Below are 49,532 nucleotides of genomic sequence, written 5' to 3'. Positions count from 1 at the left end.
ACATGTGTCTGTCCAGGTTCAGATGCCCCGGCTTAAGTCTTTCCGACGGCGGTGGGCCTGGCCCCGCAAGGGCTCCCACCCAGCCTATGGGGACTTTCTTCTTGATGAGCCCTCCTTCTGGGCCCAATCGGCCATCCTTTGGGCCCTGGCCGGGCTGGAAGCCGGGCGCTTCGAGGAGGCCCTCCACCGCTTCCTCCCCTCCCCCCTGAGGGGGATCTGCGATATCGAGGACCTCCGTTCGGCTCTCCTCGAGGCCGAGCGCCTTGGTTTGGGGCTGGAGGACTACATCCGCGGGCACCGCTCGCCGAACACGCCCATCGCCCAGGCCAACTTCCGCCCCCTCCTGGACCTGCTGGAGGCCTGGAGGCTTCCCCCTGCCTTCCTCCTTCCCCTGGTCCAAGCGGCCAAGGAGGCCAAGACCCCGGAGGAGGTCAAGGAGGGCCTGAGGTTCCAGGCCTTTGCCTGGCCCAGGAGCTCCATCCCCGTCCACGAGGTGGAGGAGGGCCCCAAGGCCCAGGGGGTGGACGGGCTGGACCTCGAGGCCCCCCTGCCTGGGAAGCCCAGGATGCAGAAGGGGGAGCTCCGGGGTTGGCGCCCCGTGCCAGGCCAGGGGGGGACCGTCTTTGTTTACCGCTTCCGCCCTGACCGCCTGGCCCGGATGGCCGCCCTGCACCTTCTGGGGAAGACCTACCTGGACATCGCCAAGGAGGAGCTGGGGAAGGAGGACCTCCTGCACGGGGACAGCGCGGTCAGGAAGGCGGCCCGTGAGGTCAAGGAGTTTCTGGCCCTGGCCCTTAGGGCCCCAAGCCCCTCCCTTCCCCAAAGGGCCAGCCCCCCCGCTGGCCTTCCTCCTGAGGACCTGGCCCTTCTGCGTTGGGCCGCGGGTAGGGGGGAGTTCACCTTCCGGGATGGGCTGAGGAGCGGCCCCAAGGCCCTGAGGACCAAGGACGCCCTGCAGGCCAGCCTCTCCCGCCTGGTCCAGGCCGGGCTCCTGGAGGAGCTGGGAAGGGGGCGGTACAGGCCAAAAGCTTAGGCACCCCATACGCAAGGAGCCCCGTCCCGGACGGGGGAATCCTCGCTTTGTCGCCCGAAAAGTACGTTCAAATGGGCCGTGGCGTTCGTGAACGGGGCGAGCGAAGGTGGGGGCGGAGGTGAAAGAAGTATGCAGAACGTAAATGCATTCGCCCACCTGCTGACCGTAGAAGAGGTGCGTGAGCTAGTTGGTAAGCAAAGGCTGGGCCGCCCCACGGCTTACAGGCTTGCGCGGCGGTTCGGCATCCGCCTGGGGCGGCGCCTTCTCATCCCCGCCTGGGTGGTGGAGGCCCTCCTGGAGGGGCGCCTTGACTTGGAGAAGGAGGGGGTCCCCTCCCCCAGGGCTTGAGGAAGAGGAGGTGCGACCCTATGCCGTTCGCTTCTAGCTTACCCAAAGTAGGCTTGCTTGCCGTGCGCTACGCCCGCCTGGGCTACCGGGTCCTCCCCCTCCACCCGGGGGAGAAGCGCCCCCACGGGGGCCTGGTACCTCGCGGGCTGAAGGAGGCCTCCCGGGAGGAGGCGGTGATCCGGGCCTGGTGGGGGCGGGAGCCCCAGGCAGGGGTGGGCCTCCTGGCCCCGGAGGGGGTGCTGGTCCTGGACTTTGACTTGCCCGAGGCTTGGGAGGGGCTGAAGGAGGAACACCCGGAGCTCCTCGAGGCCCCCAGGCAGAGGACGCCCAAGGGTGGGGTCCATCTCTTCCTCCGCCTCCCCCCGGGCCTGGAAGGGGCCTTGAGCGCCTCCGTGAGGCGGCTGGAGGGGGTGGACCTCCGGGGCATGGGGCGGGCCTATGTGGTGGCCGCCCCTACCCGCTTGGCGGATGGCAGGGGCTACGCCTGGGAGGCGCCCCTGAGGAGGCCGGAGGAGCTTCCCCCCGTGCCCTCCGGGCTCCTCCAGAAGCTCCTGCCCCCGCCGCCTCCCCCGCCCCAGGAGGTGGGGCTGGGGGCCTCGCCAAGGAGGCTGAGGCGGCTCCTCGAGGCCTTCGCGGACCGGGTGGCCGCCGCCCCCATAGGGCAAAGGCACCTCACCCTCATCGCCTATGCCCGGGCCGCCGGGGGCCTCCTCCCCCACGGGCTGGACCCCAGGGAGGCCGAGGAGCTCCTGGTGGCCGCCGCCATGCAGGCGGGGCTTCCCGAGCGGGAGGCTCGGGAGGCGGTGCGGTGGGGGCTTCAGGTGGGAGCCCAGGCCCCCCTCCCCCTGGAGGAGCCCGGGGGGTTTTGGAACACCCCAGGGTTTGGGAACAGGGGGGTGTACCAAAACTTTAGGCCTTCGTTATCGCAAAAACCCGGTTTTGGAACACGGGAGGTAAAGAGTGAGGGGGAAAAGGGGAAGCCTATCCTCTCCTTCCGCCCCAGGCTGGGGGGGTGGTCCTGATGGGGCTCAGGCGCATTGACCTCACCGCCCAAGTGGAGCCCATACGGTGGGCTTGGGAAGGGCTTCTGCCCAAGGGCTTCGTGAGCATGGTGGGGGCCCTGCCCGGGGAGGGGAAGACCGTCCTCCTCACCGCCCTGGCCTGGCAGGCCGCCCGCCCCCAGGGGGAGCTCCTGGGGCGGGGGGTGGAGCCGGGTCCCGTGGTCTACCTGGACTTCGACGCGGCCACCGGGGACGGGCGGGCCACCCGGAGGTGGCTTGAGGCCCACCAGGCCGCCTTCCCGGATGGGGATATGGGCAAAATCGTCCTCCTGGAGCCGGACGGCGATACCTACGGCCTGGGGGAGAAGGAGATGGAGGAGCTGGAGGGGGTGGTGCGGGAGGTGGGGGCCGGGCTGGTCATCCTGGACAGCTTCATGGCCGCCTTCCCCTTGGACCCGGTGAAGCTCCACCAGGTGCAAAGCGCCATGTGGTGGCTTCGCCGCCTCGCCTTGAGGACCGGGGCGGCGGTGGCGGTGGTGGATCACCTGCCCAAGCCCGTGGGGGGCGAGCGGGCAGGGGCTCGAGGCCTCCTGGGCTCCATCGCCAAGACCGCCCAATCCCGGGCGGTGCACATCCTGACCCGCGTCCCACCCGCAGAGGTGCAGGGACGGCACGTCCTGAAGTGGGAAGTGCTTAAAAGCTCCTTTGCGTCCATCCCCGAGCCCTTCGGCGTGGAGCTCATCTTCAGCCTGGGGCGGGTGGAGGTGGCCGAAACCCCCTTGCCGGAGGGCACGGCCAACCCCAAGCGGGACAAGGCCCGTAGGGCCATGCTGGAGCTCCTGAACGCCCAAGCCGGGAACCTGGTGCCCAAGGCCGAACTGGTCCAGGCCGCGGTGGAGGCGGCCAACATCGCACGCAAGACGGCGGAGCGCTACCTGAAGGAGCTGGCCGAGGAGCTTGCCTTGGAGAAAGTTCACCTCCCCGGCCAGGGAGCCCCGGTGGCCTACCGCCTCCAGGATGCCTCACTCTATGGGGAGGATGTTCCAAAACCCCAAGAAAGCCCTTCCTCATCGCAAAAGGTTTTGGAACACCCCCCCGTTCCAAAACCCTCCCCTGTACCAAAACCTGACCCCCTGGAAGGGAACTGGGAGGACTGGGGCGAAATCCCGGACCCCGAGGAGGTGGGTGAATGACCCTAAGCACCCTCGCCCTCTTGCGGGGCCGCACCCTGGCCCGGGAGGGGGGTAAGCTCCTGGTAAGGCCCGCCCCCTCCCCTGAGGAAGCCAGGGGCCTGGCCCCCCTCAAGCGCCCCCTCCTCGCCCTCCTCGAGGAGGGGGGCACCATTCAGGGGGATGACCTCCTCGGAAGCCTCCACCTTCTGGCCGCCCTCCTGGCCGCCAAGGAGGGCATCCCGCCCATGACCTGGGCAACTTTCTACTACCAGGGCCGCCCTGAGCCTGAGCGGGTTCTGGTGCCGGGGCCGAACCTCCTCCCCTCCCTTCTCTGGAGGGCCAGGAACCTGCCTGAGCCCAGGAGGGTCCACTTGGCCGCTACGGATGGGGGCCTCATCCTGGACCTCGAGGCCCCCTTGGAGGCCTTCCTCCGGGTGGAGGGAAGCGGCCTGGAGGTCTACGCCTGGCCGGAGGAGCGGATGCGGGAGTACCTCCAGGCCGCCGCCTTGGGCCGGGAGCCCAGGCCCGTGGTGCTGGAGCTGGGGGGAAGGGCCTTCCGGACCCTCTCCTGGCCGGAGCCTATATTCACCCCCTTATATGGGCCCCAGGTAGAGCTTGCGGAAGCATGACCCGCCGGGAGGAGGGAAAAAGCCCGCATGCGTGGGGGGGAGGAAGGCCCATCCCCAGGAGGTTCCTTCGCGAAAGTTTTGTTTCGCGAAGAAACACCCCCGGGGAGCCCCCTCCCCCCGGGGCCGGAGGGGGGCCTACCCCCTTCGGGGAGATTTCACTTTTCCAAAACCGGCAAGGAGGGTATCCTGCAGGCAAACTAAGGAGGTGTTATGAGGAAACCGGCAAAGGCACTCCTAACCATAACCCTAGCGGTGCTATCTGCCCTCATCCTCAGCGCATGCTCTGATCCTAGCGGCGGGAGCATCAGAACGGAAGAGGTCATGGTGCGCTTACAGGACCCCAAGGGCGCTCATCTGACCACCTACTACAGGGTGGAAAACGGCGCTTGGCAACCCGTGCTCTTCCAAGGAACCCAAGCCTCCCTTTCCCTACCCCAAAGGGCCGCAGTGTATGAGTTGGCCACACGGTGCGAAGGAGGGTACTACTACCCCGCCGAACTCCAGTTTTTCAAGGCCAGAGCTGACCAGATACGCCAAGTGAACATAGTCTGCTCCTTTGAGGATACCCGGTGGGTTAGCACCACTTTCGATATCCAGCTCCCGGACCAAATCGGGGGCGTCAGGGTGAGGGATGGGGACACGGTAGCGGTTTCCCTGAGAACGGGCTATGTCTCCGGGCTCTCCGCCCGGTTGGTTGGCGATATGCCTGAGGGCAGGCAGGACGTCCTTGTGTCCGTTTTCCGGACGAGCATCAACGGGTTGGAACCCATTGGGGCCAAGCTCATCAACGTCCATATCACCAACGGCGCCAGGATAGCGGTAGATAACCAGGGATGGCGCCCTATGGAACCAAGGCTCGTCTCCGCCGCTCTTCCCTCTGGCTTTACCGGCTCCGCGGCCGTGACCTTTTTCAAGGATGGAATGAAAGTCCCAACTTTGGTAGGAATGTCCCAGCTAGGAGGACCTAGCACCCACGGACGCTACGGGATCCTGAGCGGAATGGGCGGTATTTACTTGGGCTTGGTTAGCGCTGGGAACGCTGATCCCAGTAGCGCTCTCTCGAACCTCATGGTCTACAAGGACACGAGCGGCACCGATTGGTCAGCCGCCCTCCCCCAGCCTTGGGGGGCGAACCAGTTTATCCCAACGGGAACCAGCTTCACCCTGGCCTACCCGGGAGCTCAGGCGTTCTCCTTGGACCTGTCGGGCTTAGCACAAGACAGGCGCTCCGGGCTGCCCCTAAGGGTAAGGAGCATCGTCTACGCCATGGGGAGCCCTACCCAGTACGTTCTCCCCAACCTGGAAAGCCAACTGGGCTACGCCTGGCTCACAGGTACCACGGTCCAGTATGAGGTTGTTGCGGGGGTAAGGGGCGTGGACAATCCCATTTTCACCAGAGTGGGCGAATCTTGGACGAGCATCAGCGAGGCTACCTTCCGGAACACGGATGTGGCCTTAGCCAGGCTGAGCGGTGGCTACAGCGTGCCTTAGACCACTCCCCTAGGAGCTTGGGACAAGTGGTGAAAAAAGGGGTGGCGCTTCCTGAAAGCACATCCCCCAGGGGAAACAAGGCAAGGACTTACCCCAAGAGAGGAGGTGAGCATGCCCAAACGCAGAGGCAAGGGCACGGGCACGGTGTACCGGCACAAGGCTTCGGGGCGGTGGTGTGCCGAGCTCCACGTGGGCTTCGACCCGGACACGGGCAGGCCCAAGCGCATCACCGCCTACTTTCCAACCCGTAAGGAGGCGGAGGTTTGGCTCTCGGAGCAGGTGGCCCGCTACCACAAAGGCCTCCTGGCCGATCCCAGGGCCATCACCCTCCGGGAATGGGCGGAAGGGTGGCTTCACCGCAAGGCCCAGGAGGTGCGGGACCGCACCCTGCACCTCTACCGCCAAGAACTGGGCTACGCCCTCCCCTCCCTGAAGGAACCCCACCTTCCCGACCCCTTGGGCCAAATGCGGCTCCAAGAGGTCCAGCCCACCCACATCCGCACCGCCCTGGACGCCTTGGCCCCAAAGCTCTCCCCCCGCACCGTGCGCAAGGTCCGGCAAAGGCTGTTCCAGCTCTTTGAGGAGGCCCTGAGCCTGGAGGTGGTGCACCGCAACCCTGTGGCCCCCGTGAAGGTGAGGGCCGCCCCCCAGGGGGGTAGGACAGGCAGGGCCCTGGAAGATGGGGAGGTGCAGGCCCTCCTCAGTGCGCTGGACCAGCACCCTGACCCCAGGACCGCCCTGGCCCTGAGGCTGTGCCTGGCCTTGGGCCTGCGTAAGGGGGAGGTCTTGGGCCTCCAATGGGGGGACCTGGACCTGGAAGAGGGCACCCTCACCGTGCGCCGGACCTGGGTTCACAACGGCCAGCAAGGCGTCACTTCCCTCCCCAAAACCCAGACCTCCCAGAGAACCCTTCCCATTCCCCATTCCACCCTGGAGCGCCTCAGGAGGTACCGGGAATGGTGGAAGGAGCGCCTGGGCGGGCCTCCCCCCTCAGATGCCTGGGTCTTCCCCGGCAACCGGGGGGGCCGCCCCCTGGACCTCAACGCCCTCAACCACACCCTCAGGCGCCTGGCCCAGCGCCTGGGCTTGGGCAGGATTAGGGTGCACGACCTGAGGCATACCTACGGCTCCCTCCTCCTCTCCCGAGGGGCCTCCGTGGAGGTAGTATCGGAGCGGATGGGGCATGCTAACCCCACCATTACCCTGGCCGTCTACCGGCACATCCTGGAGCGGGAGCGGCGGGAGTGGATCCTGGACCCTGAGGACCTCGTGGCACCCAAGGCTCAGGCGTAAAGGGCTTGGGCCTTAGAACAAACCCTAGCCCGGAGGGTCCTCCTCCGGGCTTCCTCCTTCCGGTGAAAAGCAGGCACGCAAGGGAGGGCCTGCCGCGATAAACCGTAGATAAACCGTATAGAGCACCCCCCGGCTATGCTACCGGGGGGTAAAGCTTTGCCTCCTGGACTTGGTGGAGCGGAGGGGATTCGAACCCCTGACCTCCCGCTTGCAAGGCGGGTGCTCTCCCTCTGAGCTACCGCCCCAGGCCTAGGGGAGTATAGCCCAAACGGGGGGGTTACGCAAAGGGTAAGGGCCGCCTATAATCGGGAGGGTGTGCCGGACCAGCCCGCGGGCAGGGGAAGGTCCCGCGGGAAGCAGGCCGGCGCGCTAGCGGAACGCCAAGCCCAACCTTCCCCGAACGGGAGGCATATGCCGGTGAACATCAGCGTCAAGGAGCTTCTGGAGGCAGGGGTCCACTTCGGCCACGAGCGCAAGCGCTGGAACCCCAAGTTCGGCCGCTACATCTATGCGGAGCGCAACGGCATCCACATCATCGACCTGCAGAAGACCATGGTGGAGCTGGAGCGCACCTTCCGCTTCCTCGAGGACCTGGCCATGCGGGGGGGGACGGTGCTCTTTGTGGGCACCAAAAAGCAGGCCCAGGACATCGTGCGCATGGAGGCAGAGCGGTCGGGGATGCCCTACGTGAACCAGCGCTGGCTGGGGGGGATGCTCACCAACTTCAAGACCATCGCCCAGCGGGTGAACCGCCTAGAGGAGCTGGAAGCCCTCTTCGCCTCCGAGGCCATCGGGGAACGCCCCAAGAAGGAGCAGGTGCGCCTCAAGCACGAGCTTGAGCGCCTGCAGAAGTACCTCTTTGGCTTCCGCCGCCTCAAGCGCCTTCCCGACGCCGTCTTTGTCGTGGACCCCACCAAGGAGGCCATCGCCGTGCGGGAGGCCAGGAAGCTCTTCATCCCGGTGATCGCCCTGGCGGACACCGACTCCGACCCCGAGCTGGTGGACTACATCATCCCCGGCAACGACGACGCCATCCGCTCCATCCAGCTCATCCTCTCCCGGGCCGCTGACCTCATCATCCAGGCCCGGGGCGGGGTGGTGGAGCCCTCCCCCTCCTACGCCCTGGTGGAGGAGGCGGAAAGGCAGGGCCAGCAGGCCTCCACGAGCCTTAACGAGGGCGAGGTGGAAGCATGAGCCAGACCGAACTCATCAAGAAGCTACGCGAGGCCACCGGGGCCGGCATGATGGACGTGAAGAAGGCTCTGGAAGACGCGGGCTGGAACGAGGAGAAGGCCGTCCAGCTCCTAAGGGAGCGGGGAGCCATGAAGGCGGCCAAGAAGGCGGAGCGGGAAGCCCGGGAGGGGATCATCGGCCACTACATCCACCACAACCAGCGGGTGGGGGTCCTGGTGGAGCTCAACTGCGAGACGGACTTCGTGGCCCGCAACGAGATCTTCCAAAACCTGGCCAAGGACCTGGCCATGCACATCGCCATGATGAACCCCCGCTACGTCGCCGCCGAGGAAATCCCCGCGGAGGAGCTGGAGAAGGAGCGGCAGACCTACATCCAGGCCGCCCTAAACGAGGGGAAAGCCCAGCAGATCGCCGAGAAAATCGCCGAGGGCCGCCTGAAGAAGTACCTGGAGGAGGTGGCCCTCCTGGAGCAGCCTTTTGTCAAGGACGACAAGGTGAAGGTGAAGGAGCTCCTCCAGCAGGCCATCGCCAAGATCGGGGAGAACATCGTGGTGCGGCGCTTCTGCCGCTTTGAGCTGGGGGCGTAAGCCATGTGGGACACCGGGGCCCTTCCGCCAAGGGCCCTGGTTTTACTAGAGCCATGAAGTACCAACGGGTTCTCCTCAAGCTTTCCGGCGAGTTTCTGACGCAAAACGGCTTCGGAATTGAGCCCGAGGCCACCAAGGCCTTGGCTCGGGAGATCCGGGCCGCTTACGAGACGGGGGTGCAGCTGGCCATCGTCATCGGGGCAGGGAACCTCTGGCGGGGGGCCCGGCAGGGGGTAGGCATGGACCGGGCCACCGCCGACTACATCGGCATGCTGGCCACCGTCATGAACGCCCTGGCCCTGCAGGACGCCCTGGAATCCCTAGGCATCCCCACCCGGGTCCAGACCGCCCTCACCATCACCCAGGTGGCCGAGCCCTACATCCGCAGGCGGGCTCTGCGCCACCTGGAAAAGGGACGCATCGTCATCTTCGGCGGAGGCACGGGGAATCCCTTCTTCTCCACGGACACCGCCGCCGCCCTCCGCGCCCTGGAGGTGGGGGCCGAGGCCGTCCTCATGGCCAAGAACAAGGTGGACGGGGTTTACTCCGACGACCCCCGTAAGAACCCAAACGCGGTGCGCTTCGACGAGCTCACCTACCTGGAGGTGCTGAACCGCGGCCTCCAGGTCATGGACACCACCGCCATCACCCTGTGCATGGAGGCCGGGCTTCCCATCGTGGTCTTTGACATCTTCAAGCCGGGGGCCCTGGTGGGTATTATCCAGGGGGAAAAGGTGGGCACCCTGATCCACGCCTGAAGGAGGGAAGCATGACCCTGAAAGACCTCTACGCGGAAACCCGGGCCCACATGCAAAAGAGCCTGGAAGCCTTGGAGCACAACCTAGCGGGCCTGCGCACCGGGCGGGCCAACCCCGCCCTGCTCCTCCACCTGAAGGTGGAGTACTACGGCGCCCAGGTCCCCCTCTCCCAGATCGCCACCGTCACCGCCCCCGACGCCCGCACCCTGGTGGTGCAGTCCTGGGACCAAAGCGCCCTCAAGGCCATCGAGAAGGCCATCCGCGACTCTGACCTGGGGCTGAACCCAGCCAACCGGGGGGACGCCCTTTACATCAACATCCCCCCCCTCACCGAGGAAAGGCGCAAGGAGCTGGTGAAGACGGCCCGCCACATGGCCGAGGAGGGGCGCGTGGCTATCCGCAACCTCCGCCGCGAGGCCCTGGAAAAGCTCCGGAAACTCTCCAAGGAGCTACACCTCTCCGAGGATGACACCAAGCGGGCCGAGGGGGAGATCCAGAAGATCACCGACGAGTTCATCGCCAAGGCTGACGGGCTCTTGGAGAAAAAGGAGCAGGAGATCCTGGGCTAGTGCGCCCCACCCTGCGGCCATCCCTCGGAGGTGGGGGGTGAAGGAAGCCCGGGAGGACCTCCCCGCACGGGTGCTTTCCGCTCTGATAGGGGCGGCCCTCCTCCTTCTGGTGCTTTGGGCCGGCCTTCCCCTGGTCCTGCCCGCCCTGGTCCTGGTGCTTTGGCTGGGGAGCCTAGAGCTAAGAGGGATGTTCCTCCGCCGGGGCATCGGCCTCAACCTGCCCCTCCTCCTGGGAGGTGGGATCTTTCTCTTCTTCCTCTCCCTACCCCAGCTCCACTGGCACTTCCCCCAGGTCCCCTGGCGGGAGGTGGCCCTAGGCCTCTTTTTGATCGGGGGTTTCAGCTATGAGCTCCTCCGGGGAGCAGACCTCAGCCGCTTCGCCTTCACCCTCCTGGCCTTCCTCTACCTGCCCTGGACCCTGAGCTACGCCCTACCCCTGCGCCACCTGCCCGACGAGGGCCTGGGGATGTGGATCCTCTCCCTCCCCATCGTGGCCAGCTTCGCCACGGACATCGGAGCCTACTTCGTGGGGCGCGCCTTCGGCCGGCGGAAGCTCGCCCCCGAGATCTCCCCCGGCAAGACGGTAGAGGGCTCGGTGGGCGGCATACTGGTGAGCTTCCTAGCCCTGGTCCTCTACACGGGCCTGGTGCGGGAGGTCTTCCCCTTCGGCCTGCTGGAGCTTTGGCTCTTCAGCCTCCTCCTCTCCCTGGCGGCCCAGCTTGGGGACCTGGCGGAGTCCATGCTGAAGCGCTACTGTGGGGTCAAGGACTCCGGGCGCTTCCTGCCCGGGCATGGGGGTCTTCTGGACCGGATCGACAGCCTCCTCTTCACCCTTCCCCTCACCTACTTTCTGGTGGTGGTCTTCACATGAAGCGGGTGGTGGTCTTGGGCTCCACGGGTTCCATCGGCAGGCAGGCCCTCGAGGTCTGCCGCTGGCGGGGCTACCGGGTGGTGGGCCTGGCGGCGGGGCGGAACCTGGAGGAGCTTTCCCGGCAAATCCAGGAGTGGCGCCCTCTTCTGGTGGCGGCGGCGGAGGGCCTGCACCCTGAACTCAAGACCCGTTTCCCCTGGCTCAGGCTGGCCGAGGCGGAGGAGGTGGCGGCCCTGGAGGCGGAGGTGGCCGTGGCCGCCATCCCCGGGCTGGCGGGGCTTGCCCCCACGCGGGCGGCGGTCCGGACGGGGAAGCGGGTGGCCCTGGCCAACAAGGAGGCCATGGTGGCGGCAGGGCCCCTCCTCTGGCAGGAGGCGGAGGCCTCGGGGGCGGAGATCCTCCCCGTGGACTCCGAGCACGCCGCCCTCTTCCAGGCCCTCCTGGGGGAGAGGCGGGAGGACGTGGCCGAGCTCATCCTCACCGCCAGCGGAGGGCCTTTCCTGCGGGAGCCCCGGGACCTCTCCCGGGTGACCCCGGAGATGGCCCTCAACCACCCCCGCTGGCGGATGGGCCCCAAGGTGACGGTGGACTCCGCCACCCTCTTCAACAAGGGCCTCGAGGCCTTGGAGGCCAAGGAGCTCTTCCGCTTTCCCCTGGATCGGGTTAAAGTCCTCGTCCACCCCCAGGCCTACGTGCACGGCTTGGTGCGCTTCGTGGACGGGAGCCTGAAGGCCCAGCTGGGCCCCGCGGACATGCGCCTGCCCATCCAGTACGCCCTCACCTACCCCGAGCGGGGGGAAACCCCCCTCAAGGACCTCCCCCTCCCCGGCGTGCTGGAGTTCCTGGAACCGGACACCCAGCGCTTTCCCGCCCTGGAGGTGGCCTACGCGGCGGGCAGGCAGGGCGGGGTGGCCCAGGCGGCGGTCTCCGCCGCGGACGAGGTGGCGGTGGCGGCCTTCCTGGCAGGCCGCCTCCCCTTCCCCCGGATCCCGCAAGTGTTGGCCAGGGTCCTGGAAAAGACCCCAAGCCTTCCCCTAACATGGGATAACCTCTTCGCCGTGGACGCCTGGGCCCGGGAGGAGGCCAAGAGGTGGGCATGAGCCTTCTTTGGTTTTTGGTCATCATCGGCGTGAGCATCTTCGTCCACGAGCTGGGACACTACCTGGCGGCGAGGGCGCAAGGGGTCAGGGTCAAGGCCTTCAGCGTGGGCTTCGGCCCCATCCTCCTCAAGCGGCACGCCTGGGGCACGGAGTGGCGGCTTTCCGCCATCCCCTTAGGGGGGTACGCGGACATCGAGGGCCTCCTGCCCGAGGAGCGGGGCCGGGGGTACGACGCCCTGCCCTTCCTCGGCAAGCTCCTGGTCCTGGTGGCAGGGGTGGCGATGAACGTCCTCCTGGCCTGGGCCCTCCTGGGCTACCTCTTCAGCGCCCAGGGGGTGCCCCAGGCCACGGGGCGGGCGGTGATCCTGGAGGTCCTCCCGGAAAGCCCGGCGGAGCGGGCGGGCCTGCGGCCGGGGGACGTCCTCCTGGCCATCGGGGGCGAGCCCCTGCGGGAGGCCGCGGAGATCGGCCGCCTGCGGGAGGCGGGGGAGCACACGGTGCGGGTGCTCCGGCAAGGGGAGGAGGTGGTCCTGCGCTTCGCCTGGGCCGAGCCCCTGGAGCGCCTGGGGGTGGTCTACCAGCCTGAGGCGGAGTTCCAGCCCGTGGGCTTCCTGGAAGGGCTTTCCCTGGCGGTGGCCCGCACCCTGGCCTTCGGCCCCCAGCTGGTCCAGGCCCTGGTGGGGGGGCTCATCGGGGTCCTCTCGGGCAACCCGGACAGCGGGGTGGTGGGCCCGGTGGGCATCGTGGCGGAAACGGGGCGGGCAGCCCAGGAGGGGCTCTTCCGCCTCCTGGAGCTCACCGTGGCCATCAACCTCTCCCTGGCCCTCTTCAACCTCCTGCCCATCCCCGCCCTGGACGGGGGCCGCATCCTGCTCCTGGTCCTCTCCCGTCTCTTCCGCATCCGGCCCGAGCAGGAGGCCATGGTCCACTACCTGGGCTTCCTCTTCCTCATCTTCCTGGTCCTCCTGGTCACCTTCCAGGACATCCGGCGCCTTGTGGGAGGCTGATGACGGCCACCGTGCTCATCCCCGCCTTCAACGAGGAGGCCCACGTGGCCCAGGTGGTGCGGGTGGCCAAAGCGGCGGGCTTCCCCGTGGTGGTGGCGGACGACGGCTCCCAGGACCGCACCGCGGCCGAGGCGGAAAGGGCCGGGGCGGAGGTGGTGCGCCTGCCGGAAAACCGCGGCAAAGGAGGGGCCATCGCCGAGGGGCTCCGGCGGGTGGCCACCCCCTACGTCCTCCTCCTGGACGCCGACCTGCTCGGCCTTCACCCCGAACACCTGGAGGCCCTCCTCGCCCCCGTGCGGGAAGGGCGGGCGGAGATGACCGTGGGGGTCTTCCAGGGGGGGCGGCTCTCCACCGACCTGGCCATGCGCCTCACCCCCTTCCTCTCGGGCCAGCGGGCCCTGGGAACCGAGGCCCTGCGCCGGGTGCCGGGCCTGGAGGGGGCCCGCTACGACCTGGAGCTCCTCCTCACCCGCCACGCCCAGCGCCAGGGCTGGCGGGTGCGCTACCTGCCCCTGCCCGGGGTCAGCCAGGTGATGAAGGAGGAGAAGCGGGGCCTCCTGCCGGGCCTCCGCCACCGCCTGCGCATGTACTGGGAGATCGCCCGCTACTACCTGCGGGCCCAGGCCTGAACACCCCGTCGTGGCTTGCGCCACGACGGGGGCCCCAGAAAAGCCACCTCAGCCTTTGCCCATGGGGCAACCTTCGTGCGCGGGCGCTTAGGGCCGGCGGAGGAGCCCCACCCATACCCCCCCCGCCCGGTAGGCCACCACCCCCAGGCCCGGGACCAGGTAGAGCTCCTGGAGGTCGGTCCCCCCCCGCTCGGTGGTGTAGGCCACCCGCACCCGGAAGGCGTTGAAGGCCCCGGCCCCCACCCGCACCCCCTCCACCCCCTCCACCCGGGCGGAAAGGGCCACCCGCTGCCCCTGGAAGCGGGCGCTACCCCCCCAGGCCAGGCCCAGCTCCAGCCGGGCGGGGTAGAGGAGGAGGGGGGGCTCGAAGGGGAAGTAGCCCTCGGGCAGGCCCACGCCCAGGAGGTAGAGCCCCTCGGGGGCCTTTTTCAGACGGTCCTCGCGGAAGACCCTGCCCTCCCGCAGGTAGCGCAGGCGAAACCCCTCCTCCGTGGGCAGGAGCTCCTGGACCGTGCCATCGGAGTAGAGGTAGCGCCCCCCGGAGGAGGGGAAGACCTGGGCCAAGGCGAGGAGGGCCAGGGGCAGGAGGGCCGCCAGGCGCAGGGGACCGGGGACCATATGCCCCTTTCTACCGGGGCCCCCGCCCCGGCGCAAGCCGGGACGGCCCGCCTCCGGGCCATACCGCCCTTCGGGTTTGGGGAACCGGCGAAGGGCCCGGCGGAAAGGGGGATCACTCCACCTCCCCCAGCTCGTGCCCCCGCCGGGTGGCCGCCTCCACCGCCTCGTAGAAGGCGGCCCGCAGGGCGCGGGCCTCGAGGGCGTGGAGGCCGTGGATGGTGGTGCCCCCCGGGCTCGCCACCTCGTCCTTGACCTGGGCGGGGTGCCGGGCCTTCAGGAGCTCCCCCGTGGCCGCCAGGGCCTCCGCCGCCAGGCGCAGGGCCAGGACCCGGGGCATCCCCATCTTCACCCCCGCGTCCGCCAGGGCCTCCGCCACCAGGGCCAGGTAGGCGGGGGCGGAGGCGGACATGGCGGTGAAGGGATCGAAGAGGTGCTCGGGGATCTCGTACACGTCCCCCACGGTGGCGAAGAGGGCCCGGGCGAAGTCCAGGTCCCCCGCCTCCCGGGCCTCCTTTAAGGCGGTGAGGGCGGTGGAGCTCTCCCCGATGCTGGCCGCCACGTTGGGCATGGCCCGCACCACCCGCCTCGTGTCCAGCCTGCGGGCCAGGAGGGCGGTGGACACCCCGGCCATGATGGAAAGGTAGCCCACCCCAGGAAAGGCGATCTCCGGGGCCAGGTGGGGAAAGTCCCGGGGCTGCACGGCGAGGAGGACCCGCTCCGCCTGGGGGAGCTCCTCAAGGCTCAAGGGGCGGATGCCGAAGGCCTGGGCCAGCTCCTGGGCGCGCTCGGGGGTGCGCCCCACCACCCCCACCTCCCCAGGGCGCAGGAAGCCCCGGTCCAGGGCGCCTTTGAGGATGCTCCTTCCCATCTTGCCCAGGCCCAGGAAGGCGAGCTTCATGCCCTAGAGTCTACCCTCCGGAGGCGAAGGTAGTAGAACCCGTCCAGGCCCCCCTCGGGGGCCACGTACACCCCCAGGGCCTCCTTAAGCACCGGCAGGGGGCAGGGGAAGGGCTCGGGGCGGAACTCCGGGTGCCGCTCCAGAAAGGCCCGGGCCACCCCTTCCCCCTCCTCCTCGGTGAGGGTGCAGACCGCATAGACCAACACCCCTCCCTCCTCCGTGGCCTGGGCCGCGGTTTCCAAAAGCGCGAGCTGCAGCGCCGCCATGCGCCCGGGGTCCTCGGGGACGAGGCGGTAGCGGAGCTCGGGGTGGGCGCGGAAGGTGCCGGCGCCCGTGCAGGGGGCGTCCAGGAGGACTTTTTTGGCCCTCTCGGGGATGGGCTTCCTCAGGTCCTGGGTGCGGTAGTCCACCCGGAGGCCCAGCTTCCTGGCCGTCCTCCGCCCCGCCTCCTGCCGCTTGGGGTTCAGGTCGTAGGAGACCACCTCCGCTCCCCTGGCCGCCAGGTAGAAGGCCTTGAGCCCCGCCCCCCCGCAGAGGTCCAGGACCCTTTCCCCCGGCTCGGGCTCCAGGAGCTGGGCCGCGAGGAGGGAGGCCGGGTTCTGGGGCTGGAAGCCCAGGGCGGAGAAGTCGGCCTTGGGGCCCTCCCAGAGGTAGCTTTCCGGAAGGGGCCCCGGCCTCAGCCCCGCCACGGGGCGGTAGGCGGTGAGGAAGAGGGGGGCGGGCTCGTTGAAGCCCTCGGCGAAGGCCACCTGGCCGAAGAAGGCCCGCCAGGCCTCGCAGAGCCAGTCGGGAAGGGAAAGGCGCACGCACTCCGGGGCCTCCCGGGGAGCCAGGCGGCGGAGGACCGCGTTCACCAGACCCGCCAGGCGGGGGTGATGGCGCTTGGCCTCCTCCACCCAGGGGCTCACCCGGGCGTGGTCCGGCTTGCCGAGGAGCCACTCCAGGGCCCCCAGACGGAGGGCCCAGCGCACCTCCGGGGGAAGCCCCTCCGGGCGCCGCAGGAGGGGCTCCAGGAGGAAGTCCAGAAGCCTCAGGCGGCGCAGGGCCCCGTAGACCAGGTGGGTGGCGTAGGCCTTGTCCCGCTCCGGCCAGGAAAGCCGGTCCAGGGCCCGGTCCAAAAGGTGCTGCGCCCTGCCGCCCCGCTCCACCTCCAGGAGCACCCAGACGGCCAGGGCCCGGGGCGTTTCCGGCCTCAAGACTCCAGGGGGTGGGCCTTGATGCTGAACTTCAGGGCGGTCCGCTCCTCGTTCTCCAGGTCCAGCTTGACGAAGGCGGGCTTGACCACCAGGTCCAGGTTGTCGGGGGCGATGTAGCCCCGGGCGATGGCGATGGCCTTCACCGCCTGGTTCACCGCCTGGGGACCGATGGCCTGGACCTCCACCTCCCCCTTGGTGCGCAGAAGCGCCGCGATGGCACCGGCCACGGAGTTGGGGCGGGACTTGGAAGAGACGCGCAACGTTTCCACTCTGACCTCCCGAAGGCTCTTGGGCCACCCCGCTTGTGGGAAGGCACGGGCGGCTTCAGGCCCATGCTAGAGCAAAAGGGGCCCCCACGCAACTAGGCGGCCTGGACCCGCTCCTCCAGGCCCTTAAGGAGGCTTTCCACGTTCTCCTGCATGAGCCTTTGCACCAGCTTTTGCAAGAGCCCCCCGAAGATGGGGATGGTGAGCTCGTAGGCCAGGGTGAGGACCACCCGGGTGCCCTCCCCTTCCGGCAGGAAGACCCACTCCCCCTCGTAGCGGTCGAAGTCCCCCTCGGGGGAGAAGAAACGGTTCCTCAGACCCCGGTCGTCCCACTCCTCCTCTTCCAGCCAGCGCACCTTCTTGCCCATGGCCACCGCCACCCACTCGCTTCGCGTGCGGCTGCCCTCCTGCGAGAGAACCTTAAGGCTCTCCACCTCCTTCAGGTAGGGTTTGAGGCCCTCCAGGTCCTTGGCCAGGGCGTAGACCTTCTCCGGGGGAGCGGGGATGAAGCGCTCCGCGCGCACCTCGGGCATGGGCTCTTTTTACCCCCTTTCCTCCTCCTTGACAAGCCGATAGGCCTCGAGGGCCACCCCCAAGGAAAAGCCCCGGCCCTGGAGGAAGCGCACCGCCCTGGCCTGGTCCAAGCGGCGGGGGTAGCGACGGAGGACCTTCAGGGCCGCCTCCAAGCTCTCCCCCTCATGGGCGGCGAGAACCTCCTCCACCACCTCCCCCGGTACCCCCTGGGCCAAAAGGAGGTGGCGGAGCTTAAGGGGGCCGTACTTCCTCCGGCTTGCCACGAAGGCCTCGGCAAAGGCCCGGTCGTCCAAGTAGCCGAGTTCCTCCAGCCGGGCAAGGGCCGCCTCCACCTCCCCCCGGGGAAAACGGGCGAGGAGCTTCTCCCTAAGGCGCGCCCGGGACAGGGCCCGTTGGGCCAGAAGCCGCACGGCGTAGGCCAAGGCCTCGGAGTTTCCCACCCCTTTAGGGTACGCTATGGCCCATGCGGGTCCTGGCCATCGCCGACCCCCACCTCTCCCGCCTGCGCCCCAAGCCCATGACCGTCTTCGGGCCCGCCTGGCAGGGCCACCCCGAGGCCTTCTTCCGGGGCTGGCGGCAGGCGGTGGGGAGGGAGGACCTGGTGGTGGTGCCCGGGGACATCTCCTGGGCCATGCGCCTCCCCGAAGCCCTCCCCGACCTCCTGGACCTGGCCGCCCTTCCGGGGAAGAAGGTGCTCCTCAAGGGCAACCACGACTACTGGTGGCCCTCCATCCGCCGCCTTCGCGCCCTGCTCCCCGAAGGCATGTACGCCCTGCAAAACGATGCCCTGGTGGTGGACGGGGTAGGGGTGGCGGGCACCCGGGGCTGGCAGTACCCGCCCCCCACCCCGGAGGACGAGCGGGTCTTCGCCCGGGAGGTGGAGCGGCTGAGGCTCTCCCTGAAGGACCTTCAGGGCAAGCCCCACCGCCACCGGGTCCTGGCCTTCCACTTCCCTCCCTTCGGCCCGGACGGGGAGGCGGGCCCCCTTTTGGAGCTGGCCGCAGAGGCCGAGCCCGCGGCCATCGTCTACGGCCACCTGCACGGGGCCGATCCGGAAAGGCTCCCCAGGGAGTACCGGGGCATCCCCCTGCACCTGGTGGCCGCGGACGCCTTGGGCTTCCGGCCCAAGTTGATCCTGGAGGTGGACTGAGTACCCCGCGGCAACCTTCGCCGCGGTGGGGGCTCCGGAAAGAGGGCCCACGGATTCGCGGCGGCTTCGCCCAGGGGGAAGTTATCCTGGGCCTATGGGGTGGCGTCCCCAGGGGCACGGGGTGGAAGCCCTCTACCTCACCACCCCTTTGAGCCGCAGGGTGGGCTATGGGGTTTACGTCTACCGCTACCGGGGCCTGCTGGTAGACGCGGGTCCATCCAGGGCGCAGGGGTTCTCCCCAGGGGCGGAGGCCCTGGTCCTCACCCACGCCCACGAGGACCACGCGGGGGGGGCCCCCAGGCTGGGGATCCCCGTCTACGGGAGCCGGGCCACGGCGGCCCTCCTCCAGGCCCCGCCCCGCCTCCCCCTTTACCGCCGCCTGGTGTGGGGAGGGCTGGGGCCCACCCCGGTGCGGGCCGCGGAGCGGGTGGGCCCCCTTCACCTCCTCCCCACCCCGGGGCACGCCCCGGACCACGTGGCCCTCTACGACCCGGAGGAGGGCGTGGTCTTCAGCGGGGACCTCTTCCTCTCCGTGCGGGCGAACCTCGCCCCCCCGGGCTTTGACCTCACGGCCCTCCTCCAGAGCCTCGAGGCGGTGCTGGCCCTGAGGCCCAAAGCCCTCTTCTGCGCCCACGCGGGGCCGGTGGCCGAGCCGCACAGGGCCTTGGGGGCCAAGCGGGACTTCCTCCTCCGGGCCCGGGAGGAGGCGGGGAGGCTCCGGCGGCAGGGCTTGAGCCCCAAGGAGGTGCGGGACCGCCTCCTTGGGGGGGAAAGCCCCCTGGCCTACCTCTCCTTCGGGGAGATGAGCCGCCTGCGCTTCGTCCAGGCCCTCCTGGAGGAGGCCTAGGCGTGCCCCCACCCCTGGGCTTCCTCCTGGGCCTTCAGGCCGCCCTCCTCCTCCTGGGGGCCTCGGGGATGCTCCTCCTCCACTACCCCCTGGGGGAGGCCAGGCTCCCGCGGGACCTCCCCCTAGCCCTGGGCCTCCTCCTGGCCCTTTGGGGCCTAGAGGCCCTCTTCCGGAGGCTTTTCCCCGCCTCCTTCCGGGAAGCCGAGCGCCTCCACCGGGAGGCGGGGCGGGCCCTAAGGGCGGCCGGGGCGGGGCCCGGGTTCCTCCTCCTCCTCGCCCTCCTCTCCGGGGTGGCGGAGGAGGTCTTCTTCCGGGGCCTGCTGCAAAGCCTCCTGGTGGCCTGGCTCGGGCCTTGGGGGCTTTTCCTGCAGGCCTTCCTCTTCGCCCTCCTGCACCCAGCACCCCGCCCTGCCCTGGCCTATCCCCTCTACACCGGCCTGGCCGGCCTCCTCTTCGGCCTGGCCTACCTCCTCACGGGAAGCCTCCTGGCGGGTATCCTGGCCCACTTCCTCCACAACGCCCGAGGCTTTTGGGAGCTTTGGCGAGAAGCGGGTTAAGTTTAAGCCAATGGCCGGACTTTGCCAAGGGGCGGGCCCACACTCCCCGCCCCAAACCTGGTACAATAGGGATGAAGCTATCAAAACCGTCCGCCACGCGGTATGGAGGAGGGCATCCATGAACGAGCTGGAGCGCATACGTCGCCGCCAAGACCTCGAGGCCTATCGGGCCCTGAGCTGGGAGGGCCCCTTCGGGGAGTACCTCGCCTTGCTGAAGCGGGACCCCAGGCCCCTCAGGACCAGCTTCCAGCGGGTCCACGACATGATCCTCTCCCACGGGGTGGAGGAGTACACCCTGTTCCGGGAGAAGCTCCTCCACTATCGCTTCTTCGATGACCCCTTCGAGGGGGGCAAGGACGCGGTCTTCGGCCTGGACAAGCCCCTCATGCGCCTGGTGGCCACCCTGAAGGCCGCGGCCCACCGCCTGGGGCCGGAAAGGCGCATCCTCCTCCTCCACGGGCCCGTGGGCTCGGCCAAGAGCACCATCGCCCGCCTGCTGAAGAAGGGCCTGGAGGCCTACAGCCGCACGGAGGAGGGAAAACTTTTCACCTTCTACTGGAAGACCCCCGAAGGCCCCCTGCCCTGCCCCATGCACGAGGAGCCCCTGCACCTGCTGCCCAAGGAGATCCGGGAGGAGTTCCTGGCCGAGCTCAAGGCCCTCCACCCGGGCTACCCCTACCCCCTGGAGGTGGAGGGGGACCTCTGCCCCGTGTGCCGCTTCCAGATGCGGGAGGCCTTGGCCCGGCACGGGGGGGACCTGGCCGCCGTGCTGGAGAAGGAGATCGTGGTGCAGCGCCTGGTCCTCTCGGAAAAGGACCGCCTGGGCATCGGCACCTTCCAGCCCAAGGACGAGAAGAACCAGGACGCCACCGAGCTCACCGGGGACATCAACTACCGCAAGGTGGCCATCTACGGCTCCGACTCCGACCCCCGGGCCTTCAACTTCGACGGGGAGCTCAACATCGCCAACCGGGGCCTGGTGGAGTTCATCGAGATCCTCAAGCTGGACGTGGCCTTCCTCTACGACCTCCTCACCGCCAGCCAGGAGCACAAGATCAAGTCCAAGAAGTTCGCCCAGACGGACATCGACGAGATCATCCTGGGGCACAGCGTTTCCGGAGACACGCCAATCCTGTACCGCTACCAGGGCATCCCCGGCTGGACGACCGTCCAAGGCCTTTGGGAAAGGTTCGGCCACGACCCCACGGGACTCGAAGTGCTCGCGCACGACTTCTCGTCGGATAAGACGCGCTGGACCCCAGTGCGCTCGATCTTCCGGCACCGGTTTACGGGCGAGATGCTCACCACTTCCCAGAAGTGGGGCGTGGTGGAAACGACCCCCAACCACTCCCTCTACGACCGCAGCGGGCGGACTTTTTACCCGGAGGAGCGGCGCGAGATAGCAGCTGTGCGCCGAATCGACGCGGACCTCGTCTTGCAGGATGAAAAGGCCCTTGTGGACGTCGCGGAAGGTGTTGACGGCTTCATCCGGGAAGACATTCGCGCCCTGGCAGGCAGCGGACCCCTGACGCGCCCTGCCCGTCCCGGGTGGGCAAGGCTCGCCCTTCCACGGCACGCAACAGAGATCCGCGCGGTTTACCACCCGGTTCAGGACGAGAGCGCCCTCAAAGACCTCCTCACCGTCCTCATCTGGTACGCCACCGAGGGCCACGTGAACGGCAAAAACGGCGGCGTCGTGATCAGCCATGCGGACCGGAACGAGCTGGAACGGGTCCGCAGGGCTTACGCTCGCATCACAAGCGCACAAGGCTACATCGATGCCGGCGCCAAGACCGATTTGGCATGGCGGCTCTACCTTGGCTCGCAGGCCATCGCCGTACTGGCGCGCCATCACTGCGGCGAACGCGCCGCCTCGAAGAGGCTCCCGGACTTCCTCTTCCGGCTGCCGAGGCCGCTTCTCGAACACGCCTTTGACGAACTGCTGCGCACCGACGGCTCCCGTAAGCTCTCCGCAGAGCTCGACCGGACCGCATCCGCCGATTACCGTTCCCGCTTCTTTGAGTTCAAGACCATCTCGCCCATGCTGGCCGCCCAGGTCGGCACCCTGGCGACGCTGCTGGGTTACGACTACAGCGTCTACCGACAGGAGCGGCCCGGTCGGCTTCCGGCCTACCGGATCCGGTTTGTTTCGGGGGATGGCAAGCGCGGGGGACGCCACCGCCGCTTCCAGGCCCGAGTGCACACCAGGCAGGCCTTTGCGGAGTGGGTCTACGACATCGAATGCGAGGGCCTACACAACTTTGTCTGTGGCATCGGAAACGTTGTGTGCCACAACACCAACGAACCTGAATACCGCAAGCTCCAGGCCAACGAGTACATGGAGGCCCTCCGGGACCGCACCATCAAGATCGACGTCCCCTACATCCTGAGGGTCTCCGACGAGGTGAGGATCTACCAGCGGGACTTCGCCAAGGTGCGGGCCAAGCACATCGCCCCCCACACCCTGGAGATGGCCGCCACCTGGGCGGTGCTCACCCGGCTCGAGCCCCCCAAGCGGGCGGGGCTCACCTTGATGCAAAAGCTCAAGCTCTACGACGGGAAGCTCCTCCCGGGCTGGACGGAGGAGGCGGTGCGGGAGCTCATGGCCGAGGCCAGGCGGGAGGGCCTGGAGGGGATCAGCCCCCGCTACATCCAGGACAAGATCAGCAACGTCCTCGTCACCTCCGAGGAGCCCTGCGTCAACCCCTTCATGGTGATGAACGAGCTGGAGGAGGGCCTCAAACACCACTCCCTCATCTCCGACGAGAAGACCAAGGAGCGCTACCGGGCCCTCCTCCAGGAGGTGAAGGCCGAGTACGCGGAGATCGTAAAAAACGAGGTGCAGCGGGCCATCGCCGCCGACGAGGAGGCCTTAAACCGCCTCTTCCACAACTACATCGACCACGTGAAGGCCTACGTCCTGGGGGAGAAGGTGAAAAACCCCTACACCGGGAGCCCCGAGCCCCCCAACGAGCGCCTCATGCGCTCCGTGGAGGAGCGCATCGAGATCCCCGAGTCCCGCAAGGACGACTTCCGCCGGGAGATCATGAACTACATCGGGGCCCTGGCCCTGGAGGGGAGGCAGTTCACCTACAAGGACAACGAAAGGCTGCGCCGGGCCCTGGAGCTCAAGCTCTTCGAGGACCAGAAGGACACCATCCGGCTTTCCGCCCTGGTCTCGGGGGTGGTGGACCCGGAAACCCAGGCCAAGATCGACGTGGTCAAGGCCCGCCTCATCCGCGACCACGGCTACTGCGAGCACTGCGCCGCCGGGGTCTTGGAGTTCGCCGCCTCCCTCTTCGCCCGGAGCGAGCGATGAGGCCCATCGAGCGCGACCTCCTGCGCTTCAAGGAGATCGTCCGAGGCGAGGTGAGGAAGCGGGTGCGGGAGTTCCTGACCCGGGAGGAGCTCTTTGGGCAGATGGAAGGCCGCCTGGTCTCCATCCCCCTCCCCCAGCTGGAGCTCCCCAAGATCGTCTACGGGGAGCCCTGGGGGGAGGGCCTGGGCCTGGGGGGAGCGGGGTCCGAGGGCCTGGGACCGGGGGGCCACGTGCCCGTGGCCGAGCTGGAGCTGGAGGAGTTCTTGGACCTCGTGGGGGAGGCCCTGCGGCTTCCCCGGCTAAGGCCCAAGGGGGAGGGGGAGGTGACGGAGGAGGCCTTCCGCCACACCACCATCGCCCGGAAAGGCCCCAGGGGCCTGCGCCACGTGCGCCGCACCCTGAAGGAAAGCCTGAAGCGCTCCCTGCTCACGGGGGAGTACCGGCCCGAAGACCCCCTCCTGGTCCCCGAGCGGGAGGACCTCCGCTACAAGGCCCCGAGGAGCAGGCCCCGCCCCCACGCCCAGGCGGTGGTCCTCTTTGCCCTGGACGTTTCCGGCAGCATGCGGGAGGAGGAGCTCAGGTTGGTCAAGACCCTCTCCTTCTGGATCACCCTCTGGATCCGGCGCCACTTCCCCCGGCTGGAACGGCGCTACCTCCTCCACGACGCCGAGGCCTGGGAGGTGAGCGAGGAGGAGTTCTTCCGGGCCCGGGAGGGCGGGGGGACAAGGCTTTCCAGCGCCCTCCTCCTGGCGGAGGAGATCCTTAAGGGCTACCCCGAGGCCTTCTACAACCGCTACCTCTACCACTTCTCCGACGGGGAGAACTGGCAGGGGGACACCCCCTTGGCCCTGGAGGCCCTGAGGCGCCTCCTCCCGGGCCTGGCCCTTTACGGCTACGCCCAGGTGCAGGGACCCTACGGCCAGGGGAGGTTCCTGGAGGAGGTACAGGAGGAATTGGGAAGGCAGGAGGGTCTGGCCACCGCCGAGGTGCGGGGCAAGGAGGACCTGCCGCTGGCCCTGAGGCGGCTTCTGGGAGGCTAGGCCGTGCGGGAGGAACTGCGGTCCTGGGCGGAAAAACTTAGGGAGCGGGCGCTGGCGGCAGGGCTTTCCTTCCCCCCCGTGCTCTTCGAGGAGGTAGGCCCGGAGGAGATGGCCATGCTGGCCGCCTACGGGGGCTTTCCCCATCGCTATCCCCACTGGCGGTGGGGCAGCGAGTACCTGCGCTACCGGGAAACCTACCGCTACGGCCTAGGGCGCATCTACGAGCTGGTGGTGAACACCCACCCCGTGCACGCCTACCTCCTGCGGGGCAACACCCTCCTGGCCCAGAAGCTGGTCATGGCCCACGTCTACGCCCACGCGGACTTCTTCCAGAACAACCTGGCCTTCCGGCCCATCCCCAAGGACATGCTGGACGAGATGGGCCACCACGCCGCCTACGTGAAAAAGGCCATGGAGCGGCACGGGGCCAGGAGCGTGGAGGAGTTCTTGGACATGGCCCTCTCCCTGGAGAACCTCATCGACCCCCACGCCCCCTACATCCAAAGACCCCAGGAGGCAGAAGAGGAGGAAAGGCCCCGGGAACGCCTCCGGGTGCGCCCTTACCTGGACCCTTACGTGAACCCGCCCCCCGAGCCCCCCAAGGAGGCGGAGGAGGGAGCGAGGCCCAGGCCCCTCCCCCCTAAGCCCACCCGGGACGTCCTGGGCTTTTTGGCCCAGCACGCCCCCCTGGCCCCCTGGCAGAAGGGGATCTTGGAGATCGTCCGGGAGGAAAGCCTCTACTACGTGCCCCAGGCGGCCACCAAGATCCTCAACGAGGGCTGGGCCACCTACTGGCACACCCGGCTCCTCCTCCCCCTCCTCTCCCCGGAGGAGGCGGTGGAGTTCGCCGAGCTGCAGGCGGGGCTCCTCGCCTCCCCGGGCCTCAACCCCTACCGGCTGGGCTACCTCCTCCTCAAGGAGGTGGAAGAGCGCTGGGACAAGGGGCGGTTCGGCCCTGAGTACGAGGCCCTGCCCCTGGGGGAAAAGCTGCGCTACGAGAGGCCCGTGGGCGAGGGCCTGAAGAAGCTCTTCCAGGTGCGCATCGTTCACACCGACCTCTCCTTCCTGGAGGAGTTCTTAACCCCAGAGTTCGCCCTGAGGCGGAATCTGGTGGCCCCCGAGGAGCTTCCCCGCTTCGCCGAGGCCAAGCGGACCCTCCTCTTCCGCCTGACCAACGCGGGCTACCCCATCGTGGAGCTTCGGGACGCCAACTACGCCAACCGGGGGGAGCTCTTCCTGGAGCACGCCTACGAGGGGATGGAGCTGGACCTGAAGAAGGCCAAGGCGGTGCTGGAGAACCTGCACCGCCTCTGGGGGCGTCCCGTCCACCTGAAGACGGTGGTGGGGGGCAAGGAGGCCCTGCTCTCCGCCGGGGCCTAGCGCAGGACCCGCAGGTACCCGAGGAGCACCGCCTCCGAGATCTCCCCCAGGTGCCGGGCCACGAGCCGCCCCTCCCGGTCGAAGAAGAGGGTGGTGGGCAGCCCCTGGAGGCCCAGGGCCTGGGAGAGGCGGGTCTCGGGGTCCAGGAGGACCCAGGGGGCCTCGAGGCCCGCCTCCTCCAGGTAGCGGCGCACCACCAGGGGGCCCTCCCCCTGGCTCACGAAGAGGAAGTGGACCTCGGGGTGCTCCCGGTCCAGGCGCATCATCATGGGCAGCTCCCGGCGGCAGGGAGGGCACCAGGTGGCCCAGGCGTTGAGAACCACGGGCTTTCCCTGGAAGTCCCGCAGGTTCACCGCCTGCCCCTCGAGGGTGGTGAGGGGTAGGGCGGGGAGGCGCACCTCCTCCCCTCCCCCGGTGCGGGTGAGGAGGAGACCGGCCACGAGGCCCGCCGCCAGGGCGGAGAAGAAGGCGTAGCGCCAGAGGTGCTTGGGCAGGGTCATGAGCGTGTACCCTCCTCCTGCCAGGATACCCCATAGGGGGTGGAACCCCCCCTGCCACACGTAGAGGGCCGAGAGGGGGTCTCGGGCGTAAATGGGCCAGTGTTCCAGCACAAACCCCAGCCTGCCCCCCACGAGGCCCACCAGGATGGCGTTGTAGGCCCAGAGGGCGAGCCTGCGGTCCACCCTGCGGGCCAGGACCTCGGCGGCCAGGACCAAGGCCAGGAGGGCCAGGAAAGCCTGGGCCCGGGCCCAGGGGACGACCAGGGGGCCAAGCTGGAGGCCGTCCATCAGCGCACCAAGGGGTACCCCACCCCCTCGATGGCCAGCACCCCGCCCTGCACGTGGTACAGGTTGGTGTAGCCCCTGCGGGCCAGGTACTCCACCGCCTGGCGGCTGCGGTTGCCGCTGCGGCAGTAGACGTAGACGGGGCGGTCCTTGGGGAGGCGGTCGGCCCAGGTGGCGATGCCCTCCAAGGGGTAGTTCACCGCCCCGGGCACGTGGCCCGCGAAGAACTCCTGGGGGGTGCGCACGTCCACGATGAGGGCCTCCGAGCCCACCGCCCGGTAGAGCTCCTCCGGGCCCACGTCCCGGTAGCCGCCCTTGGGCCCGCAGGCGGCGAGGAGCCCTAAGGTCAGGAGGGCCAGTAGGGCCAGGCGGGCCACGGCTAGGCCTTGACCCCCACCGCCTTGCGGATGGCCTGGAGGAACTGGGAGAGGGGCTGGGCCCCCAGGATCCGCTCCTTGCCCCCGTTCACGACGGTGTCTGGCACCCCGTGGATGCCGTAGCGGCTGGAGAGCTCGGGGAACTCGTTGGCCTCCACCATCTCCCCAAAGACCTTGGGGGAGGCGTAGGCCAGGCGGTGGGCGGTGCGCACCGCCTGGGGGCAGTAGGGGCAGGTGGGGGTGACGAAAACCTGGAGGACCACCTCCTCGGGAAGGCTGTTGAGTTCCTGCACCACCCCCTCGGGGAGGCCGTGGCCCTCCTTGCCCAGCATCTCCAGGTCCTCCAGGAGGCTTGCGAACTCGTACCCCGCGGGGATCCCCCGGTAGCGGAGGTTGATGGCCTCCGAGCCCTTCTCCCGCAGGATCAGGGTGGGGGCCGCCTCCACCCGGTACTCCCTGGCCCTCTCCCGCCCCTCGGGGGTGGCCAGGTCGTGGACCACCAGGTGAAGCCTGTCGGAAAGGGCGGAAACCTCCTCCAAAAGCTGCTTGGTCTCCTTGCAGTACAGGCAGGGCTCCTTGCCCGGGGCGATGAGGGTGGAGGTGTCGGTGAAGAGGACCAGCTCCACGTCCCGCTCCAGGCGGGCAAGCCGCTCGCGCACGATCTCCTGCTCCTTCGGTCCCAGTAGCGCCATTCCTTCCTCCTGGATACCCCCGTAGGGGTACATCCTTCAACGACTATAGCAGATCCTCCCCCTTGCGCATAGAGCAAGGCTTCACTATCTCCCGGGCGGTTGACAAATGTACCCCCGTAGGGTATCCTGGCAGCGTGAGGGACATCCGTCCCATCCTGGAGGTGAAGCCATGATCTTCCGGCAGATCTACGAGGACGGGCTGGCCCAGATGAGCTACCTCCTGGGCTGCGCCGCCACCGGGGAGGCCCTGGTGGTGGACCCCAAGCGGGAAGTGGACACCTACCTGGAGCTGGCCGAATCCCTGGGCCTCCGGATCGCCGCCGTGGCCGAGACCCACATCCACGCGGACTACCTCTCGGGGGCGAGGGAGCTGGCCCGGGCCACGGGGGCCACCCTCTACCTCTCCGACGAGGGGGACGAGCACTGGAAGTACCGGGGCCTGGAGGGCTTCCCCCACGTCCTCCTCGAGGACGGGGACGAGTTTAGGGTGGGGAACATCCGGGTCAAGGCGGTGCACACCCCCGGCCACACCCCCGAGCACCTCTCCTTCCTGGTGGCCGACGGGGCGGTGGCCGACGAGCCCCTCCTCTTCCTCACCGGGGACTTCGTCTTCGTGGGGGACGTGGGCCGCCCGGACCTCCTGGAGGAGGCCGCGGGGATCAGGGGCACGGCGGTGCCCGGGGCCCGGCGCATGTTCCAAAGCCTCAAGGAGAAGTTCCTCACCCTTCCCGACCACGTCCAGGTCTGGCCCGGCCACGGGGCGGGAAGCGCCTGCGGCAAGGCCCTGGGAGCCCTCCCCGCCACCACCGTGGGCTACGAGCGCCGCCACGCCTGGTGGGCGGAGTACCTGGAGCGGGACGACGAGGAAGGGTTTGTGCGGGCCCTCCTCCAGGGCCAGCCCGAGGCCCCCACCTACTTCAAGGAGATGAAGCGGCTGAACCGGGACGGCATGCCCCTCCTGGGGGGTATCCCCCACCCGGGCCGCCTCACCAAGGCCCAGTTCGACCGGTACCTGCGGGAGGGGGCCATCCTGGTGGACACCCGGGACAAGTTCGCCTTCGCCGGGGGCCACCTGCCGGGGAGCATCAACATCCCCGCGGGCAAGAACTTCGCCACCTGGGCGGGGTGGCTCCTCCCCTACGACCGGCCCCTCGTCCTCCTGGCCCACCCCGCGGAGGTGGAGGGCCTCTCCCGGGCCCTGATCCGCATCGGCCTGGACGAGGTGGTGGGGTACATCCCGGGCCTCCAGGGGTACGCGGAGGGGGAGCTGGAGACCGTCCCCCAGATCACCGCCCGGGAGGCCAAGGCCCTCTGGGAACGGGGGGAGGCCGTGGTCCTGGACGTGCGGGGCCGGGACGAATACCTGGCGGGGCACATCCCCGGGGCCCTGAACATCCACGCCGGGCGGGTGCTGGCCCACCTGAACAGGCTTCCCAAGGACAAGCCCCTGATCGTCCACTGCGTGGGCGGGGACCGGTCCAGCACCGCCATCAGCGCCCTCCTGGCCCACGGCTTCCGGAACGCCCTGAACCTCACGGGGGGGATCCGGGCCTGGGGGCAGGAGGGCTTCCCCGTGGCCAAGGGGGAGGAGCTGGTCAGCGCCTAGGCCCGAGGGGCGGGGCCCCCGGTCCCGCCCCCAGCAGGAGGCACCCGTGTACGAGACCCAGGTGAAGGACCTCACGCCCGAAGAGGCCAAGAGGCTTTACGACCAGGGGGCGGCCTTCGTGGACGTGCGGGAGGTGGAGGAGTACGCCCAGGCCCGGATCCCGCAGGCCCAGCTCATCCCCCTCTCCGAGTTCGCCGCCCGCTACGGGGAGATCCCCAAAGACCGGCCCGTGGTCCTCTACTGCCGCACAGGGAACCGCTCCTGGCAGGCGGCGGCCTGGCTTGCCGCCCAGGGCTACGGGAACGTCTACAACCTGGACGGGGGGATCGTCCGCTGGTACCGCTCGGGCCTCCCCGTGGACACCGCCCCGGTGGAGGCAGGCTACGGGGCCGCCCCCTTCCAGGAGGTGGGGCCCCTCGAGGCGAGGCGGCTCCTGGAGGAAGCCTTCGTGGTGGACGTGCGGGAGCCCTGGGAGTACGGGGAGGGGCACGTGCCCGGGGCGGTGAACATTCCCCTTTCCACCCTGCCCGCCCGCCTCGCGGAGCTCCCCAAGGACCGGCCCATCCTCCTGGTGTGCAACTCGGGGAACCGCTCCGGGGTGGCCGCGGACTTCCTGGTGAGCCAGGGCTTCCCCGGGGAGCGGGTCTACAACCTGGAGGGGGGCACCTACGCCTGGCTGGGGGCGGGGCTTCCCGTGGAGCGGTGACGCCCCAAGCCGCGGGCGGGAAGGGAGCGGCGGCGTGACCCTGGCCCTCCTGGGCGCCCTCCTCGTCGGCCTCTCCCTGGGCCTTTTGGGCTCGGGGGGGTCCATCCTCACCGTGCCCGTCCTGGTCTACCTCCTGGGGGAACCCCCCAAGCAGGCCATCGCGGAAAGCCTCCTCATCGTGGGGAGCATCGCCCTCCTGGGAGGGGTGCCCTACGCCCTCCGGGGGCTGGTGGACGGGCGGAGCGTCCTCCTCTTCGGCCTGCCGGGGATGGCGGGGACCTACCTCGGCGCCTGGCTCTCCCGCTTCGTGACGGGGGAGGTGCAGCTCCTGGCCTTTGCCCTGGTGATGCTCCTGGCGGCCTACCTCATGGCCCGGCCCGCCCCCCTCCGCCCCGGGGGCCCGGGGGGGCGCAAGGCGTGGAAGATCGTCCTGGACGGGATCTCCGTGGGGGCCCTCACGGGGTTCGTGGGGGTGGGCGGGGGGTTTCTGATCGTCCCCGCCCTGGTCCTCCTGGGGGGGCTCCCCATCCACCTGGCCATCGGCACCAGCCTCTTCGTCATCGCCCTCAAGTCCTTCGCCGGGTTCTACAAGTACCTGCAGCTCCTGCCCGCGGAGGGCCTGGCGGTGGACTACACCGTGGCGGGCCTCTTCGTCCTGGTGGGGACCCTGGGGAGCCTCCTGGGGGGGAGGCTGGCGGTGCGCCTGCCCCAGGGGAGCCTGAAGCGGGGCTTCGCCCTCTTCCTGGTGGTCATGGGGGTCTTCGTGGCGGTGCAGAGCCTGGCGGGCTAGACTCTAGGGGTGCCCTTCCGCACCCTCCTCGCCCTCCAGGCCGAGGTCCGGCCCGAGCACTACCGCTCGGGGAAGGCCTTCCGGGAGCGGGTCTTCGCCCTCCTCGAGCCCCTCGCGGGCACCCCTCCGCCCCGCCTCGCCGCCCTTCCCGAGCTCTTCGGCCTCCCCCTCCTCCTCCACCTGGAGGGGGAGTTCCACCCCCGGGAGCTCCTGCGGGACCCCCTCTCCCCCTGGCGGCGGGCCCGGCAGGCCTACGGGGTGTTCCGGGAGGCCATGGCCGAGGCCGCCAGGGCCTTCGGCACCTACCTCCTGGCGGGCACCCTCCTCTCCCCCCCCTACGAGGAGGAGCTGGCCCGGGGGCGCTTCGCCCGCACCCCCCTTTTCCAGAACCTGGCCCTCTTCTTCAACCCGGAAGGCCGCCTCCTGGCCCAGGTGCCCAAGATGGAGCTGACCCCGCCGGAGCGCTGGCTCCGGCGGGGAAGCTTCGGCCCCCACCTGGTGGAGACCCGGGCGGGGAAGGTGGGGATCCTGATCTGCCTGGATGGGTTCTTTGAACGGCACCTGGACCGGGTGGACGCCTGGGGAGCCCAAATCCTCCTCCAGCCCTCCGCCAACCCCGCCCCCTGGGACCGGCCCTGGCCCTGGGACCCGAGCCGGAAGGAGGGGGAGGTCTGGCTGGCCTCGGCCCGGGAAAGGCTTTTGGGCCGGGAAAACCTCCGGCTCCTCCTCAACCCCATGCTGAACGGGCGGATCCTGGGCCTGGCCTTCGAGGGGCGAAGCGGGATCTACGGCCCCGGGGAGGCCCTCCTCCTGGCCCGGGCCCCCCTGGGGGACGAGGCCCTGCTCTACGCCCCGCCCTGGGCCTAGAGGCGCTCGGGAAAGAGCCTTATGGGGTAGGGCCGGATAAGGGCCCGGACCAGCTTGGCCCAGGCCAGGGCCTCCACCTGGGCCTTCAGGGCCTCCTCCACCCCCTCCAGGGGGTAACGGCCCGGGGGCACCACCCGCTCCAGGAGGATGAGGTGGAAGCCGAACCGGCTCTCCACCGGCCCGGACACCTCCCCCGGCTTCAGGGCCAGGAGGGCCCGCTCGAAGGGGGGGATGTAGGTCCCCTCGGGGGCGCAGCCCAGGTCGCCCCCCGCCTCCTTGGACCCGGGGTCTTGGGATAGCTCCCGGGCCATCTGGGCGAAGGCCTCGCCCCCCTCCAGGCGGGCCCGGGCCTCCTGGGCCGCCTCCAAGGTGGGGAGGAGGATGTGCCGGGCGCAGTAGAGGGCCGGGTGGCGGAACTCGGGGGAGAGGAGCCATAGGGCCCTCAGGGCCGCGGGGGAGGCCTGGAGCCGGGAGCGGTAGTGCCCCTCCAGGGCCTCCAGGGCCAGGGCCTCCGCGAGGAGGGCGCGGTAGGCCTCGAGGCCCGGCACCCCGGCCTCCCGGAGGGCCTGGAGGAGGGCCTCCTCCGTGGGAAAGGCCTCCTGGAGCCGGGCAACCCCGGCCGCCACCCTCTCGGGGGCGGGCCAGAACCCCCTGGCCCGGGCGAGGAGGAGGAGGGCCCGTTCCTCCGCCAGGGCCTCCAGGTAGGCGGGGCGGTACCCCTGGAGGAGCTCCCGGGTCTCCTCGGTGTCGGGAAGGCCGAGCTGGCGGAGGGCGCTCTTGGCGAAGAGGCCGAAGCGGAGCTCAAACTGGCTCTTGGTGAGGGTTTCGGGCCCCACCTGGGCCACCACGGGGTCCTCCTGGGCGAGGGCGAGACCCAGGGCCAGGGCCAGAAAAAGGGCACGCATGCCCCATGCTAGCATGGGGGGCGTGAGGGACCTCATCCTCAAGGCGGCCCGGGGGGAGCCCACCCCCAGGCCCCCCGTCTGGTTCATGCGCCAGGCGGGCCGCTACCAGAAGGAGTACCAGGAGATCCGCCGCCGCTACACCCTCCCCGAGATCGTGCAGAACCCCGAGGTCTGCGCCGAGGTCACCCTCCTCCCCGTGCGGCAGCTGGGCGTGGACGCGGCCATCCTCTTCGCCGACATCACCACCCCCCTTTACGGCATGGGGGTGGACCTTTCCCTGGTGGAAGGGAGGGGTCCGGTGATCCACCGCCCCATCCGGGACGAGAAGGGGGTGGAAGCCCTAAGGCCCCTCGTGCCCGAGGAGGCGGTGCCCTTCGTCCTGGAGGCCATCCGCCTCCTGAAGCGGGAGCTTCCCGTCCCCCTCATCGGCTTCGCCGGGGCCCCCTTCACCCTGGCGAGCTACCTCATCGAGGGGGGGCCCAGCCGCCACTTCAAGGAGGTGAAGGCCTTCATGTACCGGGAGGAGGCCCTTTGGCACCGGCTCATGGGGCAGCTGGCCGAGGCCATGGCCCGCTACCTGCGGGCCCAGGTGGAGGCGGGGGCCGACCTCCTCCAGGTTTTCGACTCCTGGGTGGGGGCCCTATCCCCTGCCGACTACCGCCGCTACGTGAAGCCCCACATGGCCAGGCTCTTCCAGGAACTCAGGCCCCTGGGGGTGCCCGTGGTCCACTTCGGGGTGGGGACCATGGGGCTCCTCGAGGACATGAAGGAGGCGGGGGGCGACGTGATGGGCCTGGACCCCCACACCCCCCTCCCCTGGGCCCGGGACCTCCTGGGGAGGACCCCGGTGCAGGGCAACCTGGACCCCGCGGTCCTCTTCGCCCCCCAGGAGGTGATCCGGCGGGAGGTGGCCCGGATCCTGGAGGAGAACGCCGGCCGCCCTGGGCACATCTTCAACCTGGGCCACGGGATCCTGCCCGGCACCCCGGTGGCAAGCGTGCGCTACGTGGTAGAACTCGTGAAGGAGGTTGCGGCATGAACGTCCTCTTGATGGCCTACGGAACCCCCTACGCCCCCGAGGAGATCGAGCCCTACTACACGGACATCCGCCGGGGCAAGCGCCCCCCGGAGGACCTTTTGCACGAGCTTTCCGAGCGCTACGCCGCCATCGGCAAAAGCCCCCTCAACGAGATCACCCTGGCCCAGGCCATAAGGCTCCAGGCCCTCCTGAACCTGGAGGCCCCCCCCTACCCCAGGCGCCTCCTGGGCCCCTTCCCCCCCCGCGCCCCCCAGGGTCCGGCCCGGGTCTACGTGGGCACCAAGCACTGGCACCCCACCGTCGGGGAGGCGGTGGCCGCCATGCACGAGGACGGGGTCAGGCGGGCGGTGGCCATCGTGGCCGCCCCCCACTACTCCTTGCGGAGCGTGGCCGAGTACCGGGAGAAGGTGGAGGCCGCCCTCAAGGCCCTCCCCGAGCCCATCGACTTCGCCTGGGTGGAGAGCTACGAGGCCCACCCCGGGCTCATCGCCGCCCTGGCCCGCCGCCTGGAGGAGGCCATCTGGCGGCTCAAGGACCCCGCAAAGGCGGCCTACGTCTTCACCGCCCACTCCATCCCCGTCTCCGCCGTGGAGCGGGGGGACCCCTACCCGCACCAGGTGGAAAGGACGGCGGAGCTCATCGCCAGGAGGCTCTCCCTCCCCCGCTACTCCGTGGCCTACCAGTCGGCGGGGCGCACCCCTGAGCCCTGGCTGGGCCCCGACATCAACGAGCACCTCAGGGCCCTGAGGGAGGGGGGCTTTGAGGAGGTGGTGGTCCAGGCGGTGGGCTTCCCCGCGGACCACCTGGAGGTCTACTACGACCTGGACCTGGAGGCCCAGGCCACCGCAAGGGAGGTGGGGCTGCGGCTCCTCCGGGCTAGAAGCCTCAACGCCGATCCCGACTACATCCAGGTGCTCAAGGAGCTGGTGGAGGCCGCGTGGCTCAGGTAGCCGTGGTGGGCGGGGGCTGGGCGGGGCTGGCCGCCGCCCTGGCCCTCAAGGAAGCCGGGGTGGACTTCCTCCTCCTGGAGGCCGCCCCCAGGCTGGGAGGGAAGGTCTTCACCCACCGCGGGGAGGGCCTCTTGGTGGAGGGAGGGCCGGACGCCAGCGTCCGCTACAAGAAGGAGGTGCTGGAGCTAGGGGAGCGCCTCGGCCTAACCCCCATCGGCACCCTTCCCGCCAGGCCCGCGGCCTACATCCTGCGCCGGGGCAAGGCCCATCCCCTGCCCGAAGGCCTTCTGCAGATCGTCCCCGGGGACCTCAGGGGCCTCGCCCGCACCTCCCTCCTCTCCCTCCCCGGCAAGCTCCGGGCCCTTTACGACCTCCTCCTGCCCCGGGGCGGCAAGGAGGACGAGAGCCTTTGGGCGTTTGTGACGAGGCGGCTCGGGCGTGAGGTCTACGAGGCCCTGGTGGCCCCCCTGGCCGGGGGGATCTACGGGGGAGAGCCCGAGGAGCTTTCCATGCGGGCGGCCTTCCCCCAGCTCCTGGAGCTGGAGCGCAGGCACCGTAGCCTCCTCCTGGGGGCCTTGCGGGCCCGGAAGGCCCGGGGAAGCCGGGAAGGGGGGAGCCTCTTCTTCTCCTTCCAAGAGGGCTTGGCGGCCCTCACCCGCAGGCTGGCCGAGGCCCTCGGGGAAAGGATCCTCCTCGCCACCCCGGCCCTGGGCCTGGAGGCCGGGAAGGGGGGCTACCGCCTGCACACCCCCAGGGGCGTCCTGGAGGCGGAGGCGGTGGTCCTGGCCACCCCCGCCCCCCAGGCGGCGGCCCTCCTCCGGCCCTTCCTCCCGGAGGCCACCGCCCTCCTCAAGGGCATCCCCCACACCCCCGCGGCCACGGTGAGCCTGGCCTTCCCCGAGGACCTCCCCGTGGGGGGGCATGGCTTGCTGATCGCCAAGGGGGAGGGCTACCGGGTCCGGGGCTTCACCTGGACCCACCGGAAGTGGCCGGGAAGGGCCCCGGAGGGATGGTCCTTGGTGCGGGGCTACTTCTCCGGGGAGGCGGCCCGGCTTTCCGAGGCCGAGCTGGCCCGGGTGGCCCTGGAGGACCTCCGCCGCTTCCTGGGCAGGGAGGTGCGGCCCGCGCGCACCTTTGCCTTCCGCTTCCCCGAGGGGATGCCCGCCTACCGGGTGGGCCACCTGGAGCGCATGGACCGCCTGGAGATGACCCTCCTCAAGGCCCCAGGCCTCTTCCTGGCGGGAAACTACCTCCAGGGGGTGGGCCTCCCCGAGGTGGTGCGCTCGGGGCGGAGGGCGGCGGAGCGGGCCCTCGGGTACCTGGCCCTTACCCCCACCCCCTAGGCAGGGGAAGGGTTCCCGGGTAGGATGGGCCAAACCATGGTCCTGCCCTACCCCGTGGTCGCCTTGGGCGCGCTCCTTCTGGGGCTGCTGGCGGGGCTTCTGGGTTACGAGCCCTACGTCCTCCCCTGGTTCATGATCCTCACCGCCGCCACCGCCAGCGTCCACGGGCTCGGCTGGGGGCTTCTGGCCGCAGGAACCTCCACCCTGGTCCTCCTGTCCCTCCCCGGCTTCAGCCCCATGGCCGCCGCCCTCCTCCTCCTCTCCGCCTGGCTGGCGGACGGGATCGGCCGCAGCCTCCGCCGGGCCCACCGCCGGGCCAAGGCCCTGGCCCAGGGGCAGCGGCTCCTGGCGGGGGCCCTGGAGGCCCTACCGGAGGCCCGAAGCCGGGAGTCCTTGCTGAGAGAACTCCCCGAGCGCCTGGCCGCCTTGGGGGAGGGGGGGCACGTGGGGGTGTGGGTGCCCGAAGGGGAGGGCTTCCGCCTCCTGGCCGCCAGCACCCCCTTGAGCCTGGCCTGGGTCCCGGGCACCGGGGTGCTGGGCCGGGCCTCCCGCGAGGGGAGGCCGGTCCACGTGCCCGACGTGCGCCAGGAGCCCGGGTACATCCCCGCCCCCGGCCTCCCCACCCTGGCGGAACTGGCCCTGCCCCTGAAGGAGCGGGGGGAGGTGGTGGCCGTTCTGAACCTGGAACGGGGCCGCCCCTTCCTGGCGGAGGAGGTGGAAGGCCTGGCCCGGCTGGCCCAGGCGGTGGGCCTGGAGCTGGAGCGCCTGGCCGACCTCAGGGAGCGGCACCTCCTGGCGGAGCTTTCCCAAAGGCTACAAAGCGCCCGCACCCTGGAGGAGGCCGCGGAAAAGGCCCTGGCCCTCCTCCTGGAGGCCCTGGACCTGGAGGCCGGGGTCATCTGGGAGGCCCAGGGGGCCTGGATGCGCCCCTTGGGCCACCGGGGCGTGGGGGAGGAGAGCCTCCTTCAGGTGCTTCGGGAGGGCCTCCCCTTCGGCCAGGGCCTGGCCTGGCGGGTCTACGAGACGGGAACCCCGGTCTTCACCGCCCGCTACCCGGAGGAGGCCGCCCCTGTACCTGCCCTAAAAGCCCTGGACTGGCGTACCCTGGTGGCCCACCCCATCCCCGCCCCCTTGGCCCCCAGGAGCCGCCGGGTGCTGGTCCTGGGCCGGAGGGAGGAAAGGCCCTGGCGCAGGGGGGAGAGGGAGCTCCTCCTCCTCGCCGCCCGCACCCTGGGCCTGGGGTTCGAGCGCCTAGAGGAAAAGCGGCGCCACGAAGCGGTGAACCGGCTCTTCCTGGAACTTTTGGAGAAGCCTCCCGAGGAGCTCTACGGCCCCCTTTTGCAAAGGGCGGTGTCCCTGGTGCCGGGCAGCGAGGCGGGAAGCCTCGTGGCGCTGGAGGAGGGGGAGTACCGCTTCCGGGCAGCGGTGGGATACGACCTGGAGGGGCTCAAGGCCGTGGCCTTCCGCCGGGAAGACCAGCTCCTCTGGTACGGCCTGGGGGAGGCCCAGGCCCGCCGGGGAGAGCCCCGGATCATGAGCCTCCTGGAAAGGCCCATCGCGGAGATCAGCCACCGAAGCGCCCCCCCGGAGATCATCGACACCGCCGGCCGGGTTCGGGAGATCCAGGCCAACCTCTGCCTGCCCATCCCCTACAAGGGGGAGGTCCTGGCCTACCTCAACCTGGACAACCTCCACGACCCCAGGGCCTTTGGGGAGGACTCCCTGGAGGCGGCCCGCTTCTTCGCCGCGCCCCTCGCCACCCTGCTCCACGAAAGCCGTACCCGCAAGCTCCTGGAGGAGGCGGCCCTCACCGACCCCCTCACGGGCCTCGGGAACCGCCGGGCCTTCGAGCGCCTGCTCCTGGAGGAGCTCCGCCGGGCGGAGCGCTACGGCCACCCCCTGTCCCTGGCCATCCTGGACCTCCGGGGTTTCAAGCAGGTGAACGACCGGCTGGGCCACACGGTGGGGGACCTGGCCCTCATGAAGGTGGCGGAAGCCCTGGAAAGGGAAAGGCGCAACGGGGACCGCCTCTTCCGCTGGGGCGGGGACGAGTTCGCCGCCCTCTTCCCCCACACCCCCAAGGCGGGGGCCCTCATCGCCGCCCACCGCTACGCTCGGGCCATCGCGGGGCTTTGCTTCGAGGGCCTCTGCCTGGGGGTGAACATCGGCCTGGCCGCCTACCCCGAGGACGGGGAGACCCCGGACGCCCTCCTCTCCGCCGCGGACACCCGGATGTACCGGGCCAAGGCCGAGGGGCTTCCGGTATTGGGCTGACGGGTGCCCCCAGGGGTTATACTGGAGCCGGCCTAGCCATGGACGGCGCACCCGGCACCGGACTGCCCCAGGCCCTCCTCCCCCTGCTGCGGGAGGGCCTTGGGGGCTTGGTGCCTGCCCTGGAGCAGGCGGCCCGGGCCCTCGCCGCCCACCGGGCCTACCTCTTCCGCCTCGAGGAGCGGGCAGGGACCTGGTACACCTCCCAGCTCGCGGAGTGGTCCGGCCCCGGCACCACCCCCCAGATCCAGAACCCCGCCCTGCAGGGCCTGCCCATGCGGGAAACGGGCTACGGGCGCTGGCTGGACCACTTCCTGGAGGGGCGGGCGGTGGCGGGCCCGGTGGCCTCCTTCCCCGAGGAGGAACGCCCCCTCTTGGAAGCGCAGGAGATCGTGAGCCTCCTGGTGGTGCCCATCTTCGTGGAGGGGCGGCTTTGGGGATTTTTAGGGGTGGACGACTGCGAGCGGGAACGGGGCTTCGCCCCGGGGGAGGAGGCCTTCTTGCGGACCCTGGCCGAGGTCCTGGCCCGTACCCTGGAGCTCTGGGAGCGGGGGCGCTGGCTGGAAACCCTCCTGGAGGCCTCCCCCTTTTACCTGGCCCGCCTGGACGGGGAGGGCCGCCTCCTCTACGCCAACCCCGCCTTCCGCCAGGCCTTCCCCCAGGGCCCTCCCCCCTTTCTGGCCAAGCCCGCGGCGGCCCCGGGCCATCCCCAGGCCCTTTTCACCCGGGATGGCCGGGCGGTGGAGTGGGCCCTCCTGGAGGTGCCGGGGCCCGGGGGAAAGGCCCTGGAGGTCCTGGCCCTGGGGGTAGACGTCACGGAAAGGGAGGAGGCCCGGGGCCGGGAGGCCCGTTGGAGCGCCTTCCGCAAGAACCTCTTGCGGGTCTACGAGATCCTCATGGCCGAGGGCCTTTCCGACTCCGTCTTCGGCCACATCCTCGAGGCCGCCATGGACACCATCCCTGCCGCCCAGGCGGGGAGCGTCACCGTCCTCATGGAGGACGGCCATTACCACTTCGTGGCCGCCAAGGGGTACGACCTGCACGCCCTGCGCCAAGTGCGCCTCCACCCCGAGGAACCCCTTTCCCTCACCGGGCACGCCGAGGCCCAGGTCTTCACCGGGCGGGATCTGGAGCGCTTCAACCGCCGCCTGGACGAGGAGAGGCGCCGGGTGATGGAGGAGGCGGGGCGGGTTCAGGAGATCCGGGCCATCCTCTCCGTGCCCGTCTACCTGGCGGGGGAGCGCAAGGCCTTCCTGTACCTGGACAACCTCGAGCGGGAGGACGCCTTCAGCCCCCTGGACCTGGAGCTGGCCCAGGCCTTCGCGGGCCAGCTCGGCCTCCTCCTGAGGCGGCTGGAGTTGGAGGGGCAGATGCGCCACCTGGCCTACCACGACCCCCTCACCGGCCTCCCCAACCGCCTCTTCTTCCTGGAGAAGCTGGCCCAGGTCCTGAAAGAGGCCAAGCAGGAGGCCAGGGGCCTTGCCGTCTTGTACCTGGACCTGGACGGGCTCAAGCTGGTCAACGACCTGGACGGCCACGCCGCCGGGGACGAGGTGCTCCGGGTGGTGGCGGCGAGGCTGAGGGCCGCCCTCCGCCCCCGGGACCTCCTGGCCCGCCAGGGGGGGGACGAGTTCCTGGTCCTCCTCACCCGGCTCAAGGACCCCAAGGAGGCGGTGGGGGTGGCGGAGCGGCTTTTAGAGGTGGTGCGCCTGCCCCTTCCCCTGGGAAGCCGGGTCTACCACCTCTCCACCTCCATCGGCATCGCCCTGGCCGAGCCCGGCCTCTCCCCCGGGGACCTCCTGCAGCGGGCCGACCTGGCCCTCTACCGGGCCAAGGGGGAGGGGAAGGACCGCCTGGCCTTCTTCGAGGCCCACCTGCAGGAGGCCCTGCGCCGGGAGATGGACCTCCTGGAGGCCCTGCGGGAAGACCTGGTGCGGGGGGATGGGCTCTGGCTGGCCTACCAGCCCATCGTGGACCTGGAGAGCGGGGAGAAGGTGGCCCTGGAGGCCCTCCTCCGCTGGCGGCTCGCCCCCCCTGCGGAGTTCATCCCCCTGGCGGAGCGCCACCGCCTCATGCCCGAGCTGGGCCGCTGGGTCCTGCGCCGGGCCTGCGGGGAGAGGGGGCGGCACGGCCTTCCCGTCCACGTGAACGTCAGCCCGGTGGAGCTCCTGGACCCCAGCTACCCCGAGCGGGTGGCGGAAGCCCTGGAGGCCACCGGCTGCCCCCCGGGGGACCTGGTCCTGGAGGTCACGGAAACCTCCCTCATCCCCGATGAACGGGGCCGGGACGCCACCCAGACCCTGCAGGCCCTCCGGGGGCTTGGGGTGCGGGTCTTTCTGGACGACTTCGGCTCGGGTTACTCTAGCCTGGAGCGCCTGGCGGGACTGGCCGTGGATGGGGTGAAGCTGGGCCAGGCCTTCACCCGGGCCCTGGGATGCCCCCCAAACCCGGAAAGCCCCGCCGCCCGGCTGGTGGCCGCCGTCTTGGCCCTGGCCCAGGCCCTGGGCCTCACCGCCGTCGCCGAGGGCATCGAGGACGAGGCCGCCCTGGACTACCTCAAGGGGCTCGGCTTCCCCCTGGGGCAGGGCTTCCTCTGGGGTAGGCCCGCCCCCTTATAATGCGCGCAAGTGAGGCTCAGCGGCCCTTGGAAGATCGCCCTGGCCTACGCCCTCTTTTCCCTGGCGTGGATTCTGGGAAGCGACCAGCTTCTCCTCCACCTCCTGCCGGACCCCCAGACCCTCACCCGCTGGCAGACGGGGAAGGGCCTCCTCTTCGTCCTCCTCTCCGCCCTGGTGGTCTACGCCCTGGCCCGGGGCCTCGAGGGGGAAAGGAAGCGGGCCATGCAGGCCCTGGAGGCCTCGGAGCGGCGCTTCCGCGCCCTGGTGGAGGGGGGGCGGGAGCTGGTCCTGGTGCTGGACGGGGAGGGCCGCATCGCCTACGCCTCGCCCAACGTGGCCCAGGTGCTGGGTTACGATCCCCAAAGGTACGGGCAGGCGGAACTTTACGCCCTGGAGTTCCTCCACCCCGAAGACCGGACCCGGGCCAAGGCCCTGCTGGAGGACCTCCTCGGGGACCCGGGGGCCACCCGGGAGGGCGGCTTCCGCCTGCGGGACGCCCAGGGGCGGGTGCGCTTTCTGCGGGTATGGGGGAGGAACCTGTTCCAGGATCCGGCCGTGAGGGGCATCGTCTTGAACGTCCGGGACGAAAGCGAGCTGGAGGAGGAACGCTCCCGGCTCCAGGGGCTTTTGGAAGCCCTCCCCGGCCGGGTGTTCCAGGCCCGCGTGCCGGAAGGGACCGACCCCGCCTTCCTCCCCCTCCTCTACGCCTCCCCCCAGGGGGAAGGGCTCCTGGGATACCCCCCTCAGGGGCTGGCCGCCGACCCGGAGGCCTTCTACGCCCAGGTGCACCCCGAGGACCGGAGGAAGGCCCAGGAAGCCTGCCGGGAGGCGGTGGCCCATCCGGGGAAGGTGCAAAGCGTCACCTACCGCTTCTGGCACGGGAGGAAGGGGGACTGGGTCTGGCTGCGGGACACCTTGGTCTACGACCCCCAAAGCCGCCTCCTCACCGGCTACGGCTCGGACGTCACGGAAGCGGTGGCGGCCGAGGAACGCTTCCGCCTCCTCTTCCAGGCCCATCCCCTGCCCATGTGGGTCTACGACCGGGAAACCTACCGCTTCCTGGAGGTGAACGAGGCGGCCCTCGCCAAGTACGGCTACACCCGGGAGGAGTTCCTCTCCATGACCCTTCTGGAAATCCGCCCGGAGCGGGAGCGGCCCCAGCTCCTGGAGGAACTCCAACGGGAAAGGCCCCCGCTGCAGCGTTCCGGCCCCTGGACCCACCGCCTGAAGGACGGGCGGGAGATCCAGGTGGAGATCCACTCCCACACCCTGGACTATGCGGGCCGGCCCGCCGCCTTGGTGGTGGCCCTGGACGTGACGGAGAAGCTCCGGGCCGAGGCCACCCTGCGGGAGTCCGAGGCCCTCTTCCGCACCCTGGCGGAGACCGCCCCCGCCCTCATCCTCCTGTGGCAGGAGGAGCGCCTCACCTTCGCCAACCGGGAGGCCCTGCGCCTCACCGGCTACACCCTGGAGGAGCTCCGAGCCCGCCCCGTCTGGGAGTTCGTCCACCCCGCCGACCGGGAGCTGGTGCGGCAACGGGGCCTGGCCCGTCTGCGGGGGGAAAACCCCCCGGGCCGCTACCCTTTCCGCATCCTCGCCAAAGGGGGCGAGGTGCGCTGGCTGGACTACTCCGCCGCCCGCGTGGAGGTGGGGGGCCAGCCCGCCGTCCTGGGCATCGGCCTGGACGTCACCGAGGCCAAGGAGCGGGAGCTGGCCCTGGAGGCCTTCGCCCAGGTGAGCCTGGCCCTGCGGCAGAGCGAGGACCTCAAGGCGATGATGGAAGCCGCCCTGGACGCGGTGCTGGCCCTCATGGAGGCCCCGGCGGGGAGCATCCTCCTCTACGACCAGGAGACGGGCCGCCTGGAGGAGGCGGCCAGCCGGGGCTGGCTCAAGGAGATCCCCACGCCCCTCACCCTGGCCGAGGGAGGGATGGTGGCCCGGGCCTTCCGGGGGGAGGTGGTGGTGAGCCGGGACCTCCGGGAAGACCCCCGGGTGCGCCCCGGGGCCAGGGGCCTGGTTCCCGAGGGCTACAGCGGGGTGGTGGTCCCCCTCCTGGCGGGCCAGGAGGCCATCGGGGCCCTCACCCTGGCCTGGCCCCACCCCCGCACCCCCACCCCGGGGGAGGTGGAGCGGGCCCAGCTTCTGGCGGAAACCATGGGCAACGCCGTGCGGCGGGCGAGCCTCCGCCGCAAGCTCGCCAAGCGGGTGGAGCACCTTGAGGCCCTGCGCCTTCTGGACCAGGCCATCCTGGCCTCTTTGGACCTGGGGCCCAGCCTCGAGGTCCTCTTGGACCAGGTGATGCGCCTGCCCCTGGACGCCGCTGCCCTCTTCCTCTACGAACCCAGGGAAAAGGGCCTCAGGCTGGAGGGCCACCGGGGATTCCTCTCCCCCAAGGCCTTCCTGCCCAAAGAGATCCGCCTGGGCCAGGGCCACGCGGGCCGGGCCGCCCTGGAGGGGCGCAAGGTGGCCGCGGACGACCTCGCCCGGGAACCCGGGGCCCACCCGGACTTCACCCTCCAAGAGGGCCTGGTGGCGGAAAGGGCCTACCCTCTCCTCGCCAAGGGGAAGCTCCTCGGGGTTCTGGCCGTCTTCACCCGCAGGCCCTGGGACCTCCCCCCCGAGGACGAGGAGTTCCTGGAAACCCTGGCCGCCCAGGGGGCCATCGCCCTGGACAACGCCCGCACCTTCCAGGAGCTCCTCCGAAGCCAGCGGGACCTCGAGGCCGCCTACGACCTCACCCTCTGGGGCTGGGCCAAGGCGGTGGAGCTCCGCGACCAAGAGACCGCGGGCCACACCGAACGGGTCACCGGGCTGGCCCTGCGCCTCGCCCGCGCCCTGGGGGTGCCCGAGGAGGACCTGGACCACCTCAGGCGGGGGGCTATCCTCCACGACGTGGGCAAGCTGGCCATCCCCGACGCCGTCCTCCTCAAACCGGGCCCCCTCAGCGAGGAGGAGTGGGCCGTCATGAAGAAGCACCCCGTCTACGCCTACGAGTGGCTTTCCGGCATCCCCTTCCTCAGGAAGGCCCTGGAGATCCCCTACGCCCACCACGAGCGCTGGGATGGCTCCGGATACCCCCGGGGGCTCAAGGGCTTGGAGATCCCCCTCTCCGCCCGCATCTTCGCCGTGGTGGACGTCTACGACGCCCTCACCTCCGACCGGCCTTACCGGAAGGCCTGGCCCAGGGAAAAGGCCTTGGCCTACCTGGAGGAGCAAGCGGGCCAGCAGTTTGACCCCGAGGTGGTGGCGGCCTTCCTGGAGTTGATGGCCGGGGAAGGGCACCTCCTGTCCTAAGGGCCGATGCGCGCAGCCTGCCCGGGAGAAGGCGAAGGGCCATGACCCCGGCCTTTTTGGGGCCCCCGTCGCGGCCTGGGCCACGACGGGGCCCTTAGGCCCAGCCCAGGAGCCGCCGGGCCTCCGGGGAGAGGCGGGCCGGGGTCCAGGGGGGGTCAAAGGTCAGCTCCACCGCCACCTCCTCGATCCCCGGGAGGCGGGAAAGGGCCTGCCGCACCGCCTCCCCCATGCTGTCGTGCAGGGGACAGCCCGGGGTGGTGAGGGTCATGCGCACGTAGGCCCTAGGGGGCTCCACCCTTACCTCATAGATGAGCCCCAGGTTCACCACGTCCAGGCCCAGCTCGGGGTCGTAGACCGTCCGCAAGAGGTTCCAGGCTTGCTCCTCCAAGGGGTTCATCGCCGCATCACCTCCCAAAGGGCATAAACGTGGGGCAAGGCTCCGGCAAGGTAGATCCACCCCGCCCAGGGAAGGAAGGGAAGAAGCAGCGCCCCCAAGGCCAGCAAGGCCCCTGCCCCATACCCCGCTCCCTCCGGGAGCATCTCCTTGAGCAGGGGCACCTTTTCCTTCCCCGCCCTCGGGGCATACCGGTGGGTCCAGACCAGGAAGGGGAGGATCTTGTAGAGCATCCCCGTCACCACCAGCCCCACGAAGCCCAAGGCGAACCAAAGGGCCGCCCAGATGGGGTTGAAGGGCAGGGCCAGGAGGGAAAGGCCCAGGAAGCAAAGCCCCCCGAGGTAGTGGCGCACCCCGATATCCAGGGCCTTTTTCATGCGGTTTTTGAGGATGCGCCCGGTGTCGTAAAGGGCCAGGGCGTAGGCCAAAAGGAGGAGGACATAGCCCAACCTTTCCCCCAAGGCCACACCCAGAAGCCCCAGGTTGGCCGCCCAGAGGAAAAGCCCCAGGACCCGCTCGTCCACATCGTGGGTGAGGGTGAACATGGAAAGGAGCTTGTACCCCACCCCCAGGATGGAGAGGAGGAAGACCCCCCCAAGCCCCGCCAGGAGGTGCCAGGAAAGCCTCTCGGGATCGTAGAAGCCGTAGCGCAGGGAAAGGGCCTGGAGGAGGCCCAAAAGGGAGGCGAGGACCAGGTAGAAGACCACCCAGGCCAAGGCGGTGGCCACCCGGTTCCACCGGGGGGCCAGGCGGAAGGTGCGGTAGGCGTGGTAGGCGAAGAGGAAAAGGGACAAGAGGACCAGGATCCCGCCCAGAGGGACCAGAGGCGGAGCCTGGGCGAAGCCCAGGGCCAACAGGGCCACCCCCAGGGCCCAAAGGGCCATCACCGGATACCCCCACCGCGGGCGGTACAGGGGCGCCTCGAGGACCACCGGCAGAAGCTGGTGCATGGCCCCGAGGAGCACCCCCACCCCGAAGCCCAGGAGGAAGAGGTGGGCCCCGGCGAGACCCAGGGGGTGCCGGGGAAGAGGGACGGCCTCAGGGTGGAAGGCCAGGACTAGGCCCGAGAGCAGAAAGAAGCCCTCCCCTAGGAAGATGAACCCCGCGGGGATGGCAAGGGGGATGACCCGGGTGGGGACGCCCGCCAGCATCGCCTCAATCCTGAGCCCAGCACTCGGGATGGGCCATGACCTGGGTCATGGCCGCCTCACCGCCCCGGGGGCAGGAGGGTGAGGCGGTCCCCCTCCCCCAAGGGGGTGGCCAGGCCCTGAAGGTAGCCCACGTCCCGGCCGTTGAGGAGGACCGCCCAGCGGGGCCTAAGCCGCCAGAGGGTCTTGGGGGAAAGCCAGAGCCCCACCTCCTCCTCGGCGGGGAGGGGCTCCAGGGCCAGATCCCGCAGCGCCGGGTTCACGGCCAAGGCCTTGAGGAGGGCCTCCCCCACGCCCCCTGCCCGCAAGGAAAGGGGCCGGGGCAGGGCGGGGTGGGCCAGGCCCAACGCTTGGAAGCGCACGGCGGCCTTCCCCTCCCTAAGGGCAAGGGCGGCGTCAAACCCCTTCCGCATCACCTCCTCCTGAGCGGAGAGGTAGACGAGCCAGGGGCGCACGTCCCGCACCCTTTCCGCCACGTACCGCCCCACCTCGGCGAAGGAAAGGCCCACGTACTCCGGGGGGATCAAGGCCCCCTTGGGCCCAAGCCCTCCATGCCAAAGCCCCGCCCGGTACACCTCCCGGGCAAACTCCCCCGAGGTATCCACCCCCAGGGTGCGGGCCAGCCAGGCGGAGAAGAAGGCCCGCCTCAGGTAAAGCTCCTCCTCAGGCACCCTCCCCTCCCAGCCCAGGGCGCGGGCGGTGCCGGGGTGGCGGCTCAGGTGGTCGTAGACCCGGGCCACGAAGGCCGCGGCCCCCTCCAGAAGCCTCTCCGCATCCAGGCGCATGGCCCGTTTCTCCTCCTCCCCTAGCCCGCCAAAGGCGAGAAGGTCGGCGAAGACCTCCTCGGGCAAAGGCGGCAGGTCCAGGACCATGGCCTCCTCGGACAGGCGCACCGCTCCCTTCATCCTCCCCTCCTTTCCCTTGCCTCCCGCATTTTCCTCAGCATATCCCCCGTGACCACCCGCCTGTGCATGGCAAAGGCGAAGACCAAGGTGGCCAAAAGCTGAAGCCCACCGGACACCGCAAGCCAAGGGCGCAGGCGCTCTTGGCCCAGGAAATAGAGGGGCTCGAGGGCGAGCCTTAGGAGCAGGCCAGCGTTGAGAAGAACGAAGGTGAGCCCCTCGAGGCGATCCTGCCTCAGGCCCCCGGGCCTGGGCATCATCCAGTAGGCCACCCCCATGACCATCTGCAGGAAGAAGCCCACCAACCCCGCATGCACGTGGGAGGGGCGAAAAGGGCCTTGCAGGCCGGGCAAGAGGTAGAACAGGGTGCCCAGTAAAGCCGTGTAGACCAGGTAAACCAAAGCCGCCCGGATGAAGAGAAAGTGCCAAAAGCCCATGGGTCCCTCCCAGGAAAGCGGCCCCCAGGGCCTAGCCTCCCTTGCGGATCAGGATCCTCACCTGCCCCGGGCCCAGATCCCGCAGCAGGTAGGCGTGCCCCTCCTCCTGCAGGCGGGCCAGGAGGTGCACCGGGCGGCGCACGTGGTGGACCAGAAGCTTCTCCCCGGGCTTGAGGCCGGCCAAAGCCTCCAGGACCCGCATCATGGGCAGGGGGGGCTCCAGGTTCTCCTCAATGTGGACCTCCGCCTGGTAGTCCTGCCAGTCCGCCTCGCTCAAGGCGCCCGGACCCGTGGCCACCCCTGGCCCTTCCCCGACCCCCCGGCGGTAAAAGTGGGCGCGGTAGTGCCTCTCCCCCAGCCGCTCGCACCAGGCCAAAAAGCCCTGCTTTCCCAACACCCTGTAAAGAGGGATGGGCTCAAAGAGCACCTCCAAAACCAGCTTTTTCCCAGGTTCCACCTCCTGGGCAGCGGCCATGATGGCCTGAAAGGGCTCCCCACCCCCCTCTAAAATGGGCCGCACGTCCAGGTGGAAGCCAAGGGGAGCGGATAGCCAGGGAGGAGGTGGGGTGCCAAGAAGGCTTTCCGCTTCCCCCGCCGGCACCTCCGGCCTGGCCTCCACCCCCAGGGCCCGGTTCAAGCGGGCCACCAGCTCCTCCGGCTCCAGCCCCCCCATCCTGGCCGCCTGGGCCACGGTGACCAGACTGGGCAGGGTCTTGCGCAACAGGGGGTTTTTTAACTTCTGGAAGGCGGGGCTGGCCTCCACCAGCACCGGGAGGAGTTCTGGCCAGCGCCTCAGCACCTCGGCCACCCGCATCTCGGGCCGGACTACCTCTTGCCGATCCGCACCCGCCATACCTCCGGGCCCTCCTCGAGGTACGCCCAGTCCACCTGCCCCGGCCTTTCCGCCATGAGCTGGTAGTAGAGGGGCTTGGGGTCGTGGTCGTTGAGCAGGACAAAGTGCTCCCCAGGCTTCAGACTGTCCAACAGCGCAAAGATCCGGGGATGCCGTTCCCGCGGGGGTAGGTCGCGCACGTCCAGCTCCATGGCTTCAGGGTTCCCCACCCCTTACCCCCTCGCCATGACCTGGGTCATACCCTCTCCCACCGAACCTTTCTCGGGCAGGCTTGGAAAAACCAGCCCCTTCTCCAGGGTCCCCGCCCTGGCTTCGCCAGGGCGGGGTGGCGTTAGCAGGGCTTCTCCGCTCCCCTCCTGGCGTAGTAGTACCAGTTCAGGAAAAGGTTTAAGGCGTAGAAGACCATAAGACCGTAGAAGAAGGCGGTGAAACTCCCGGTGGCCTGCTGGGTGTAGGCGGCCAGGGTGGAGAAGAGGAAGGGCCCGTAGGCCCCGATGGCCGCGGTCCAGCCGATGACCCCACCCGCCTGGCGGGGCGGAAAGATCATGGGCATCTGCTTGAAGGTGCTGGCGTTACCCACCCCGGCGAAGAAGAAGACCAGGAGCATGGCCAGAACAAAGAAGGGGAACTGTTCCAAGGAGGTGGGCCGGGTATAGAGGGTCACCAGAAGGGCCGAGAGGAAGATGCCGATGGCGGAAACCTGGGTGACGATGGCCCCCCCGAAACGGTCGGTGATGGGCCCGGCGAGGATGCGGGATACCGACCCCACCAAGGGCCCCAGGAAGGCGTACCGCAAGGGGTCCGGGGCCCCGGCAAACCCCCCATAAACCTCGCGGATGAGGAGGGGAAAGATGGCGGAGAACCCGGAGAAGGAGCCGAAGGTCATGATGTAGAGGCTGGTCATGACCCAGGTGTGCTTGTCGCGGAAGATGTCGAACTGCTCGCGGAAGTTGGCCCGGATGGGAACGCTCCGGAGGTAAACCCAGGCCAGGAGGGCCGCCACCAAAACGAAGGGCACCCAGACGAAGGTGGCGTTCTGCAGCCAGATAGGCTGGGAGACTCCCGGAGCCGGGGTAAAGGTCTGGGGCCCTCCCAGAAGGGTGCCGAAGAGGGCGAAGCCGATGACCCAGGGGGTGACGAACTGCACCACGGAGACGCCGAAGTTGCCGATGCCCGCCTGCAGGGCTAGGGCCGTCCCCTGAAGGCGCTTGGGGAAGAAGTAACTGGTGGAGGGCATGAAGCCCGAGAAGTTTCCCCCACCGATCCCCGCCAAGAAGGCCAGGAGAAGGAGGACCCAGTAGGGGGTTTGGGTGCTCTGCACGGCGAAGCCCCAGCCCAAGAGGGGGATGAGGAGGAGCAGGGTGGAGAAGGTGACCAGGTGCCGGGTGCCCAGGATGGGGGGCAGGAAGGTCCAGACGATGCGCAGGGTGCCCCCGGCGAGCCCCGGCATGGCCGTGAGCCAGAAGAGCTGTACCGTGGAGAACTCAAACCCCACCTTGGGCAGGCGCACCACCAGGGCGCTTACCACGAACCAGGTAATGAAGGCCAGGGTGAGGTTGAAGGTGGTGATCCAGAGGGTGCGCCAGGCCAGGCCCGGATTCCAGCGCTCCGGGTCCTCCGGGTTCCATTCCTTTAGCCAGGTGCCTTTAGGGAGTGTCATGACGGACGGTCTCCTTTCAGCTCAAAGTCGTTCTTGAGGTGCTTGGCCTCCTGTTGCAGAAGCTGGAGAACGGTAAGGTGCATCCAGAGGAAGCTCACCGCGGTAAGGAGGAAGAGGACGAAGAAGGTCATCTGGGGCAGGCCGGTCCAGGCCTGGGCGTAGGCGAAGAGGGGCGGGAGGAAAAAGCCCCCCAAAGCCCCCAGCATCCCCACCAGCCCCCCCACCGCCCCCACGTCCTTGGGGAAGTAGGTGGGGATGTGCTTGTAGACCGCGGCCTTGCCGATGCCCATGCCGATGCCGATGAGGAAGACCAGGAGGGTGAAGAGCCAGACGCTCATGGTGAACTGCATGACCTCGCGGGTGCCCCCTTGGGTATAGAGGACGATGTGCCCCTCGGGCATCATGAGG

Annotated in this window: 49 protein-coding genes and 1 tRNA gene (1 of these 50 only partly in view); 31 read left to right on the top strand and 19 right to left on the bottom strand. The window is 69.6% G+C overall.

Annotated features, from left to right (window positions below):
* The 7 genes from ETP66_RS11935 to ETP66_RS08190 form a co-directional block, all read left to right on the top strand.
* A partial coding sequence (locus ETP66_RS11935; RefSeq protein WP_161569074.1) for a hypothetical protein occupies nt 1-1,033 on the top strand: 1,033 nt, incomplete at its 5' end.
* 174 nt (nt 1,034-1,207) lie between these two features.
* Nucleotides 1,208-1,381, top strand: coding sequence for a hypothetical protein (locus ETP66_RS08215; protein WP_236630162.1), 174 nt, complete (start codon nt 1,208-1,210; stop codon nt 1,379-1,381).
* A 62-nt stretch (nt 1,382-1,443) separates the two neighbouring features.
* Nucleotides 1,444-2,403, top strand: coding sequence for a bifunctional DNA primase/polymerase (locus tag ETP66_RS08210; RefSeq protein ID WP_330848622.1), 960 nt, complete (start codon nt 1,444-1,446; stop codon nt 2,401-2,403).
* Nucleotides 2,403-3,575 carry an AAA family ATPase gene (locus ETP66_RS08205; RefSeq protein WP_236630164.1) on the top strand — a complete coding sequence of 391 codons (1,173 nt, stop codon included), beginning with the start codon at nt 2,403-2,405 and terminating at the stop codon, nt 3,573-3,575. The genes ETP66_RS08210 and ETP66_RS08205 overlap by 1 nt, the downstream gene beginning before the upstream one ends.
* A complete protein-coding gene (locus ETP66_RS08200) occupies nt 3,572-4,183 on the top strand; it encodes a hypothetical protein (RefSeq protein WP_130842149.1) in 612 nt (203 codons plus the stop codon). The genes ETP66_RS08205 and ETP66_RS08200 overlap by 4 nt, the downstream gene beginning before the upstream one ends.
* A 210-nt stretch (nt 4,184-4,393) precedes the next feature.
* Nucleotides 4,394-5,674, top strand: coding sequence for a hypothetical protein (locus ETP66_RS08195; RefSeq protein ID WP_130842148.1), 1,281 nt, complete (start codon nt 4,394-4,396; stop codon nt 5,672-5,674).
* Nucleotides 5,675-5,785: 111 nt separating this feature from the next.
* A complete protein-coding gene (locus ETP66_RS08190; RefSeq protein ID WP_130842147.1) occupies nt 5,786-6,967 on the top strand; it encodes a tyrosine-type recombinase/integrase in 1,182 nt (393 codons plus the stop codon).
* Between the two features lie 170 nt (nt 6,968-7,137).
* On the opposite strand, the gene ETP66_RS08185 is transcribed toward ETP66_RS08190, so the two are convergent.
* Nucleotides 7,138-7,212 (bottom strand) — tRNA-Ala (locus ETP66_RS08185).
* Between the two features lie 166 nt (nt 7,213-7,378).
* On the opposite strand from ETP66_RS08185, the gene rpsB reads away from it, so the two are divergent.
* From rpsB to ETP66_RS08145, 8 genes are read left to right on the top strand one after another with little or no spacing between them, the layout of a single operon-like run.
* On the top strand, nt 7,379-8,161 hold the full coding sequence (rpsB, locus tag ETP66_RS08180) for a 30S ribosomal protein S2 (protein ID WP_130842146.1): 783 nt from the start codon (nt 7,379-7,381) through the stop codon (nt 8,159-8,161).
* On the top strand, nt 8,158-8,748 hold the full coding sequence (tsf, locus tag ETP66_RS08175) for a translation elongation factor Ts (protein ID WP_130842145.1): 591 nt from the start codon (nt 8,158-8,160) through the stop codon (nt 8,746-8,748). Before rpsB ends, tsf begins: the two co-directional genes overlap by 4 nt.
* Before the next feature lie 53 nt (nt 8,749-8,801).
* Nucleotides 8,802-9,506: a UMP kinase gene (gene pyrH / locus ETP66_RS08170; protein ID WP_130842144.1), complete on the top strand. Its 705-nt coding sequence runs from the start codon at nt 8,802-8,804 to the stop codon at nt 9,504-9,506.
* Nucleotides 9,507-9,517: 11 nt separating this feature from the next.
* A complete protein-coding gene (gene frr, locus ETP66_RS08165) occupies nt 9,518-10,075 on the top strand; it encodes a ribosome recycling factor (protein WP_130842143.1) in 558 nt (185 codons plus the stop codon).
* Between the two features lie 37 nt (nt 10,076-10,112).
* On the top strand, nt 10,113-10,946 hold the full coding sequence (locus ETP66_RS08160) for a phosphatidate cytidylyltransferase (protein WP_236630160.1): 834 nt from the start codon (nt 10,113-10,115) through the stop codon (nt 10,944-10,946).
* The gene (gene dxr, locus ETP66_RS08155; RefSeq protein ID WP_130842141.1) at nt 10,943-12,046 is read left to right on the top strand and encodes a 1-deoxy-D-xylulose-5-phosphate reductoisomerase; all 1,104 of its coding nucleotides are present in this window, start codon (nt 10,943-10,945) and stop codon (nt 12,044-12,046) included. Before ETP66_RS08160 ends, dxr begins: the two co-directional genes overlap by 4 nt.
* Nucleotides 12,043-13,053 (top strand): M50 family metallopeptidase, encoded by a 1,011-nt coding sequence (locus ETP66_RS08150; RefSeq protein WP_130842140.1) that lies wholly within the window; start codon nt 12,043-12,045, stop codon nt 13,051-13,053. Before dxr ends, ETP66_RS08150 begins: the two co-directional genes overlap by 4 nt.
* Nucleotides 13,053-13,682 carry a glycosyltransferase family 2 protein gene (locus tag ETP66_RS08145; RefSeq protein ID WP_130842139.1) on the top strand — a complete coding sequence of 210 codons (630 nt, stop codon included), beginning with the start codon at nt 13,053-13,055 and terminating at the stop codon, nt 13,680-13,682. Before ETP66_RS08150 ends, ETP66_RS08145 begins: the two co-directional genes overlap by 1 nt.
* Nucleotides 13,683-13,769: 87 nt before the next feature.
* On the opposite strand, the gene ETP66_RS08140 is transcribed toward ETP66_RS08145, so the two are convergent.
* The 6 genes from ETP66_RS08140 to ETP66_RS08115 all read right to left on the bottom strand — a co-directional run bounded on the left by ETP66_RS08140 (nt 13,770) and on the right by ETP66_RS08115 (nt 17,634).
* Entirely contained in the window at nt 13,770-14,300 is a 531-nt protein-coding gene (locus ETP66_RS08140; RefSeq protein WP_130842138.1) for a hypothetical protein, read from the bottom strand.
* Between the two features lie 112 nt (nt 14,301-14,412).
* Nucleotides 14,413-15,198 carry a pyrroline-5-carboxylate reductase gene (proC, locus tag ETP66_RS08135; protein WP_130842137.1) on the bottom strand — a complete coding sequence of 262 codons (786 nt, stop codon included), beginning with the start codon at nt 15,196-15,198 and terminating at the stop codon, nt 14,413-14,415.
* Nucleotides 15,195-16,394, bottom strand: a complete 1,200-nt coding sequence (locus ETP66_RS08130; RefSeq protein ID WP_130842136.1) for an RsmB/NOP family class I SAM-dependent RNA methyltransferase — start codon at nt 16,392-16,394, stop codon at nt 15,195-15,197. Before ETP66_RS08130 ends, proC begins: the two co-directional genes overlap by 4 nt.
* Nucleotides 16,391-16,663 (bottom strand): stage V sporulation protein S, encoded by a 273-nt coding sequence (locus ETP66_RS08125; protein ID WP_014515944.1) that lies wholly within the window; start codon nt 16,661-16,663, stop codon nt 16,391-16,393. Before ETP66_RS08125 ends, ETP66_RS08130 begins: the two co-directional genes overlap by 4 nt.
* 92 nt (nt 16,664-16,755) lie before the next feature.
* On the bottom strand, nt 16,756-17,193 hold the full coding sequence (locus ETP66_RS08120) for a type II toxin-antitoxin system RatA family toxin (protein ID WP_130842135.1): 438 nt from the start codon (nt 17,191-17,193) through the stop codon (nt 16,756-16,758).
* Between the two features lie 9 nt (nt 17,194-17,202).
* Entirely contained in the window at nt 17,203-17,634 is a 432-nt protein-coding gene (locus ETP66_RS08115) for a regulatory protein RecX (protein ID WP_130842134.1), read from the bottom strand.
* A gap of 23 nt (nt 17,635-17,657) precedes the next feature.
* Between ETP66_RS08115 and ETP66_RS08110 the strand changes: the two genes are divergently transcribed.
* The 6 genes from ETP66_RS08110 (at nt 17,658) to ETP66_RS08085 (ending at nt 25,487) form a co-directional block, all read left to right on the top strand.
* Nucleotides 17,658-18,344: a metallophosphoesterase gene (locus ETP66_RS08110; protein WP_130842133.1), complete on the top strand. Its 687-nt coding sequence runs from the start codon at nt 17,658-17,660 to the stop codon at nt 18,342-18,344.
* 94 nt (nt 18,345-18,438) lie between these two features.
* Nucleotides 18,439-19,191 (top strand): MBL fold metallo-hydrolase, encoded by a 753-nt coding sequence (locus tag ETP66_RS08105; RefSeq protein ID WP_130842132.1) that lies wholly within the window; start codon nt 18,439-18,441, stop codon nt 19,189-19,191.
* Nucleotides 19,192-19,193: 2 nt separating this feature from the next.
* Nucleotides 19,194-19,748, top strand: a complete 555-nt coding sequence (locus ETP66_RS08100; protein ID WP_236630158.1) for a CPBP family intramembrane glutamic endopeptidase — start codon at nt 19,194-19,196, stop codon at nt 19,746-19,748.
* Nucleotides 19,749-19,866: 118 nt separating this feature from the next.
* Nucleotides 19,867-23,067: a serine/threonine protein kinase gene (locus ETP66_RS08095; RefSeq protein ID WP_130842131.1), complete on the top strand. Its 3,201-nt coding sequence runs from the start codon at nt 19,867-19,869 to the stop codon at nt 23,065-23,067.
* On the top strand, nt 23,064-24,107 hold the full coding sequence (locus tag ETP66_RS08090; RefSeq protein WP_130842130.1) for a DUF444 family protein: 1,044 nt from the start codon (nt 23,064-23,066) through the stop codon (nt 24,105-24,107). Before ETP66_RS08095 ends, ETP66_RS08090 begins: the two co-directional genes overlap by 4 nt.
* 3 nt (nt 24,108-24,110) lie before the next feature.
* Entirely contained in the window at nt 24,111-25,487 is a 1,377-nt protein-coding gene (locus ETP66_RS08085; protein ID WP_130842129.1) for a SpoVR family protein, read from the top strand.
* On the opposite strand, the gene ETP66_RS08080 is transcribed toward ETP66_RS08085, so the two are convergent.
* The 3 genes from ETP66_RS08080 to pdo are packed head-to-tail and all read right to left on the bottom strand — an operon-like array spanning nt 25,484 to nt 27,341.
* Nucleotides 25,484-26,275 carry a TlpA disulfide reductase family protein gene (locus tag ETP66_RS08080; protein WP_130842128.1) on the bottom strand — a complete coding sequence of 264 codons (792 nt, stop codon included), beginning with the start codon at nt 26,273-26,275 and terminating at the stop codon, nt 25,484-25,486. The genes ETP66_RS08085 and ETP66_RS08080 overlap by 4 nt on opposite strands.
* Nucleotides 26,275-26,649, bottom strand: coding sequence for a rhodanese-like domain-containing protein (locus ETP66_RS08075; RefSeq protein WP_130842127.1), 375 nt, complete (start codon nt 26,647-26,649; stop codon nt 26,275-26,277). Before ETP66_RS08075 ends, ETP66_RS08080 begins: the two co-directional genes overlap by 1 nt.
* A 2-nt stretch (nt 26,650-26,651) precedes the next feature.
* Nucleotides 26,652-27,341 carry a protein disulfide oxidoreductase gene (gene pdo / locus ETP66_RS08070; protein ID WP_130842126.1) on the bottom strand — a complete coding sequence of 230 codons (690 nt, stop codon included), beginning with the start codon at nt 27,339-27,341 and terminating at the stop codon, nt 26,652-26,654.
* A 169-nt stretch (nt 27,342-27,510) separates the two neighbouring features.
* Here pdo and ETP66_RS08065 point away from each other — a divergent pair, with 169 nt between their 5' ends.
* The 4 genes from ETP66_RS08065 to ETP66_RS08050 are packed head-to-tail and all read left to right on the top strand — an operon-like array spanning nt 27,511 to nt 31,310.
* On the top strand, nt 27,511-28,947 hold the full coding sequence (locus ETP66_RS08065; protein ID WP_130842125.1) for an MBL fold metallo-hydrolase: 1,437 nt from the start codon (nt 27,511-27,513) through the stop codon (nt 28,945-28,947).
* Between the two features lie 46 nt (nt 28,948-28,993).
* A complete protein-coding gene (locus ETP66_RS08060) occupies nt 28,994-29,653 on the top strand; it encodes a rhodanese-like domain-containing protein (protein ID WP_130842124.1) in 660 nt (219 codons plus the stop codon).
* Between the two features lie 34 nt (nt 29,654-29,687).
* Nucleotides 29,688-30,443 (top strand): sulfite exporter TauE/SafE family protein, encoded by a 756-nt coding sequence (locus ETP66_RS08055; protein WP_130842123.1) that lies wholly within the window; start codon nt 29,688-29,690, stop codon nt 30,441-30,443.
* A gap of 9 nt (nt 30,444-30,452) precedes the next feature.
* Nucleotides 30,453-31,310, top strand: a complete 858-nt coding sequence (locus ETP66_RS08050) for a nitrilase-related carbon-nitrogen hydrolase (RefSeq protein WP_130842122.1) — start codon at nt 30,453-30,455, stop codon at nt 31,308-31,310.
* Here the strand turns inward: ETP66_RS08050 and ETP66_RS08045 are convergent.
* On the bottom strand, nt 31,307-32,215 hold the full coding sequence (locus ETP66_RS08045; RefSeq protein ID WP_130842121.1) for a peptidylprolyl isomerase: 909 nt from the start codon (nt 32,213-32,215) through the stop codon (nt 31,307-31,309). The two genes, ETP66_RS08050 and ETP66_RS08045, sit on opposite strands and share 4 nt — an antisense overlap.
* A 13-nt stretch (nt 32,216-32,228) precedes the next feature.
* On the opposite strand from ETP66_RS08045, the gene hemE reads away from it, so the two are divergent.
* From hemE to ETP66_RS08015, 6 genes are read left to right on the top strand one after another with little or no spacing between them, the layout of a single operon-like run.
* Nucleotides 32,229-33,254, top strand: coding sequence for a uroporphyrinogen decarboxylase (gene hemE / locus ETP66_RS08040; RefSeq protein ID WP_130842120.1), 1,026 nt, complete (start codon nt 32,229-32,231; stop codon nt 33,252-33,254).
* Nucleotides 33,251-34,204, top strand: a complete 954-nt coding sequence (hemH, locus tag ETP66_RS08035; RefSeq protein WP_130842119.1) for a ferrochelatase — start codon at nt 33,251-33,253, stop codon at nt 34,202-34,204. Before hemE ends, hemH begins: the two co-directional genes overlap by 4 nt.
* Nucleotides 34,192-35,547, top strand: coding sequence for a protoporphyrinogen oxidase (hemG, locus tag ETP66_RS08030; protein ID WP_130842118.1), 1,356 nt, complete (start codon nt 34,192-34,194; stop codon nt 35,545-35,547). The genes hemH and hemG overlap by 13 nt, the downstream gene beginning before the upstream one ends.
* 36 nt (nt 35,548-35,583) lie before the next feature.
* Complete coding sequence (locus tag ETP66_RS08025) at nt 35,584-37,821, top strand: diguanylate cyclase (RefSeq protein WP_130842117.1); 2,238 nt, start codon at nt 35,584-35,586, stop codon at nt 37,819-37,821.
* A 38-nt stretch (nt 37,822-37,859) separates the two neighbouring features.
* The gene (locus ETP66_RS08020; RefSeq protein ID WP_130842116.1) at nt 37,860-40,436 is read left to right on the top strand and encodes an EAL domain-containing protein; all 2,577 of its coding nucleotides are present in this window, start codon (nt 37,860-37,862) and stop codon (nt 40,434-40,436) included.
* A 9-nt stretch (nt 40,437-40,445) separates the two neighbouring features.
* On the top strand, nt 40,446-43,730 hold the full coding sequence (locus ETP66_RS08015; protein ID WP_236630156.1) for a PAS domain S-box protein: 3,285 nt from the start codon (nt 40,446-40,448) through the stop codon (nt 43,728-43,730).
* Between the two features lie 94 nt (nt 43,731-43,824).
* On the opposite strand, the gene ETP66_RS08010 is transcribed toward ETP66_RS08015, so the two are convergent.
* The 8 genes from ETP66_RS08010 to ETP66_RS07975 form a co-directional block, all read right to left on the bottom strand.
* A complete protein-coding gene (locus ETP66_RS08010) occupies nt 43,825-44,127 on the bottom strand; it encodes a metal-sulfur cluster assembly factor (RefSeq protein WP_130842115.1) in 303 nt (100 codons plus the stop codon).
* Nucleotides 44,124-45,275 (bottom strand): hypothetical protein, encoded by a 1,152-nt coding sequence (locus tag ETP66_RS08005; protein WP_130842114.1) that lies wholly within the window; start codon nt 45,273-45,275, stop codon nt 44,124-44,126. The genes ETP66_RS08010 and ETP66_RS08005 overlap by 4 nt, the downstream gene beginning before the upstream one ends.
* Nucleotides 45,276-45,331: 56 nt before the next feature.
* The gene (locus ETP66_RS08000; RefSeq protein ID WP_201738506.1) at nt 45,332-46,177 is read right to left on the bottom strand and encodes a protoglobin domain-containing protein; all 846 of its coding nucleotides are present in this window, start codon (nt 46,175-46,177) and stop codon (nt 45,332-45,334) included.
* Nucleotides 46,174-46,611, bottom strand: coding sequence for a hypothetical protein (locus ETP66_RS07995; protein WP_130842113.1), 438 nt, complete (start codon nt 46,609-46,611; stop codon nt 46,174-46,176). Before ETP66_RS07995 ends, ETP66_RS08000 begins: the two co-directional genes overlap by 4 nt.
* A 31-nt stretch (nt 46,612-46,642) precedes the next feature.
* Nucleotides 46,643-47,464: a DUF2249 domain-containing protein gene (locus tag ETP66_RS07990; RefSeq protein WP_130842112.1), complete on the bottom strand. Its 822-nt coding sequence runs from the start codon at nt 47,462-47,464 to the stop codon at nt 46,643-46,645.
* Nucleotides 47,437-47,655, bottom strand: a complete 219-nt coding sequence (locus ETP66_RS07985) for a DUF2249 domain-containing protein (protein WP_130842111.1) — start codon at nt 47,653-47,655, stop codon at nt 47,437-47,439. The genes ETP66_RS07990 and ETP66_RS07985 overlap by 28 nt, the downstream gene beginning before the upstream one ends.
* A 140-nt stretch (nt 47,656-47,795) precedes the next feature.
* The gene (locus tag ETP66_RS07980) at nt 47,796-49,124 is read right to left on the bottom strand and encodes an MFS transporter (protein ID WP_130842110.1); all 1,329 of its coding nucleotides are present in this window, start codon (nt 49,122-49,124) and stop codon (nt 47,796-47,798) included.
* Nucleotides 49,121-49,532, bottom strand: partial view of an MFS transporter gene (locus ETP66_RS07975; RefSeq protein ID WP_130842109.1) — the 3' end only. Its footprint extends 920 nt past the window's final position; 412 of the gene's 1,332 nt are visible here — the last part of the coding sequence; its start codon lies off the right edge, out of view — the gene reads right to left on this strand; the stop codon is at nt 49,121-49,123. The genes ETP66_RS07980 and ETP66_RS07975 overlap by 4 nt, the downstream gene beginning before the upstream one ends.

The organism is Thermus thermamylovorans, from assembly GCF_004307015.1.
GTDB lineage: Bacteria > Deinococcota > Deinococci > Deinococcales > Thermaceae > Thermus > Thermus thermamylovorans.
Note: the sequence above shows the minus strand (reverse complement) of the source record. Positions and strands in the feature narration are given on the sequence as shown.

Excerpts from the sequence above, each read along its gene's own strand:
- ETP66_RS08065 (WP_130842125.1), top strand. The coding sequence starts at position 27,511 with ATGATCTTCCGGCAGATCTACGAGGACGGGCTGGCCCAGATGAGCTAC.
- ETP66_RS08000 (WP_201738506.1), bottom strand. The coding sequence starts at position 46,177 with ATGAAGGGAGCGGTGCGCCTGTCCGAGGAGGCCATGGTCCTGGACCTG.
- ETP66_RS08150 (WP_130842140.1), top strand. The coding sequence starts at position 12,043 with ATGAGCCTTCTTTGGTTTTTGGTCATCATCGGCGTGAGCATCTTCGTC.
- ETP66_RS08190 (WP_130842147.1), top strand. The coding sequence starts at position 5,786 with ATGCCCAAACGCAGAGGCAAGGGCACGGGCACGGTGTACCGGCACAAG.
- ETP66_RS07985 (WP_130842111.1), bottom strand. The coding sequence starts at position 47,655 with ATGGAGCTGGACGTGCGCGACCTACCCCCGCGGGAACGGCATCCCCGG.
- ETP66_RS08200 (WP_130842149.1), top strand. The coding sequence starts at position 3,572 with ATGACCCTAAGCACCCTCGCCCTCTTGCGGGGCCGCACCCTGGCCCGG.
- pyrH (WP_130842144.1), top strand. The coding sequence starts at position 8,802 with ATGAAGTACCAACGGGTTCTCCTCAAGCTTTCCGGCGAGTTTCTGACG.
- rpsB (WP_130842146.1), top strand. The coding sequence starts at position 7,379 with ATGCCGGTGAACATCAGCGTCAAGGAGCTTCTGGAGGCAGGGGTCCAC.
- proC (WP_130842137.1), bottom strand. The coding sequence starts at position 15,198 with ATGAAGCTCGCCTTCCTGGGCCTGGGCAAGATGGGAAGGAGCATCCTC.
- ETP66_RS08025 (WP_130842117.1), top strand. The coding sequence starts at position 35,584 with ATGGTCCTGCCCTACCCCGTGGTCGCCTTGGGCGCGCTCCTTCTGGGG.
- ETP66_RS08045 (WP_130842121.1), bottom strand. The coding sequence starts at position 32,215 with ATGCGTGCCCTTTTTCTGGCCCTGGCCCTGGGTCTCGCCCTCGCCCAG.
- ETP66_RS08205 (WP_236630164.1), top strand. The coding sequence starts at position 2,403 with ATGGGGCTCAGGCGCATTGACCTCACCGCCCAAGTGGAGCCCATACGG.
- pdo (WP_130842126.1), bottom strand. The coding sequence starts at position 27,341 with ATGGCGCTACTGGGACCGAAGGAGCAGGAGATCGTGCGCGAGCGGCTT.
- ETP66_RS07995 (WP_130842113.1), bottom strand. The coding sequence starts at position 46,611 with ATGGGCTTTTGGCACTTTCTCTTCATCCGGGCGGCTTTGGTTTACCTG.
- ETP66_RS08140 (WP_130842138.1), bottom strand. The coding sequence starts at position 14,300 with ATGGTCCCCGGTCCCCTGCGCCTGGCGGCCCTCCTGCCCCTGGCCCTC.
- tsf (WP_130842145.1), top strand. The coding sequence starts at position 8,158 with ATGAGCCAGACCGAACTCATCAAGAAGCTACGCGAGGCCACCGGGGCC.
- frr (WP_130842143.1), top strand. The coding sequence starts at position 9,518 with ATGACCCTGAAAGACCTCTACGCGGAAACCCGGGCCCACATGCAAAAG.
- dxr (WP_130842141.1), top strand. The coding sequence starts at position 10,943 with ATGAAGCGGGTGGTGGTCTTGGGCTCCACGGGTTCCATCGGCAGGCAG.
- ETP66_RS08010 (WP_130842115.1), bottom strand. The coding sequence starts at position 44,127 with ATGAACCCCTTGGAGGAGCAAGCCTGGAACCTCTTGCGGACGGTCTAC.
- ETP66_RS08095 (WP_130842131.1), top strand. The coding sequence starts at position 19,867 with ATGAACGAGCTGGAGCGCATACGTCGCCGCCAAGACCTCGAGGCCTAT.
- ETP66_RS08195 (WP_130842148.1), top strand. The coding sequence starts at position 4,394 with ATGAGGAAACCGGCAAAGGCACTCCTAACCATAACCCTAGCGGTGCTA.
- ETP66_RS07980 (WP_130842110.1), bottom strand. The coding sequence starts at position 49,124 with ATGACACTCCCTAAAGGCACCTGGCTAAAGGAATGGAACCCGGAGGAC.
- ETP66_RS07990 (WP_130842112.1), bottom strand. The coding sequence starts at position 47,464 with ATGGCGGGTGCGGATCGGCAAGAGGTAGTCCGGCCCGAGATGCGGGTG.
- hemE (WP_130842120.1), top strand. The coding sequence starts at position 32,229 with ATGGGGGGCGTGAGGGACCTCATCCTCAAGGCGGCCCGGGGGGAGCCC.
- ETP66_RS08120 (WP_130842135.1), bottom strand. The coding sequence starts at position 17,193 with ATGCCCGAGGTGCGCGCGGAGCGCTTCATCCCCGCTCCCCCGGAGAAG.
- ETP66_RS08080 (WP_130842128.1), bottom strand. The coding sequence starts at position 26,275 with ATGGACGGCCTCCAGCTTGGCCCCCTGGTCGTCCCCTGGGCCCGGGCC.
- ETP66_RS08020 (WP_130842116.1), top strand. The coding sequence starts at position 37,860 with ATGGACGGCGCACCCGGCACCGGACTGCCCCAGGCCCTCCTCCCCCTG.
- ETP66_RS08005 (WP_130842114.1), bottom strand. The coding sequence starts at position 45,275 with ATGCTGGCGGGCGTCCCCACCCGGGTCATCCCCCTTGCCATCCCCGCG.
- hemH (WP_130842119.1), top strand. The coding sequence starts at position 33,251 with ATGAACGTCCTCTTGATGGCCTACGGAACCCCCTACGCCCCCGAGGAG.
- ETP66_RS08110 (WP_130842133.1), top strand. The coding sequence starts at position 17,658 with ATGCGGGTCCTGGCCATCGCCGACCCCCACCTCTCCCGCCTGCGCCCC.
- ETP66_RS08145 (WP_130842139.1), top strand. The coding sequence starts at position 13,053 with ATGACGGCCACCGTGCTCATCCCCGCCTTCAACGAGGAGGCCCACGTG.
- ETP66_RS08105 (WP_130842132.1), top strand. The coding sequence starts at position 18,439 with ATGGGGTGGCGTCCCCAGGGGCACGGGGTGGAAGCCCTCTACCTCACC.
- ETP66_RS08090 (WP_130842130.1), top strand. The coding sequence starts at position 23,064 with ATGAGGCCCATCGAGCGCGACCTCCTGCGCTTCAAGGAGATCGTCCGA.